Source organism: Aquimarina latercula DSM 2041, from assembly GCF_000430645.1.
In the GTDB taxonomy this organism is placed as follows: domain Bacteria; phylum Bacteroidota; class Bacteroidia; order Flavobacteriales; family Flavobacteriaceae; genus Aquimarina; species Aquimarina latercula.
The window spans coordinates 1-57,671 of sequence record NZ_AUMK01000016.1 but is presented as its reverse complement, the minus strand read 5'-3'; the positions used below and the strand labels follow the sequence as shown (position 1 = coordinate 57,671).

Below are 57,671 nucleotides of genomic sequence, written 5' to 3'. Positions count from 1 at the left end.
ATATGATGTGGAGAGGAGGAGGTCACCCTACGTATAACGCCGCACAATCAGATAGCAACCTCGTAAAAACCAATGAGGAGCAGCTATCGACGCTTACGCATAATATTAATTCGGGAAAACTCAATAAACTCGATTTTTGGGAATTTATGAATATAATGAAGTAAAAGAGATAAATGTCTAATTAATTTAATATAGAAATTATGAAGGAGTTGATGAATGATTTACACTTATATGAACTAGTGTTATTAGGTTTAGGGGTACTATTGTTTTTGATACTTAGTGCTGGATTAGTCTATTATATTGTAAAGAAAGAAGAAATAAAGAAATTATTGTTCTTTTTTCTAATTCCAATTCTAATGATTGGATATCCAAGTATACAAGAATTTAGTATCTCCAAAGATAAAATAGCTTTTACCAAGTATCATGATGAAGTAATTAGTAACCCTAAAGATTCATTAGCAAAACAGAGGCTTTCGGAGGTAACAGAAAAGCTTCAAAAAAGAGCAAAAACACCAGAGGATATAATAAAAATAAGTGAAGCTAAATTATTATTAGGTAAATCAGAGGAAGCGATTAAATATGCAGATAAAGCTATTCAAAAGCAAGAAGAAGAAAATGCAGAAGAGCGGGCAACTGGTTCGAATACTGATGATAGTATACGAACGAAAACAGCGGTCAAAGCAGTTCAGTTGAAAAACCTAGCAGAAATTCAAAACATAAATATAGAAGAGGTAGATAAAGGGACTCTTCAAAACCAATTAAAAAGTATCACAGTTTCTAGAGATCTAGAGGCCGTAAAAAAAGTAGTTGCAAAAAAAACGTTGCAAAAATATCGGAGAAGTAATAATTAAAATTTAGATAAAACATTTTTATAAAATATGTTTCGATCTGCATCGCCAAATACAGCAAGTGCTAAATCAGGCAATTCTTCCTTATTTCAGAAAGATAAGAATGAGGATGCTTTCGTACAGCCTAAACTTACCGTTGGTAAACCTAATGATAAGTATGAAGTAGAGGCAGATAGGGTTGCAGATACTATTGTAGCTAAAGGGAATGAACAAGGCAATTCTTTTTTTAGCCCAGTTCCGCGTGTTCAAAAACAAAATGAAGAAGAGTTTCAGCAAAAACCAAAAGTAGAGCGCATAAGTCAGTTGGTTCAAAGACAAACAGAAGATCAATCAATCCAACAAAAAGAAGAACAAGAAGAGGTACAAAAAAAACCAGAGGAAGAAGTACAACAGCAAGAAATTATTCCAGAAACTACAATTCAAGAAAAAAAAGATAGTAGTAAGATAACTTCTGATATACAAAAAAAGGAAGAAGAAGTTCAGGAGAAAGAAGAGGAAGAAGAACAGATATCAACTCTTCAAACAGTTCAGAGGAAGTCAAATGAAATTCCGAATACAAATACATCTATAGAATCTCGTTTAAACAGTTCTAAGGGAGGAGGTTCACCATTACCTAAAGAAACTAAGGTACAAATGGAATCTGGTTTTGGTACGGATTTTAGTAATGTAAGAGTTCATACAGATTCAAATGCCAAACAAATGAGTCAGGATATGGGAGCTCAGGCATTTACGCATGGAAATGATATTTATTTTAATGAAGGAAAATTTGACACCTCTTCCAATTCAGGGAAACATTTATTAGCTCATGAATTAACCCATACGGTACAGCAAGGAGCTTCTACAATTAGGAAAAAGCCAGTAGAGGTTATATCAGCTCCCAAGATGATTCAAAGATCAATCTTAGATTATATACCGGATTGGATTCTTGATAATGCTCGTAATATTCCAGGATACTTATTGTTCACTGTAATTATACAATACGACCCCTTGCGAGGACAGCGCGTAGAGCCAACACCAACAAATCTGATAAGAGGTCTTATAGGTTTAGTACCATTTGGGGTAGCAATATTTGATAAGCTTCAAGAATACGGAATTCTCCAAAGAGTATTTGATTGGGTCACGGGAAGGTTAAGCGAGTTGAACCTCACAACCCAAGGATTATTAGATTTGGTGCAGGAGACTTGGGAAAATAACGCTGCAACCTCATTCATTAGTGGGTTAAGAGAAGAATTTAATGATCTCGTGGATAGAATAACAGTATTTGCAAGTTCATTAGTTAATCAAATTATTGATTGGATTAAAGAAGCACTAATTGATGTTGCAGAACCCATTTTAGAAGAAAATAGAGCTTGGTCATTGATTAAAAAGATCATACACTATGATCCACTAAGGGACGAAGAAGTAACCGCTACTACTGTAGAAATTCTGGAAGATTTCTTAATGCTTATTGGAAAGGAAACGGAGTTAGAGCAAATGCGAGAAAGGGGCACCTTACAAGAAACAGCGGATTGGCTTGATACTCAAGTAGGAACCTTCATGGCATTATTAGGAGAGTTAAGAGGATTAATAAATGCTGCGTGGGAAGCAATTCGTCCAGCGAACCTAACGGAAATCGCAACAAATTTAACCGCAATGTCAGGGCGCGTTACTGGTTTTTTAGAAAGAGTATGGGCATTTGCGTTAACAGTAGCAATCGAAGTGCTTAAACTGATTAAGAAAGCATTATTAAGTTGGCTTTCTTCTGTGGCAAACGAAACAAGAGGATTCTCGTTGATTAAAGTAATTATTGGTAAAGATCCTTTTACGGACGAACATGTACCAAGAACAGTTCCGAATCTTATTAGAGGTTTTATGAGTCTAATGGAAGGAGGAGAAGCACAGTATGCGCAAATGGAAGAAACAGGTGCGATTGCTAGAATTGTAGGAGAGATACAAGCTGCAGTCGATACTTTAAATATGACTCCTCAATCCATTGTGCAGTTATTTGTAGATCTCTGGAATTCTTTTTCTATAGATGATCTTCTGAATCCTATTGACGCTTTTGTCAGAATTATAGATCAATTTGGTGAACCTATCAGTAGATTAATTGCTTTTGTAGCAGAAATAGTACGAATTGTAATAGTGGCTATTTTGGAAATTATGAATTTCCCTTTCGAGTTGATCGGAAATATTATTACCCGATCACTTCAAGCTATGGAAGACATCAAGAGAGATCCAATTGGTTTCCTGAAGAATATACTAAGAGCTATCAAGGAAGGCTTTGTGAAATTCTTTGATAACATCGTAACCCATTTAATTAACGGTGTGATGGGTTGGTTAATGCGAGAATTAAGAGATGCCGGTATTCCAGAACTTACAGACTTCTCTCTGCAAGGAGTAATTAGTTGGGTCTTAGAAGTATTAGGGCTTTCTATGGAACGCATCTGGGAAAAACTGGCAGAACATCCACGAATAGGACCAGAAAGAGTTGCCAGAATACGAGGTGCTATTAATACATTAGAAGGTATCTGGACATTTATCAAAGATGTTCAAGAAAGAGGTATTGCAGCCATTTGGGATAAAATACAGGAACAGCTTAGTAACCTTTGGAATATTGTAATTGATGCTGTAAAGAATTTTGTGATGACTAGAATCATTACACAAATAACAACCAGATTATTGAGTATGTTGGATCCAACTGGTATCATGGCGGTAGTCAATGGAGCAATGGCTTTCTTCAGTGCAGTTCAGAGTTTTATCCAATATTTGCGAGAGATGCTAGAAGTGATTAACTCATTTGTGAATGGAGTAGCCGATATAGCACAAGGAAATGTAGCAACTGCAGCAGATTATCTGGAACGAACCATGGGACAATCTATGCCTGTAGTTATTGGATTCCTTGCCAATCAAGTTGGGTTGGGTGGAATAGGAGCTAGAATAGCAGAAATCATAGGTTCTGTAAGGGCATTAATAGATGAAGCCTTAACCTGGTTGGTAAATAAAGCGGTAGATACCGGTATGGCATTGCTGGATAGGGTGATGGGGAGAAGTGGTAATCAGGAAGAGGATTTAGATGAACAATATGATCCTGAGAAAGCCGATCAAATAAGAGCAGGGTTTAATACGGTTGCTCAAGAGGAGCAGAATTTGATTACTGAAGGTAATATTAGCAGAGAAGAAGCTGAGCAAGTAGCGGCTCTTGTTAGAGCAAATCATCCAGTTTTTACAAGATTTGAGGTAATTGATGGAGGAGATAGTTGGAATTATTTATACGCAGCAAGTCCTGAAAACACACTTGATACTCAGACAGGGAAAGAAGAGGATAATAGGCCAGATCCTCCTGCACTAGTAAAACCTGGTTTTTCAAATGGATCAAAAGCGAGTGGGTTTAAAATAGAATATTTAAAAACGGGTAGGACAAGTGGAGGAAGTGCTGCAAATACTTATAATGGAGCTACGCTTCCAGGCTGGAATGAATTGGTTGTAGCAGGATTAACTACAGGCACCGTTTGGGTTAAAATGCATTTGCTTACAGAACAATTAGGCGGCCCAGCGGTTGATACTAATTTAACACCTGCTAGAAGCACATTAAATACTCATTATTATAGAGCTATTGAACAGCATGCAATAAGTGCGGTTGGTAGTGGCCATGTTATTTGGTATGACTTAGATATTTCATATCATGGAGGGACTAATAATGATTACATTAGTTATATTAAGATGGAATGGGGGCCTTACAATTACGAAAATAATGCTTGGCAGGAAAAAGAAAGAGGATTTGTTATTAATGGAAGGGCTATAGGGGGGAAAGAAGAGCAAAGTCCTGCAGTTCCTGATATAAACGCTGTGATGAATATTAATGATGAAGTTAATACTGGAAGAATCAAAATTCAAGGAGTAAGTTCTATGTTGGATCGACCTTTTGCGGAATTCGTGCAACGAGTAAGGAGTTCCCTTCCTCATGGGTTTAGATCAAAAAATCATTTAGAAAATTCTTTGAATACAGCATATCAGAATAGAACCACAGAGATTAGTGATTTTGCTAATAAGGTAACAAGTTTTAAAAATGCACATACCAGTGGTGCCTATACTTTTGGTACAAAGGTTGGTAGATAAAAATAATTATATGGAACTTATTAATAGATATATCAAGAACTTTAATGAGATAGTTAAAAACCTTTCTTTTGAAATAGATAATGGTAAGTGTAATCTATCTGATAATCTTTCTTTTAAAGAAGAGTTTTCTAAAGTTGATTTGCAAGAAAGAGATCTTAAAATCCTTAATATATTTTCAGAAAATTTTTCTATTTATTGGGAGTATAAATCTATTGATGATGATTATCAAATAGGAGGTGAAATTAATTATATTAATCCTTTTAGAACATCTTTAAATAATACTTTAAATTATTTAACCGATTCGGGATTATCTGAATTACTGATTTTTGAGAGTCATCCTTTAACAGGAGATGGTGTTTTAATTGGTTTTTTACCTCAAAAAGAAGGAGGAATTTGGATTATTGACAGTAATGGAAATCCACTTAAGGTCAATCTTAATTTTATAGAATATTTCAAGAAGAATATCGAATTTAGAGGGTATATCGATTGGCAATATCTTTTTTGTGATATAGATATCCAAAAGGATTATTTCATTTTTGTAAATCAAAGGCTGAAAAAACTCTTTAAAGATCTACCACTATTTTTCCCTGATTTTAATAAAAAAGAATATTTAGATCGATATTTTAATATAAATGGTGATGCTTCTATTTTGAGTAATGATTAAAATAAGTTAATAAGAAACTAATAGGAAAAAACCCCTAAAAAGATGAGTCTTTTAGCTCATGGAAAACCAGTTGAATTGAGTTAACTTTATGTTTTTAAATAAGGTAGGGTTATGAAAAAAACAGCATATCAGAAAGAATTAGTAATCAAAGCCACTCAAAAAAGAAGAGGAACCGATAATAATAAAAAAGATGTGATGAAAATTCAATCTTGGTTAACTTTATTCTCTATTCCGAACCCTAGTAGTGGAACAGCAACAGAAATTGATGGTGATTTTGGCCCTGCTACAGAAAGAGCGGTAAAGAATCTTCAGAGTTTTCATAACCTTGCAACTACGGGAATTGTAGATCAGGGACTATTTGATCAGTTATGTTTTGGGTTAAAAGAAGCTTTCGAAAAACCTTTGCTTGGTAATAATCTAAGAGATTTGATGGTAGAAGTAGCTGAAAATCATTTACGTCAACACCCTTTCGAACTTAATATCCGGGGACAATCCAATAGTGGACCTTGGGTACGAAGTTATATGGACGGTCATGATGGATCTCCTTGGTTTTGGTGTATGGGATTTGCACAAGCAATATTAGATCAAGCGGCAAGCGCATTAGGCAAAAACTTCAAAACACTAATGCCACTTACCTATAGTTGTGATACAGTAGGTAACACAGGTTTAGAAAAAAACTTACTTTCTAGATATCAAAAAATAAGAAGAGATCCGTCTGTAATAAAAAAAGGAGATATTTTCTTGATTCAAAAATCTCGTTTAGATTGGACACATACTGGTATAATAACATCTATAGATGGTGATGTTATAGAAACTATAGAAGGAAACACCAACCATCAAGGTTCTAGGAATGGAGTAGCGGTTATGAAAAGGACTAGAAGCTTTAGAAGATCCAAAATAGATGTGTTTTCTATTGAACCTTTAGTGTGAAAAGATGAAAAATACCTTAGCTCAGAATACAATTCATTTTGACAGTAAATTATCATTTTTAAGAGAAGTGATTGAGTATCGCTTGAAGGATAATTATACTAGTGAAATACCAGTTTTTCCAAAATTTGATGATATCGTATCTGATGGATCATCGTTTTCAATATTTGTTAGAAAAAAACAATTGTCTTTAGAAGAAGTAATTACTTTATTATTGGCTATTGTTCCTCATATTTCTCCGAATTTTTTTACAACTATTTTATCTGATTTTTTACCAAATGGAGGAGAGTTACCAGAGTTTGGGGGTGTAAAAGGTAAAAACCATCGAGGGGTGATACCCACAGGAGAAACCGTACAGTTTATAATAGGAGGTAGTGATATCCAAAAAAGAATACAACTCACAGAGATGTTCTATGAAGATCATCTTTTTATGAAAGAAGGAATTATTTATTTAGATACAGTTCCAATGGGAGAACCCAAAATGAGTGGGCGTTTATTGCTGGAAGAAGAATATGTATCATTATTTACTACCGGCAAAGTATTAAAACCTACTATGAGCAAAGATTTCCCTGCGGAACGAATAGAAACACAATTGGATTGGGAGGATCTGGTGCTACAACGTAAAACCTTGCATCAAATAAAAGAAATAGAGACTTGGTTGCAGTATAATGATGTGGTATTACATGATTGGAATATGAAATCTAGAATCAAACCTGGGTATCGTATTCTTTTTTCAGGTCCTCCAGGAACTGGAAAAACATTAACTGCAACTTTATTAGGGAAGTTCACAGAAAAAGATGTGTACCGTATTGATTTATCTATGGTTGTATCAAAATATATAGGTGAAACTGAAAAAAACTTATCTAAATTATTTGATAAAGCGAAAAATAAGTCTTGGATCTTATTCTTTGATGAAGCTGATGCAATTTTTGGAAAACGAACTAATGTGAGAGATGCTCATGATAAATATGCGAATCAAGAAGTATCTTATTTGCTGCAACGAATTGAAGCGCATCCGGGTTTAGTTATCTTAGCTACAAATTTTAAAAATAATATCGATACAGCATTTACGCGTAGGTTCCAATCAATTATAGAATTCGAAAATCCATCCTTTAAAGAAAGATTATCACTTTGGAAGAAAAACTTACCCGATAAAATAGCCTTAGACAAAAGTATTTCTTTAGAGGAAGTCTCTAAAAAATATGCTTTAACAGGAGCGAATATTATCAATGTAGTACAATATATTTGTCTTAAAACGATAGCTTCTAAGCACGAATCAATTCTCCTCGAAACCATATTAGAAGGTATTAAAAAAGAATACCTTAAAGAAGGTAAGATGGTAACCATATAAGCCAATTTTAAGAGGTTATAAACTATTTACTTATGTTATTAACAATCATGTAGATTAACACTGGGAAATCAATATTTTTAAAAAGGAATCGTCTTTTTAGATGAGGAAATTTTAAAAGTATTGACACATGAATCGATTAACTATTTTGTTTTTTTTGATGATTATTGCGGCTTGTAGTACTTCAGAAAAGGATGCTAATAAGGAAGTAGAAGAAACACCTTTAATCAAAAAAAATACACCTAACGTTGTTGCCGAAACACCTCTAAAACTAACAAAAGAACAAGCAAATACTTTGGTAGAATTGCCCTTAGCTTGCATTCATACCGAGTATCCAAATAAATTAGGACAAACCATAGGAAGCAAAGAAGATCTAGGAGAGCCTAAAGTTTTACATCCAGCATTTTATGGTTGTTTTGACTGGCATTCTGCGGTTCATGGACATTGGTCACTAGTAAAGTTAGTAAAGTCCTTTCCAGAAATAGAAAAAGCTACAGAGATAAAAACCAAACTAATAGAAAGTATTTCTAAAGAAAATATAGAGGCAGAGGTACTATATTTTAAAGGAAAACATAATACATCTTATGAGCGCACATATGGATGGGCATGGTTACTTAAACTTGCCGAAGAAATTCATACGTGGAATGATCCTGTAGCAAAGAACCTTGAAGAAAATTTGCAACCATTAATAGATGTAATAGTACAACGATATATCGAATTTTTACCAAAACTTAAGTATCCCATCAGAGTAGGTGAACATACCAATACAGCATTCGGATTATCTTTTGCATTGGATTATGCAAATACGTTTGATAATACTAAGCTCAAAAATGTTATCGCTTCTTGTGCAAAAGATTTTTATACTAAAGACGCGAACTGTCCGATAGGTTGGGAACCTAGCGGATATGATTTTTTGTCACCTTGTTTAGAAGAGGTTGATCTTATGAGAAAGGTATTGGATAAACCGTCTTTTGATAAGTGGGTTGACGATTTTATGCCACAACTTAAAAAACCTGATTTTGCAATACCGGTTGGAGAAGTCTCTGATCGTACTGATGGTAAATTAGTACATCTAGATGGGCTTAATTTTAGTAGAGCTTGGGTATTATATGGATTAGCAAATCAATACCCAGAATATGATCATCTTATCAATATCGCTAATCAACACGTAAAGTATTCATTACCCAATCTTGTAGGCGATAGCTATGAAGGAGGACACTGGTTAGGGTCTTTTGCAATTTATGCACTTGATGATCGGTCTTAATAATTAAATCAATCCAACCTTTAAAGGTTCTTACTTAACTAATAACTAAAAATACAAGCGTGTGAAAAAATGGTTTTCTAACATAGGTCCAGGAACCTTAGTAACTGCAGCTTTTATAGGACCAGGAACAGTAACTGTATGTACATTGGCAGGGGTTCAATTTGGGTATTCTCTATTATGGGCTTTGGTATTATCAATAGTTGCCTGTATTGTATTACAAGAGATGTCAGCACGTTTAGGAATCATTACCCAAAAAGGATTGAGTGAAGTTGTAAAATCACAATTCGATAATAAAATAGTACGATGGATATTGATAGGAGTTATTCTTTCAGCGATTTTTATAGGTAATGCTGCTTATGAAGCTGGTAATATTAGTGGGGGCGTATTAGGATTGTCTACTATTTTAGGATCACCAATAGTTCAATTTGGGACTGTTTCGGTAAACTATATGAGTATTACCATCGGGGTAATTGCTTTTATACTATTGTATATAGGTAATTATAAAGTTCTAGAACGCAGTTTAGTCGTACTCGTATTGTTTATGAGTATTGCTTTTATCATTACTGCAATGGTAACAAAACCTGACCTATCGTTGCTTTTTAAAGGTTTTGTGCCGGACTTATCAGCCGATAAGATACTCACTATTGTGGGATTAATTGGTACAACAGTAGTGCCTTACAATTTGTTCCTTCATGCGGCTATAGTAAGCGAAAAATGGAAAACTAAAGAAGATCTCCCTGCAGCTAGGAAAGATACTATGGTCGCTATTGTATTAGGTGGTTTAGTCTCTATGGCGATTATAATTACGGGTGCAGCTATTCAGCAAACTGAAGTAAATAATGCTGCTGATTTGGCAAAAGGATTGGAACCAGTTTTTGGATCTATGGCAAAATACGTACTGTCATTAGGATTATTTGCTGCTGGAATTACCTCTGCAATCACTGCCCCTTTAGCTGCAGCTTATGTCGTAAAAGGTTGTATGGGATGGCAAGATGGATTAAAAAGTAATTCCTTTAGAGCAGTCTGGATGTTTATACTTTTTTTAGGTGTTTTGTTTTCTTCTTTAGGTATAAAATCAATAGTGATTATTCGATTTGCACAAGTAGCAAATGGATTACTATTACCCATTATAGCAATCTTCTTATTATGGGTTATGAATCAAAAAAATATACTGGGGAATTTTACTAATTCTATAAAGCAAAATATACTTGGTTTTTTGATTGTATTTATTACTTGTTTTTTAGGCTTTAGAGGTATTTGGAAAGTTATGATCAACATGTAGGAAAAATAATTTGTAAAAGTAGGAATTTTGAAAAAAATAATATTGAATGCTGACGTTGGAGAAGAGGCTGGTTTTGATGAAAAGATTATGCCGTATATCTCTTGGTGCAATATAGCTTGTGGAGTGCATGCAGGTAATGATCAAGTGATTCAAAAAACAATTGAATTAGCATTACAGTATCAAGTAAAAATTGGAGCACATCCTTCATATCCCGATCGCGAAAATTTCGGAAGAGTAGTTGTAGATATTTCTTATGATGATCTTGTCCATACATTAACGGATCAAATCCGGAAGGTAAAACTTTATACGGAAAAACTAGGTGGTAAATTACACCATGTAAAACCCCACGGTGCTTTGTATAACGAAGCAGTGAAAAATGAAGAGGTAGCAAATGCAGTTATTCAATCTGTTAAAAATATCGATAAAAGTTTAAATATAATAACGACTAAAGAATCTATGATTTCGTATCTTTACAGAGATGATGTTAAAGTGAAATATGAAGTTTTTGCAGATAGAAATTACAATGAAGATTTGACGTTGGTTTCGCGTTCTAAAAAGAATGCAGTGTTGGTAAATCCAGAAAATATTTTGTCCCATGTGTTGCGAATGATTTCTGATAAAAAAATAAGAACAATAAAAGGAGAGGAGAAGTTGATTTTTTTTGACACGATTTGTGTTCATGGAGATAATCCAAAATCTGTTGAAATTTTGGAGTGTTTATATAAAGAGTTTTTAAAAAGAAATTTTGTTTTAAAATGAAAAAATCAAGCATTAAATTTCGGTATAAACGCTACAATGAAAATGCAATTTTGGTTCAAGGTCCTCAAGAAGTTGATGAAATTTTGTTAGAATCGTTGATTTTTTATAAAAAATCCATTGAGAAATTTTATGGTAAACTAATTGTTGAAGTAATCTTATCATATAACTCGTTATTAGTTTACTATATATCTAGTATAGAGAATGTCTATAGTGAGATTTTAACGTTAAAATCTTTGTTTTTAGGTGATTTTAAAAATATGTCGTTTAAAAAACGTTTGTGGCAAGTGCCTGTTTGCTATGCTCTAACGCTTGCTCCTGAGTTACCTTTTTATGCATCAAATAAGTTGATGAGTATTGATGATGTAATCGCCTTGCATACTACTCCATTATATACTGTTTACTTTATTGGGTTTTTGCCAGGTTTTTTGTACTTGGGTGGTTTGGATAAAAAGTTAAGTGCTCCAAGAAAATCTATTCCTAGTTTTAAACTAGAAAAAGGATCGGTTGCAATTGGTGGAGATCAAACGGGAGTGTATCCATGTGATAGTCCTGGTGGATGGCATGTGATAGGGCGTACTCCTTTGAATTTTTTTGATATTGATTCTAAGGAATGTTGTTTTGTTTCTCCAGGAGATAAAATTCAATTTATATCGATTAATGAAAATAAATATAACGATATAAGTTTACTTGTTTCTAGTAATAATTATACCCCAAAATTTAAACTTTTATGAAAGGAAAGGTAGAGTTGTTGTCTTCAGGGGTGTATACAACTATTCAGGATGGTGGGCGTTTTGGTTATTCTAAATATGGAGTGCCAAAGAGTGGAGCTATGGATTTACGATCTTTCTTTTTGGTAAATGCAATTTTAAATAATGAGGAAAATTCTGCTGTTTTAGAATGGACATTGGTTCCGCCAGTTTTAAAATTTCATCAGAACACTATTGTTTCGATTACTGGTGCGATTTGTGATCCGTACCTAAATGATGTTCCTTGTAAAATGAATTCGCAAATTAAAATTGAAAAAGATGATGTTTTGAAGTTTAAAAATGTTCGAAATGGGGTGTATGGATATGTAGGAATTTTTTCAGGTTTTTTGTCAGAATTTGTTTTGAATAGCAGATCTCAATATAATCAAATAACCAAGTTTTCAAGGTTGTTTAAAAATGACATGATTGCTTATAATGGTTTTAGTCGATTTTCGACATTAAATTCTTTAGTTTCTAGTACTGTTTTTTGGAATGAATTAGATAGTTTACATGTCTATAAGGGACCAGAGTTTGATATGTTGTCTGATACGCAAAAGGACATATTGTTAAATCATGATTTTACGATTTCAGATATTAGAAATCGGATGGCTATAAGTTTAGAAGAAGCATTAGAAAATGATTTATCATCGATGTTATCATCTCCTGTTTTACCAGGTACGGTTCAGTTAACTCCATCGGGTCGGTTGATTGTTTTGATGAGAGATTGTCAAACTACTGGTGGATATCCTAGAATTTTACAATTAACAAAAGAATCTATTAATGTTATAGCACAGAAGCGGACTGGAGATAAAATAGATTTTGATATGATTAATTGAGTCGAAATTCTATCTAATATGTGATTTTTTAATGCCTTTAGAAGTGAGCGATATAATCTGTAATGGATTGGTTTAATTGTTTTTGTGAAAATTAGTTAGGGGTAAAATCACCTTTTGCAGTAGGGGGAAAAGCCCCTTTTGTAGCTTTTTTTATTTTTGCGTATCATTAGTTAATTCACTGTAAAACAAGTGGTTGAATATGTGGTTTTGCCGTAAATTAATTCTGTAAAAGGGTCTAGTTATTTGTGTAAAACTTAGATTTTTAAATATATTAGCAACGATAACCCAATAAATGATATTATTATGGCAAAAAAAGTACAAAAACCCCAGAAGTGTATTAATGTAGATGAAGCTAGAGAGCTTCATGATAACTGGTGTAAGAAAAGAGGAAAACGTCTACAAAAGAAATTAGGATTTGAAGATGCACGTGAATTTCATTGGTCGGTTGCTGAGTTAGAGGAATATTTAGCTTATGTAAAACAGAAATCAGAAGAACAAGGAATTAAAGATCCGGGAATCAGAGTGTATTTAGGTGCGTATTCGGAGTCCAAATGTAAAATGAAAAAGGGGTATTCTACTTTATTCTTTGCGGCAACGGGATCACGTCCCGGTGCATCTGGTAAAGATGGTGGTGATCCAGAAAATAATTATGATATTCCTGCTTTTAATAGAGGTGGTAGTGGTAACCCTCCCTTTGATTATTAAATCGTTATTTGGATGTACGATCTGGTTGTTACTACACAAATAATTATTAATGTCTTTGAAATATTAGGTGCAGTAATAGGAATTTTTTATTTAACAAAGTATCGTGATGATCAATTATCTCGGTACTTTGTGTATTATTTGTGGTTTACTGTTTCCGTGGAATTAGTTTTTGGGTGGCTACCAGCTAGTATTTTTTATTTGGATTTTTTTTCTTTCTTAAGAGGGACATTATTTGAGGATAACATTTGGATTTATAATATATATCAGGTAATAAGTTATGGTTTTTATCTTTTTTACTTTTCATCGTTAATAGAGGATAAGAAGAATGCTAGGTATGCAGGTTTTTTATTTATTATTTATCTTTTCTTAGCTATTTTAAACTTGATTTTTTCAGGAATTTTTTTCGAGGCTATTTCATCTTTTACTGATATTTTGGGTACATTGTTATTATTGTTTTCTGTTATTTACTTTTATTTTCAATTATTAAAGAGTGATAAAATACTTAATTTTTATAAAAACATACCTTTTTATGTCTCCATTGGAGCATTGGTGTTTCATTTAGTAGTTAATCCTATTTTTATCTATGACACGTATTATAGTAATTCTAAAAGTGAGGAATTTGTTGAGATTCAAAGAATAATTTTGACATTAGCTAATATTTTTATGTATACTTGTTATATTCTAGGTTTCATTGTATGCTCGAAAAAGAACAAATCTTATTATTAGTTTATTTTACTGCTATTATCTTATTCTTTGTGATATTCGGTATTATATTTTTTGTTGCTTTCCAGAGACGAAAAAACAAACTTTTGTTAGAAAAATTTAAAGCACAGCAACGTTTCGAAGAAGAACTACAAAACTCCAAATTAGAGATCCAAGAACAAACATTAAAAAATGTAAGTTGGGAGCTGCACGATAATATTGGTCAGTTGTTATCTACTGCAGTGATGCAGATCAATATCCTAAGCTCTAATCTAGAGCCTAAAATCAAGGAATCTGTGCAAGATATAAGAGGTTTGGTAGGCGACAGTCTACAAGAAATAAGAAACCTATCAAAAACCTTAAATCATGAGGTTATCCAAAATATAGGGTTAGAAAAATCCATCCAAGTGGAATTAGACAGATTCAAAAAACTGAATTTTTTAACTCCCGAGTTAATTGTAGATGGAGAAGAAGTGCTTATCAATCCTAAAGATGAAATTATTATATATCGTATTGTTCAGGAGTTTTTCTCTAATACTATTAAGCATGCAGAAGCATCACATCTACTAGTAAAATTAAATTATACTCCTCAGGATTTGACCATTGTTATAAAAGATGATGGTGTGGGGTATGATATGGAATCAGTACAAGCCAACTCTGGATTACTAAATATGAAAAGTAGGGCGTCTCTTGTTAATGCAAGTTTAGATTGTTTTTCTGAGTCCGGTAAAGGAGTATTGCTTACCTTGCGATATCCATTTAAAGAAGAGGACAAAGTTTAATAAAACTTAAACGGAAATGAAGAAAAAAACGGTAGTTATTGTAGATGATCATCTTCTATTCGCACAATCACTAGAAAGTCTTATTACTAATCTAGAAGGGTATGAGGTGTTAGCTATTTTAAAAAACGGAAAAGAACTAACACAATATTATCTACATAAAAGAAAGAAGCCCGAATTAATATTGCTAGATGTAAAAATGCCGGTTATGGATGGTATCCAGACGATGCAATGGTTAAAAGAAAATCAACCGGAGCAGAAGGTGTTAGCATTGACGATGGAAGATGATGAGGAGACTATTATAAAAATGCTAAGAGCAGGAGCGAGAGGATATTTATTAAAAGATATTCATCCTGAGAACTTCGAGTTTGCTATGAAAATGGTAATAGAGCAAGGATTTTATTATTCTAGTAAAATAGAAACGGCGTTAAAATACTCTGAAAAAACGGATGCAGATATTGGTCAAAATCTAGCAGATAAGTTAACTGATAGAGAGTGGACTTTTTTAAAGTATGCATGCTCAGAATTAACATATAAAAGCATTGCTGGCGAAATGAATCTTAGTCCTAAAACAATTGAAAATTATAGGGAATCGGTATTTAAAAAACTTCAAGTTAAGACTCGAGTTGGTTTGGTTATATATTGTATGAAAAATAATTTATTTAAGTTGGATTAATATCTTCGTTTATTAAATACAATTTGTTTTTCAAAAATATATTTCGTTATATTTACGGCATACATGAAAAAGAACAACACTAATATTATTAATATCATTATCAACGTCGTGATTATTTCACTGCGATGAGAAGGGTATTTGTAATTTACAATATATTAAAAATCCCTTCTTAATTTAGAAGGGATTTTTTTTGAACCATATTTAAAAATGAAAATACAAATACAAAATATCATTATTGTCAATATTATTAGTATCGTGGTGATTATTTCATCAGGATGATAGGGATATTGATCTTACGTATTAAACAAAAATCCCTTTCGTTTCTGGAAGGGATTTTTTTTGCTAGAATCTATAATAAAATAAAAATTTAACAAATAGTGATTGTAAATAAAATGAATATAAACATCTGTATATCAATTGTTAAGACATGTTTAGTGGTAGTTGGATGTTGTAAGCTTATTGAATAAAATTCAACAGTTTAGTCATTACGAAATAATTTTATGCTAAGGTTTATTTGATTAAATATGAATTTGATAAAAAACCAGTTAAAATTTTAGATAATTATCAAAAAATTCACATTCAAAAAGGATGAGTATTAATAAATATAGTAAACAGGTAACACAGGACGATACACAACCAGCAGCGCAAGCAATGCTTCATGCAATTGGCTTGACTGATGAAGATTTTAACAAGCCTCTAGTGGGAATTGCAAGTACAGGTTATGAAGGTAATCCTTGTAATATGCATCTTAATGATTTGGCAAAATTAGTAAAGCAAGGAACAAAAGAAGAAGATGTTGTTGGTCTAATATTCAATACGATTGGTGTTAGTGATGGTATTTCTATGGGAACTCCCGGAATGCGTTTTTCGTTACCTTCTAGAGATGTAATTGCTGATTCTATGGAGACAGTTGTTCAGGCAATGTCTTATGATGGTATGGTCACTGTAGTAGGATGTGATAAAAATATGCCAGGTGCGTTGATGGCTATGATTCGATTAAACCGACCATCAATTTTAGTGTATGGAGGAACTATAGCTTCTGGATGTCACGAAGGAAAGAAACTGGATATTGTTTCGGCGTTTGAAGCTTGGGGAGAGAAGGTAGCTGGAACTATGGAGAATAGTGAATATAAAAGCGTAATTAAAAAAGCCGTTCCCGGAGCAGGTGCCTGTGGAGGAATGTATACAGCAAATACAATGGCTTCTGCAATCGAAGCCTTAGGAATGTCTTTGCCTTATAATTCTTCAAATCCAGCAATTAGTAAAAATAAAGAAGAAGAAAGTATCGCGGCAGGACGTGCGATGCGAACTCTTTTAGAAAAAGATATTAAGCCATTAGATATTGTAACCAAAAAATCCTTAGAAAATGCGATTCGTTTGGTAACTGTACTTGGAGGTTCTACGAATGCGGTATTGCATTTTCTGGCAATAGCTAGGGCTGCAGATGTAGAGTTTACGTTAGCGGATTTTCAAAGAATAAGTGATGAAACTCCATTCTTAGCGGATTTAAAACCAAGTGGGAAATATTTGATGGAAGATGTGCATGCAGTAGGAGGTGTTCCTGCAGTACTTAAATATTTATTAAAGAAGGGGTTATTGCATGGAGATTGTCTAACAGTAACAGGAAAAACACTAGCCGAGAATTTATTAGATGTTCCAGATCTTACAGAGGGGCAAGATGTAATAAAACCATTAGAAAATCCAATCAAACCAACAGGTCATTTAAGAATTATGTTTGGTAATCTGGCTGAAGATGGTTGTGTTGCTAAAATTACAGGAAAAGAAGGACTTCGTTTTCAAGGGAAAGCAAAAGTCTTTAATAGTGAATATGATGCTAATGATGGTATAAGAGATGGATTAGTAGAAAAAGGTAATGTAGTCGTCATACGGTACGAAGGTCCTAAAGGAGGTCCCGGAATGCCAGAAATGTTAAAACCAACAGCGGCAATCATGGGAGCGGGCCTTGGTAAAGATGTTGCATTAATTACTGACGGAAGATTCTCTGGCGGAACGCACGGGTTTGTAGTAGGGCATATCACTCCAGAAGCACAAGAAGGTGGTTTGATTGCATTAGTAGAAGATGGAGATGTTATTACAATCGATGCAGAAACAAATTCTATCACAGTCGCTATAAAAGAGGAAGAAATTAAAAGAAGAAAAGCTTCTTGGGTTCAACCACCATTGAAATTCAAAAAAGGAGTTTTGTATAAATATGCCAATACAGTTTCATCTGCATCACGAGGATGTGTTACAGATGAGTTCTAAAGAACATTTCAGCATGACTGAAATATAAAAATATATAGCGTAATGGAAACACAAACGCAGACAATAGAAAAAGAAGCAAAAGAAACCACGGGTCATATGACAGGTGCAGAAGCAGTAATACATTGTTTACTTGCAGAAGGTGTGGATTTAATTTATGGATATCCTGGAGGAGCAATTATGCCAGTTTATGATGAACTATATAAGTTTCAAGATAAACTTCATCACGTGCTTACCAGACATGAACAAGGTGCGACTCATGCCGCTCAAGGATATGCAAGAACAAGTGGAAAAGTTGGAGTGGCGATAGCTACATCTGGTCCAGGAGCAACTAATTTTGTGACTGGTATAGCAGACGCTCAAATAGATTCTACACCGATGGTTTGTATTACTGGACAAGTGGGATCTCATTTATTAGGATCTGATGCCTTTCAGGAAACGGATATTATAGGAATTTCTACGCCAATTACTAAATGGAATCATCAGGTTACTAAAGCTGAAGATATTCCTTCTGTGTTAGCCAAAGCATTTTATATTGCGCGCTCAGGTCGTCCAGGACCTGTTCTGATCGATATAACTAAAGACGCTCAGTTTGGTGAACTTGATTTTAAGTATCAAAAATGTAAAGGAGTACGAAGCTATAAACCGATTCCTGAAACGGATCCTGAAACATTAAAACAAGCTGCGGATTTAATTAATGAAGCAAAAAAACCGATGATTGTTTTTGGTCAAGGTGTAATTCTTGGTGAAGCAGAAGAGGAACTAAGAAGTTTTGTAGAAAAAGCAGGTATTCCTGCTGCTTGGACAATTTTGGGATTATCAGCATTACCAACTTCTCACGATTTAAATGTAGGTATGGTAGGGATGCACGGTAACTATGGACCTAACAAGCTTACTAATGAATGTGATTTGTTAATAGCTATAGGAATGCGTTTTGATGATCGTGTTACTGGTAATTTAGAAACCTATGCTAAACAGGCAAAGATTATTCATTTTGAAATAGATCCTGCAGAAGTTAATAAAAATGTAGAAGTAGATGTTGCTGTTATGGGTAATGTGAAGAATACGTTGTCGGATATTCTTGATTTAGTAAAGTCTAATACTCATAAAACTTGGTTACAAGAATTTAAAGACTTTGATACTATTGAATATGATAAAGTAATCAAAGAAGAATTATATCCTTCTAAGGATGGTCTTTCTATGGGAGAAGTACTTAGAGGAATTAATGAAGAAACTAAAGGAGATGCCGTGATCGTGTCTGATGTTGGACAGCATCAAATGATTGCTTGTCGATATGCAGAATTTGTGAGAACAAAAAGTAATGTAACTTCTGGAGGTTTAGGAACTATGGGATTTGCCTTGCCAGCAGCGATCGGAGCAAAAATGGGAGCTCCAGAACGAGAAGTTGTAGCCATCATAGGTGATGGTGGGTATCAAATGACCATACAAGAATTGGGAACTATTTTTCAAACAAAGGTTCCTGTAAAGATTGTGGTATTAAATAATGACTTTTTGGGAATGGTGCGTCAATGGCAACAATTGTTTTTTGACAAAAGGTATGCTTCCACGGAAATGGTGAATCCAGATTTTGTAACGATTGCAAAAGGGTATCATATTGATGCGAAAAGAGTTACTAAAAGAGAAGAGTTAGGAGATGCTATTAAAGAGATGATAGCTTCAAAAGAACCTTACTTTTTAGAAGTATGCGTAGAAAAGGAAAATAATGTATTTCCGATGATCCCAACAGGAGCATCGGTTTCAGATATAAGATTGAGTTAGTTATGGAGAGAGAATGTTATACCATATCAGTATATACTGAGAATAATATAGGATTGCTAAATAGGATATCTGCAATCTTTCTAAAGCGTCATATCAATTTAGATAGTATGACTGCTTCAGTCTCAGAAATTAAAGATGTTTTTCGGTTTACCATTGTTGTAAAAATAACAGAAGAACAGGTTAAGAAATTAGTAGGTCAGATAGAAAAGCAAATAGAAGTTATCAAAGCTTTTTATCATAAAGATGATGAAACAATCTATCAAGAAACTGCGCTATTCAAAGTTGCTTCTAAATTATTATTTGAAGAACGACAAATACAAAACGTTATTAAAGAAAGTAATGCCAATATTGTAACTGTTACGCCAGAGTTTTTTGTATTAGAAAAAACAGGAAGGCGCAAGGAAGTAGAAGAGTTATATGATAAGCTAGAGCCTTATGGGTTAATGCAATTTGTACGTTCTGGTAGAATTGCCGTGACAAAAGAAAAGATGCATATATCTAAAATAATCGAAAGCTTTGGAATAGAAGTAGCTTGATATTTACAAAAAGAAAAACAACTAGAAATCAAAATTAAATAGATTTCCGCAAAAGCGGAAGTAACCACAAATTAGAAGGAAATGGCAAATTATTTTAATACGCTATCATTAAGAGATCAATTAACACAATTAGGGAAATGTAGATTTATGGACTCTTCTGAATTTACGGATGGAGTCAATGCATTAAAAGGGAAAAAAATAGTAATTGTAGGTTGTGGAGCTCAAGGACTGAATCAAGGTCTTAATATGAGAGATTCTGGATTAGATATTTCATATACGCTTCGCGAAGCTGCAATCAAAGAACAGAGACAATCTTATAAGAATGCTACAGAGAATGGTTTTGCTGTAGGAACTTATGAAGAATTAGTTCCTAATGCAGATGTGGTAATTAATCTAACACCAGATAAACAACATACTCAAGTAGTAAATACTGTAATGCCTTTAATGAAAAAAGGAGCGACATTGTCGTATTCACATGGATTTAATATCGTAGAAGAAGGAATGCAAGTACGTGATGATCTTACGGTTATTATGGTAGCGCCTAAGTGTCCAGGTTCTGAAGTTAGAGAAGAGTATAAAAGAGGCTTTGGAGTACCAACATTAATAGCAGTGCATCCTGAAAACGATCCGAAAGGTTTCGGGTTATCACAAGCAAAAGCTTATGCCGTAGGTACTGGTGGTGATAGAGCAGGTGTATTAGAATCTTCATTTGTAGCAGAAGTGAAATCTGATTTAATGGGAGAACAAACAATTCTTTGTGGTCTTTTGCAGACCGGATCGATCCTTTGTTTTGATAAGATGGTTGAAAAAGGAATAGATGCAGGATATGCTTCAAAACTGATTCAATATGGATGGGAAACTATTACTGAAGGATTAAAGTATGGTGGAATTACGAATATGATGGATAGATTGTCTAATCCTTCTAAGATAAAAGCATTTGAATTGTCTGAAGAATTAAAAGAAATAATGCGTCCATTGTTCCAAAAGCATATGGATGATATTATAGGAGGACATTTCTCTAAAACCATGATGGAGGATTGGGCAAATGATGATAAGAATCTATTGTCTTGGAGAGCGGCTACAGGAGAAACAGCTTTTGAAAAAACACCGGCAGGAGATGTAGAAATTTCTGAGCAAGAGTTTTATGATAATGGAGTGTTAATGGTAGCTATGGTAAGAGCAGGAGTAGAGCTTGCTTTTGAAGCAATGACTTCTTCTGGTATTATTGAAGAATCTGCTTACTATGAGTCTTTACACGAAACACCGCTTATCGCAAATACAATAGCTCGTAAAAAATTATTCGAAATGAATAGAGTGATTTCTGATACAGCAGAATATGGTTGTTATTTATTTGATCATGCGTGTAAGCCTTTATTAGGAAACTTTATGAAGAAAATAGATACCGATGTAATCGGAAAAGCATTTGATCAAGGTAAGAACAATGGAGTAGATAACGCAAAGTTAATTGAAGTAAACGCTGCTTTAAGAAATCATCCAATAGAGGTGGTAGGAGCTAGATTGAGAGCTTCTATGACGGCTATGAAACGAGTAATTTAACAATAGTAGGTTATCCTAAATGATTGTTTACGAGTTCAATCTGTCAACTAAAACAATAGAAATAACAGATTAAACCAATAGTATAATAATTTATTTGTCTAGCTGGGTCTGTCGAAGTTTTTTGAGATGTGTATTGTGTAATCTTTGATGGACTCAGACTGGCAGATAAAATATGAGAGTATAGAAAATGAATACAGAAGTGACGACATATTTCCCTCAATTAGAAGACATCAAAAAAGCATCTTCTAATATTAAAGAGGTTGCTATGGTTACACCTCTGATGAATAGCATTCGGTATTCACGTAAATACGATGCTAATATTTTATTAAAAAGAGAGGATTTACAACGTGTTAGATCCTATAAAATAAGAGGCGCTTTTAACAAAATTAGTTCTTTAACAAAAGAACAGTTAACTAAAGGAGTTGTGTGTGCTAGCGCTGGAAACCATGCACAAGGTGTTGCGTTTGCTTGCCATCATCTAGGAATACAAGGGACTATTTATATGCCATCTGTAACTCCTAAACAAAAAGTAGAACAAACTCAAATGTTTGGCGGATCAAAGGTGAAAATTGTTTTGGAAGGTGATACTTTTGATGATGCATCAAAAGCAGCAAAGAATGCTTGTATTGCAGAAGGAAAAACGTTTGTTCATCCATTTGATGATCCTAAGACAATAGAGGGGCAAGGAACTATTGGTTTAGAAATATTTGATCAAGTGGATCAACCTATTGATTATATATTCGTAGCTGTTGGTGGTGGTGGTCTCGCTTCCGGACTATGTGGTGCTATGAAAGCATTATCTCCTAAAACAAAAATTATTGGTGTGGAGCCGCAAGGGGCGGCTTCTATGTTAACTTCTATAAAGGAAAATAAGAACACCGAAATTTTTGATATTGATAAATTCATTGATGGAGCAGCTGTACAAAAAGTCGGCGATCTTAACTTTGATATTTGTAAATCATATTTATCGGATATGATGACAGTTCCAGAGGGATTGGTATGTCAAACTATTTTAGACTTGTATAACAGAGATGCCATTGTAGTAGAACCTGCGGGAGCATTAACTTTAGCCGCTTTGGAATTCTATAAGGAAAAAATAGTAGGAAAAAATGTAGTTTGTATTGTTAGTGGAAGTAATAACGATATTACTCGAACAGCAGAAATTAAAGAAAGAGCCTTATTGTATGCTGATTTAAAACATTATTTTATCGTTCGTTTTCCTCAAAGAGCTGGAGCCTTAAAACAATTTGTAGGAGAAGTTTTAGGACCAAACGATGATATCACTCACTTTGAATATTCAAAGAAGTCAAGTAGAGAAAATGGTCCAGCCGTTGTTGGTATAGAACTCAAAGATAAAAAAGATCTAGAGCCTTTAATTTCCAGAATGAAGCAATATAGCTTTTTTGGTGATTACCTAAATGATAAACCAGACCTGTTTCAGTTTTTGGTATAATGAATCCAATTTATTTAAATAGGATTATTGTTCTAAAAGACCATCTGCAATCCAATCCTCTACAATATCAATAGTAGCTTGCGGCATTCTTCCTCCATTATCTGAAGGAGGCATTACATTAAAAGCATTGTTTGTAGTGATAAAACTAAATAGATTTCTGTCATTTACTGCATTCACTACTTCCTGAAAAGTTTCTAATGCCATTGGAGCAGAATTTTGTAACGGAGTTCCGTGACATTCTGTGCAGTTACTGTCAATAATTGCTTTTACATGACCAACATAAGTAGAAGTCTGACCCGGAATTGGATCTGGATCTATAGGTACTTCTGGCTCTGTAGTGCCATCATCGCTACTACTGCAACTAAATAATGTAAATACGAGTAATGTAACTAATAGTATTGGGGATTTCATAGGTATTATTTTTTTCTTCAATATAGCAAATATTCCAGGAATTAATAAGATTCCTGATTTTACAAGTATAACGCTAAGATTTTGGATAAATTATAGATCGATCTGAACATTATATTCTTTTAGTAGTTCTAAGTGATCTTCTAGTTGAAATTCTGAAGCTTTAAATCGATCTCTTCGTGATTTTGCATCTTCTTTACGAATAATGCTTCTTACAAAACGTCGTACTGCTGTTTCATTTTCTAAAATTAAACCAGGAACGGGTACACTACTTCCTTGGTCATTTTTAGCAACCATTGTAAAGTAACTAGAGTTACAGTGTTTTACTTTGCCAGTCATAATATTTTCGGATTCTACTCTTACACCAACAACCATAGAAGTCTTTCCCACATTATTTACAGAGGCTTTCATAGTTACTAATTCCCCAACTTCTATTGGTTTTAAGAAATCAACTTTATCCACACTGGCGGTAACGCAGTATGCTTCGGAATGTTTAGATCCGCAAGCAAAAGCAATTTGATCCATTAGTGATAAGATATAGCCACCATGAATTTTACCACTGAAATTAGAATGGGAGGGAAGCATTAATTCAGAAATGACAACTCTGGATTCTCTAGCGGTTTTAAATTTTTTCATTTCTGTTTTTTAATAAAGAGTTATTTTCGAGTATTATTTTCTAAAATGAGGCGATTCTTCTTCCTCTACATCAATTACAAAATACTTAGAATCTCCTAGCCAAGAAACGGTAGCAAAACGTTCTTTGTACTTTAGCTTTACATATCTTCCTTGATATTCTTCTAGTTTTTTAATGACTTGATCATTCCTGTCTTCCACAGAAAAACTAAATATTTGAGCTCCCGAAATCCCTTGACTGATCTCACCTTCCCAGGTTTTAAAAACAATACCTTTGTTACTAAATTTTATAAGTTCACCGCTACGTACACCTTCACTATACGTGGCAAAATATACAGAAGTATACCATAAGGTAAACAAAAGTACAATTCCTAAAATTATGAAAAACAGCGTTTTTTTCATCAAAAAATATTTACTAAAATTCTGGTGTTATAATTCTGATACTATCATCTGTTGATATATAAATAATATCATTTTCTCCAACCAACAGACCTCTAGGGTTATTAAATGTAGCTATAGTTGGAACACCATCCATAAAACCAATTTCTCCGGTACCTGCAAGTGTGCTTACGATACCTTCTGGGCTAAGCTGGCGTATTTTTTTATTACCAAAGTCTACAACAATAATATTTCCTTCAGAATCAATATCTAAATCAAGTAGACCATCAAATTGAGCGATATCGCTTTCTCCATCAACATCACCATCAACTCCCGTACCTGCGATTGTAGATACCACTCTTTCTGGAGTTACTTGTCGTATCCTATTACCATCACCAAATATGAGATTACCGTCATTATCAAACTCCATTCCTGTAACAAAACCAATTTGAGCTACATCGGCAGGACCATCTATAGAACCTACCTCTCCGGTTCCTATAAAGGTACTAACGACATTGTCCGGCGTAATTTTTCGGATAGTAGCAGCTGAAAAATCACTTACATATAGGTTTCCAGAACTATCAATAGCAAGCCCAATAGGGGAAGAAAATTGAGCGATACTGCCAATTCCATTAACCAATCCGAATTCTCCAGTTCCTGCAATAGTTTCAACTGTTTGATTAGTGAGGTCTATTTTTCTAACATTGTTGTTATTGAAATCAACCAATACAAGATTCCCGTCAGGATCTATGATCATACTTCTCGGATTCGAAAAAGTAGCTTCGGCTAATGTGCCGTCAACTGATCCGGTAACTCCTGTCATTCCGGCAACGGTACTTACAATATTGTTGACATCAATTTTTCTAATTTTATTATTACCATAATCCGTTATATAAATAGCACCTTCATTATCTTCTGCAATATTCCATAGAGAAGAAAAAGATGCTTCTGCGACAGGTCCATCTACATCACCAGATACTTCACTGCGTATTAGCGTGCTTACTTGTGCTGGTGTGATTATATATGTAAACTCTGGTCCTAAGGTTTCTTCTCCTTGCGTCACTACTTTGACGATTCCAGTTTGTGCGCCTCTTGGAACAATAGCCTTGATTTCTGTAGCTGTAATAGAGTTTATAATAGCTTCTGCATCATTAAAAAAAACAGAAGTAGCATTTTGATCGGTATCAAAGGCAATACCAGTAATTGTAACTTCGGTATCTCCTGGCCCACTTTCTGGAGCGATACCTTCTATAGAAGTAATAGCGGTAAACGTAAGATTGTCTGCATCTTTAGTGCAACTTGTAATTCCCAAAATTATTAAAAAAAGAACGGCGTAAATGCTGTTTTTTTTTGATACAAGTGTGAAACATATCATAAGCTGAGTTTTAAAATTACTACAAATATAGAGGTAAAATTTTTAGAAAGAATCATAAATCTTAGTAACGAATTCATCTATTTTATTGGGTTCTAACCATCTAGTTACAATAACAATATTTTGTATTTGATCGACTACAATAAAATTACCCCCAAATCCCGCAGCATAAAATAGATGCTCCGGAAGCCCTTCCCAATGACGAGATCCTTTTTGGTTTAACCACCACATAAATCCATAATTCGAATTGGCTTTAGAAGATTTAGTAGCTTCTGTAATCCAATTTTCTGAAATCAATTGTTTGTTATTCCACTTCCCATTATTCATAAATAGTAGTCCGAAACGAGCGTGATCTTTAGTGTTGATAAATAAACCACCGCCAGAATGACCGCCACCACTTACGGATTGCATTTGGATACCATCAATAGTAACCCAAGAATTATCATATCCATACCATCTCCAAGTAGTCGAACCTCCAATAGGGTCCATTATTTTTTCCTTAAGAATTTGTGGTAAAGGCTTTCTCCAAATGTTTAGGAGTGAATAGGATAATACGTTTACTCTAACATCATTATATTCGAAAACGCTACCTGGTTCTTGTAGTTTTCTGAACTTCCAATTATCGATGTCACCTGTTTTTGGAGGACGATCTGCCCAATCATAACCACCCCATAATTGTCCGGACCAATCAGATGATTGTGTAAGTAAATGTCTCCAGGTAATTTTTTTATTATGGTTACCATCATATGTGTTATCCCAAATATAGTTGTAGGCAAAATCATCTGCAGAACTAATTAACTTATTATCTAATGCTAAACCTGCGATGGTTGATAGGTAGCTTTTGGTAACACTAAAAGTCATGTCTACACGATCTATATCACCCCATTTAGCAATAATATATCCGTCTTTTAGAATTAAACCTGCTGGAGCACCTCTTTTTTTGGTAGGTCCCAAAATTTTATGATAGGGTTCTCTTTCAAAACCTTTTAGTATTGCTTGTCGTAGATCTCTAGATCCGGAATATTCTTGATCCTTGGCATACTCAACAGCTTCGTTAAGCTTTGCAGAATCGATATTAAATTCGGTAGGACTCTTTTCATTCCAATTTCCTCGTTCTGGGAAATAGAGCTGTTGCGCAATACTTGTTTCGGTAAAAAGCCCAATAAATACTAAAAAAATGAGTGTGTGGATCGTTTTCATGAAGTTAATGATTTTGCTTTGATCACTTTTTTCATTAAAAGAAATACCCCAACAGCAAATAGTATACTTCCAATAACGGATACGATGCTAATAGCTGTTGTTATGTAGGAATAAATAGTACCTTCCCATTTTTGATAAAAAGCAAATTGTATAAATAGTATTCGCCCAATAACGATACATAAGAATATGATCACATTACCTGCTAAAATTAGAATACCGTCAATTTGAGATCCCATTTTTAGTAAATAATAGATGCTTATTATAATAAAGAATAATGTTGGAATTGCATATGCTAATCCAATGAATAATTGTATGATGATCTGAGTAATGTCTGCTTCCATAAGTGAAAATTAAATGTCGTTATCTTCAGAGGCTCGTTTTATAATTGCTTCTGGTAGGGATTTCTTAGCTTTCGCTCCCATTTTTTTAAGTTTCTCTACACTGGTAATCAGATTACCACGGCCTTCTACTAACTTATTCATCGCAGAAGAATAATCTTTTTTAGCATCATCGATCTTTTTTCCTACCCCAGTCAGATCTTTAACCAACCCTTCGAATTTGTCATAAAGTGCACCTGCTTGTCTCGCAATTTCTATCGCATTACGTTGTTGTTTTTCGTTATTCCACATAGTATCAATGGTGCGTAACGTTGCTAAAAGTGTAGATGGAGTTACAATAACTATATTTTTTTCAAACGCTTGATTGTACAGTTTACTGTCTTCATTAATTGCAATAGCAAAAGCGGGTTCTATAGGTACAAAAAGTAATACGAAATCAGGTGATTCGATATCGTATAAATCCTGATAATTTTTTTCTGAGAGTTGATCGATATGACGTCTTAAGGATGTGATGTGTTCTTTTAGATATGTAGTTCTTAAGTTTTCATCATCTTCATTCACATATCGTTCATAGGCAGTTAGCGTGACTTTAGAATCGATGACCATTTTCTTACTATCAGGTAAGTGAATCACTACATCCGGTAAAACACGTTGGCCATCGGTAGTAGTAAAACTTTGTTGTACAAAATATTCTCGATCTTTTTCTAGTCCAGATTTTTCGAGTACACGTTCTAGAACCAGTTCCCCCCAATTACCTTGCATTTTACTATCACCTTTTAAGGCTTTGGTCAAGTTCGTAGCTTCTTTGCTCATCTGTTCATTGAGGTCTTTCAGTCCTACAATCTGTTGTCGCAATGCAGCATGATAATCGATACTTTCTTTATGAGTTTGTTCTACTTTTTTTTCAAAAGTGTTGATTTTTTCTTGCAAAGGATTCAGAATGTTTTTAATATTTTCTTTATTCTGTTCCGTAAATTTATTGGATTTTTCGTCTAAAATTTTATTCGCTAGATTTTCGAATTCTTTTGTAAATTTTTCTTGCAGTTTTCCAACTTCTTCCTTTTGTTCTTGGTTTTTGAGTTGTAAGTTCTCAAACTCGGCATTACGTCGGGTAAGTTCAGTATTGAGAAAATCTTTTTCTCTCCGAATCTCATCTCTTTCCTTAGCGGTGTTAGAAAGTTGTTTTTCTAAAGCTTCTTTTTGTACTTGCTGTTGTTGTTTTGCGAGTTCTAGCTGTTGTTCAGAAGTTTTTTTTGCTTCTTCTAACTGTAATTGTAACTGATTAGAGCGTTCGTTTAACGTACTTTGATCACTTTTGTTTTTAAGTGATGCCACGTATTTACCTATAAAAAAACCTATTATAATTGCAACGACTGCAACGACTAGCAATATGTATTCTGACATGTAATTTTTTGTTTACTCGATAATCGAGATTTTGATTTTCCGAGGCTTGCCTCAAGATAAAAAAATAAGTTTACCACAAATGCTCAAGAGCTTGCCTTAAGAGTAGTTTTTTCAAAGATAAAAATTTAGCCAGTATAAGTCGAAAAGAAGTAAGAGTAAATAATCAAATTATGATTGTTCTTCTAAATCTTTTAATGTTTTTAAAATATTAACAATATGTCTCTCAGAATGATTACGCATAATAAATTCAAAATACCACAAAGCATCTTTATCACTTGTGTTTTCGAATCTCCATTGAACCTCCATTAGATCTTTGATAATATCAGATAAATCATCATTAGCATCGCCAAGTCCATTATCGGGCTTGGTCATTTCAAAAGGATCTAAAATCATTTGATAAAATCCTAATTTTGGAAAATTAGATCTAATAGTATTAGAGATCTTTTCGAAATTAAATTCTGGAGCTTCTGGATATTCTTGTTCGTCTTCTGGAGTATGTCCTGCAATCGCTAGATATTCTTGATATAAAGATATCATAGTTTGTTTTAAAACAAGTTCTTTATTCTCAATAGGAAGTTTTGGAGTAGTCCCCCATTGTACAATTTGAATGATAATTTCTTTGAGGTTTTTCAAATCAATAGTTTATTACAAAATTAAGTAAGAATCTGGATACAACCATTTCTTTTTAGTTATAAAAATAAATGGCTACCCGAAAAACGAATAGCCATTTAAAATATATATAAGTGTTATGGTTATATCTGAACTTTGATGTCAAGAGTGATCGATCCGTCGTTACCATCAGTTCCGGTAATGTTTGTAACTTTGATCATACCCTTTTTTCCATATTGATCTGTAAATTCTAAAACATCTCCCATTGATAGACCTGTAACTCTTTCTGTCGTTGCCTGAGTTATTACATCTAGATCAGAGGCACTAGTAATAGCATCAAAATCAATAGTCGAAGTAGCAATATAGAATTTATTTAATTCATCTTGGGCTACACCGGTAAGACCAGATACCGCAGCGTCAGCAACATTGTCATTATCAGTGTCAAAAAGCTCAGGATAGTTTGAAGTTGAAGCAAGGGATGCATTTTGGGTAAATCCATAATAATATCCAAAATCCCATAAAGCAGCTGTTTCTTCACCTTCACTTATTTTGTAAACTTTATTGTTAAATACAGACATAAAAGTATCAGAAGAACCATCACCAAGAGGTGCAGCTAATAGTGTACTTGTAAATGTTTTTATACCATTAGCAGTACTTGTTCCACTACCAGTAATAGTAATAGTTCCTATAGCAGTATCACTAATAGCATTTCTTTTAGAGATATCTCTAAAGTCACCACGACCAGTTGTGGCCCATATAGTATATACAATGTTACTATCCGCACTAGTAGGCACTGGGAATGGAATTGCAAATTCGAATGCATCACCATTATCAGATGATAGATCTAAAGAACCGTCTTTTTTATCATCTACAGTTACACCTGCAACCGAAAAATCGTAAGGTGCCGCTCCAAAACCAGAGACATTTTGAGTTACATATAATCGTCTCATTGTATTACTAGAGGATTGAAAAGAAACTTTTACAGTTGCATTAGTTCCAGATACATTAGCTCCGTCGATAGTTACTGTGCGATTGTCATTTCCTGTTTCGAAAACAGAAAGTTCGCCATCAAAAGTAGTAGGGTCAGTAGGATCAATAAAAATATCATCATTACTATCAGAACTACAACTTGTAATAAATAGTGTTACAGCAGATAATAATGCGATTGATTTGAGTCTAAAAATTTTGTTCATTTTGTTAAGGTTTTATTTGAGCGGCGAAGGTATTGGTTTTAGGTATAAAATGGCCGAGTAAACCACACAGAAATTATACGTTTTTTCTATAAAAGGGTTGTTTATTCGATGAATGTCTTTGTGATTTGTACTAGGAAAGTTAGTGCCTAACTTTATAACTTCCGGTTTCCGGATCAAATAAAATAAGGTCTTCTGGAAATAGAGCGGAAAATGCTAGACATTGGATTAGTTCTTTAGGTCGGCCAAATTCGAAACCTTCTGAATTCATGACTATCATTTTATCACATAACTGAATTGCAAAATCAATCTCATGTGTGGAAAATAAAATCGTCTTTTGAGTTTCAAAGGCTAAACGTTTTAATAGCTTTAATATATATGCTTTATGATAAACGTCTAAATGTGTTGTCGGTTCATCTAACATAATAAATGGTGTGTCTTGCGCAATCGCTCGAGCTATAAGAACTTTTTGTAGTTGTCCATCACTTAATTCGAAGCATCTTTTGTCTACGAGTTCTTCTATATGAGTAACTTCTATAGCTTTTCTTATTTTTTCGATATCTTCCTCGAGTAGTTTACCTACCCAGTTGGTATAAGGTTGTCTTCCTAGTGCAACCAATTCTTTTACAGTTAGGTTTTTTGAAGCAATCTGTTCTGTTAATACGATACTTAATTGCGAGGCTAATTCTGAAGTTTTATATTTTCTAATTTCTTTATCAGATAAAAATATGTCACCACGTAATGCTGGCTGTACCTTAGATAGTGTTCTAAGCAAAGTAGATTTTCCTATTCCATTTGCACCAACTAACCCAACAAGTTCTCCTTCGTATAATTTAAGATTGATATCTGCTGCTACAACTTCTAGATTATTTTTTTGACTATAACCAATAGAGAGATCTTCCGTTTTTAGAACGATATTTTGATTTTCAGTATCTAATGACTCTATTTCCATAGTAATGTACTCATCTAATATAGTATCGAATCTTTTTAGGTACTCTATACTATCTTGATTTTCTTAAATTAAAACAACATTTTTCGTTTTCTTACTAATAACCAGATGACTACTGGAGCTCCAATCAATGATGTAATAGCATTTATTGGTAATGTATATTCAGTTCCGGGCAATTGTGAGATAATATCACAAACCAACATGATTAAACTACCTATTAGCATTACTGCAGGAATCAATGTTTTATGGTCCGAAGTATGAAATAATTGTCTTGTTAAATGCGGTACCGCTAGCCCTATAAAAGCTATTGGTCCAGCAAATGCTGTAACACTTCCTGCTAATAATCCAGTCGCTAAAATAATCAAGAAACGACTTTTTTTAATGTTTAGTCCAAGACTACGGGCATAATTTTCTCCTAGTAATAATGTGTTTAAAGGTTTTATTGCAAAAACCGCTAATACAATTCCTAATAAAGCAATACAAGAAAAAATTAATACATCGATCCAAGATAAATTTCCTAAACTTCCAAATCCCCAAAAAATGTAACGCTGCAATTGCTCTGCCGGCGCAAAATAAGAAAGTACACTTACGATTGCTCCAGTGATGCTACCAAACATTAATCCTATAATTAGAATTGCCATTGTATCTCTAACTCTAATTGACACCAACATCACCATAAATAAAACTAATATACTACCTAGACTAGCGGCAACTACTAAGCCCCAATTAGATACTAAAAATAGTGCCGTGGTTCCACCTATTAATGCACTTCCTAAAATCAATAAGGCTACGCCAAGACTTGCACCAGAGCTGATACCAAGAACAAAAGGTCCAGCTAAGGGATTTCTAAATAATGTTTGCATTAATAGTCCAGATATCCCTAATCCACTTCCTACAATTACGGCAGTAATAGCTTTCGGTAATCTATAATCTATAATAATATGTCTCCAAGATTCTTTTTCGACCGAAATGCCTACTAAACTTTTTAGGGTATCCAGCCAAGGAATTAATACTGATCCAAGACTTATATTAGCTACAAAACATAGTAAGAGTACTATGATGATGATGATGAAAACACTTTTATATGATTTATTTGGGGTCAACTAGTTCAGTTTTTCGAAAAAATAAGGTTCGTAATCTGTTAATAGTTCGGGATGTGCTATTTGGATTATATCTTTAAGAATTAAATCCGGACGCATTGGACCTAATTCATAATATATCAACCCACCTTTTGCACCGGTTTTTAACGTAGAAGAATATACGGTTTTATTTTTAAATGCTTCAAAAAAAGTATAGCGATTGTTTTTTTCTTTTAGTTCTGAAAGAGATTTAGAAGATCCAGAACCAATCCAAAGATCTGCGTTTTGAGCTTTCTCAAGTACACTTTCAAAATTTAACGCAATGCTTCCTGTTTTTGGTGTTTCCTCCCATAAATATTTTGTGTTAGCATCTTTTAAAAATTGTGCAACGTAACTATCTCCTCCAGGGACATACCATACATCTTTAAACATATTTCCGGATAAGATGGTTGGAGATGTTGGAGAATTTTTGGCTAAAGTAGCTGCTTTATTATAATCTTTTTCAATCATCTTAAAAATGCTGTCAGCTTCTTTTTCTTTGTTATAAAAAGCTGCTACAAACTTTATCCATTCTGCACGACCCAATGGATGCTGTTCCATCCAAGATCCGTTCATAACAACAGGAATCCCTGTTTTTTCTAATAAATCATACGTTTTGGTATCACCGGTAGCAGAGTATCCAATAATAAGTTCTGGTGCTAGTTCTAATGTGAGTTCAGTGTTTAGATGACCATTGTTACCTAATTCAGTAATAGAACCATTATCAATTAAATCCCTCGTTTTTTCTGAGGAGATATAATCACAATGAGGAAAACCAATTAATTTATTCTCTAATTTCAGATATTCTAACATTGGTATATCTGTGGTAGAAGTAACTACAGTTTTATCTACTGGAATTTGGATATACGAAACTTTTCCGTTTACTGTTGGTTTTTCAGTTCCTTTAGGATGCAGTATATATGTAAATGAACTTTTGGCATCTGGCCACGGAGAGGTAATCTTTATTTCTTTATAGGTCTCTTTGTTTTGAATAGTAAATCCTATTGCGTACTGGACTTTTTGTTCTACAAGTTTTTGTGTTGCTATTGACACCTTTTCTTTATTTTCCTTTTTACATGATTGAAAAGAAAGAAATAATGCAAATAGGATATAGAAATGCTTCATGTGATTTAGAATATTTTTCAAACTTCGATATATTTTTTGAAAACGTATAATGATTTACCGTTAATTTGTACAGATAAATAATATGACATGTCATTTTTGTGTTCTTGGAGTGGAGGGAAAGATAGCTGTTATGCAATGCATATTGCTATTGAACAAGGCCATGAGCCTGCGGTTTTATTAAATGTACTCAATGAATATGGCGATCGGTCTAGATCACATGGAATTCCAAAAGAAATATTGGGAGCGCAGGCAAGTGCTATGAAGTTACCTATCCATTTTTTTGAAAGTACATGGACTGATTATGAACGATTGTATATCGAAAACTTAAAAGAGCTAACCGATTTATATGATTTAAAATCTGCTGTTTTTGGAGATATTGATATTCAATCTCATAGGGACTGGGAGGAGAAAGTGTCCAAAGCTGTAGATTTAAAAGCAATGTTACCTATCTGGCAACAATCGAGAAAGCAGTTGGTGCTAAATATGATTGATCATGGAATTGAAGCCCTAATTGTTTCTTGTAATCATACGTTAGGACCGGATTTTTTAGGAAGAAGTATAGATAGACAACTTATCAAAGATTTAGAAAATTTAGGGGTGGATGCTTGTGGAGAAAATGGAGAGTATCATACATTAGTGGTAAATGCTCCGCTGTTTAGAGAACGACTTGATGTTCATGTAGTGGGAAAAGAAACTTCTTCTAACTATAATTTTGCGACACTACGGTTAGGTTAGATTTTAATTACATCTCCATAATTTATTTTTATTTTAAAAGAATCTTTGAGGTCTATTTGTCTAATATGAGCAAGTAAAGCTCTTATGGCTCCCGCGTGAGCTACAATTATTACTTTATTATTTAAAGAATGATCTAGAGATTTGTAAAACTGGATCATACGATGCTGTAACATAACATAAGATTCTCCATTGGGGACCTTAACATTTACAAAATCTTCCATCCATGGATTTAGTTCCTCTTGCGGAATGTCATTCCAGTTTTTTAATTCCCAATCACCAAAATCTAATTCCTGTAATCTGTTATCAAAAATAGTTTCGATACAGAATGTTTCTGCTAATACTTTACACCGTTTTAGTGGACTGCTATAAATCTTAGATATTTCTTTGGTTGGTATTTGATTATGAATTTTAATAACCTCAGATTTAAAAGTATCTGTGATGTCTAGGTCACTTTGTCCATAACATATTCCCTTTTGAATATCAGGAGTCGTATGTCTTACTAGATATATTTCCACAATGCTAATATACTAAGGTAAAATACTACTTCACTAAGCTGTTGAACCGCACCAGCACAATCACCAGTTTGGCCACCTATCCATTTTTTAAATTTAGCTGCTAGAAACATTTTAGAAAGATACATAGGGATCAATGTAAGAAAGACTAAGGGATTTAGAAAAAACACTAACGGAACAATCCCAAAAAAAGCACTAATCATAAGCATGGAAATACTCATGCTCTTTGCTGCGGGTTTAGCTTTGCTATCATCGGTATCACGAACATATGGATGTGTAAAAATAAGTGTGGTCGCTATAAACCTACTAAGACTATGACCAGAGATTATAATTAACGGAATATATACGGGAGCTATTTCTCTTAAAGCAGAAAATTTAATCGCCAGTAATAACAAAATTCCAATAGTTCCATAGGTTCCTAATCGGGAATCTTTCATGATCAAAAGAATTTTTTCTTTAGTCCAACCACCACCAAAACCATCGCAAACATCTGCAAATCCATCTTCATGAAATGCTCCTGTGGCATAAATAGTACTAAACATAGAAAGAAGTAAAGAGATTTCTAGTGAGAACAAGAAAGAGAATCCATAGAATATTGAAGCTCCAATTCCTCCAATTAAAATACCGACTAAAGGAAAGTACTTAGAACTCTTACGTAAATACCCTGGATCGTGATTGACCCATTTAGGACAAGGGATTCTTGTGAAAAACATAAGAGCAGTAAAAAATATATGGATCTCTTTTTTCATAAATATTAACTCTTAGATTTTGGTGTATATTAATGTTTTTAAAATAGTTTTAAATAAAATACTTCCAGAAATTTATAAAGACGGAGATGAATAATATACTAGCTAGTATTATACCTACTATTCCAATTTTACTTTTCTTTAAAACACTCACAATTCCTAAATAAAAACTTAATAATGAGATGCTTATGATAACTATTTTAAATAATTTTCTAAATGATGCTAGATCATTAATAAAAAGGAAATTTATTTCCTTTCCAGTGATAAGACTATTTTGTATTTCATACATTAACGTATGATATTTATATGTAAAGAAAAAACCAATTGTAGCGATCAATATGGATAAGACTCCTTTTTTCATTTAGAAGTAGGTTTTATTCGTTTGTAGTAACTTCTGCTTCTTCAAAACTAGCCATATTATTTAGGAATGATACCGCAGATTCTAAAATGGGGTATGCAACCGCTGCACCAGTACCTTCGCCTAATCGCATTCCTAGATTTAATAAAGGTGTTTTTTCTAGAAAGTTTAATATTTTTTGATGCCCTTGTTCCTCGGATGAATGTGCAAAAATACAATAGTCCAATACGTTTTTATTAATTGCATTAGCGGCCAATAGGGCTGCAGTTACGATAAAACCATCTATAAGAATGGTCATTTTCAATTCTGCAGCTTTAAGTATTGCTCCAGTAATCATGGCAATTTCGAAACCTCCAAAAGTAGTGAGTGCTTCTATAGGAGAATTGGGATTGTGCTTTTCAAAAACAGTTTTTAAAATCCTTTTTTTTGTTTTAATAGCGTCTCCTTGAACTCCAGTCCCTGCACCGACACACTCCATAATTGGAATCTTTGTAAAATGAGACATCAATAATGCAGCTGCAGAAGAATTACCAATTCCCATCTCACCAAAACCTATTACATTACACCCGTTTTGAAATGTGTCCAAAACGATACGAGACGCTTTAGCAATAGCATTATTACATTGATCTATTGTCATTGCTGGTTCTATTTCATAGTTTTTAGTTCCATACGCTATTTTGGCATCAATTAGCCCCTGAACATTATCAAAATCATGATTTACTCCTGCATCAATAATTTCTAGATGTATCTTATTTTGGATGCAAAATGAGTTAATCGCTGCACCACCATTAAGAAAATTATACACCATTTGCTTCGTAACTATTTGCGGGTAAGGATTTACCTCACCTTTTTCTGCGATTCCGTGATCTCCAACAAAAACAAGAATTGTTGGATGTTTTAATTGTGGATTTGTTTTATGCTGTATTAATCCTATTTGCAATGCTATTTTTTCAAGCTTGCCTAAGGACCCAACGGGTTTAGTTTTTAGATTAATTTTATGTTGTATTGCGTTTTCTAAAGACTTATCTAATGGAGAAATTTCGAAATTCATTTATTTTATTTTTACAGGTATTCCTGATACCATTAGTATTGCTTGATCAGCGTGTTTTGCTATATGTTGATTCATCCAACCTTGTAACTCTGTAAATTTTCTACCAATCTCTGTCGAGGCGTGGACTCCCATTCCAATTTCATTGGATATTATGATAATAGTAGCGTTAATTTTTAAGAGTTTATCAAACTCTGCTTTTGCTTGTAATAAAGAAAGTTCAATGTCATTTTTGGTATCTACAAAGAAATTAGTAAGCCATAGAGTTACGCAATCAATAACCACTGTGGTATCATCATCGACAACTTTAGATAGCTCTTTTTCTTCCTCAATGGAGACCCATCTATTGTCTCGATCAGCAATATGTCTATCAATACGTGCTCTATGGTTTCCATCCCAAATCCTAGAAGTCGCTAAATATGTGGGATTATCCGAGAGTTCTAATGCGAGATTTTGGGCATAACTACTTTTGCCTGAGCGTTCTCCTCCTGTTACGTAATACAACATTTGTGGTTTTTAAGAGTGTAAATATACTAGTATTACTAATTTATTTATTAAAGAGAACACATTTTCGAAGAAATATGATACATTCGCGCAGAATTTTGGTTTTAAGACACTTTCAAGTGTTAAGAATTAAAAGGGAATCAGGTGAATAAATTATAAATCTATAATGAATGAATCCTGAGCTGTTCCCGCAACTGTAAACTTTGCCAAATCGAGACTGATTGTTATTTCAGTAACGTAGTAGGCGCTTATTGTTATTTCTTTATAACCACTGTTTCGACATTTTCGGAATGGGAAGGTAAACAATAAGACGTAAGCCAGGAGACCTGCCTAAATTCGATATGTCAAACTTTCGGGATAGAAGTTTAGGTATGGGTAAACTGCATACTTTTTTCCGGTAATTGTAAAATTAAGTCATTTAGGAAATGAACAAAAAAGTGTTTTTTGGGGCTACGCTAATTATGTTAGGAGCTCAGGTTATTTCAGCGCAAGAAGTAAACCAAGAAGAAAAGGTAAACGAATTAGATGAAGTGGTAATTTCTGATTCGAAATTTAAATTAAAGAGAGAACAAAGCGGTAAGGTAATTACTAAAATTAGCTCAGAGGAACTTGAGCGCAGCCAAGGACAATCTCTTGCTACTGTATTAAATAGGGTAGCCGGAATTGAAATTAATGGTAGTAATAGTGGAGCCGGTAAGAATTTAAATTATAATATCAGAGGAGGTTCTAATCGTCAAGTGGTTATTAGAATTGATGGTGTTACGGTTAATGATCCATCTACAATATCAGGAGAATTTGACCTTCGGTTATTAGCTTTAAATCAAATAGAATCTATTGAGATTCTAAAAGGTGCTTCAAGTACACTATTTGGCTCTGGAGCGGCTACAGGAGTTATAAATATAATAACGAAAAAAGAGAGCAAAAAAGCTATTTCTGCACAATTTTCTTCTAGTCTTGGAACGAATCAATCCCAGGAAGATCAGGAGTATGATGTGAATGAATTTGTAAATTCAGCGTCTATAAATGGAACTATTGGAAAAGTTAACTATTTGGCCAGTTTTAGTAACCAATTTACAGATGGATTGTCTGAAGCAGAAAAACTGGATGAAGATACATCATCACAAGAATTCGAAAGTGATTCATATTCTAAATATAATGTATATGCTAAGCTAGGATATCAATGGAATAAAAACTTTAGGTTTCACTTTTTTGGTAATATAGATGATTACAAGAATGAATTTGATGTTGGAAACGGGATTGATGGAAACAATAATGGAACCAGTAGGCAAGTAAGAGGAGGAAGTTTTTGGGAAGCTAAATATCCTAACGGAAGTTTTACTTTTGTGGATAGTTATGCATTGTTAGAAAGAGAATTCTTGACGGATTTTCCTTCGAGAAGTGAGAGTAGAGTATATACGTTTGATGCATATAATAAGTATAAATTTGGTAACTGGTTGTATACTGTAATTGGTGCTAATGGATCATATAATGATTATAATGGATTTAGTGCGTCTGGCAGAGGAGAAGAGTTTATTCAGACCATTAATGACCATCAGGCAGATTTTGATATTATTGATCCTTATGTGAATTTGGTATACGTATCTGATTTTGGTTTTCAAGTCAATGCAGGAGCAAGATTGAATATTCATAGCGCATATGGTAATCATATGGTGTACAATGTTAATCCATCATTTACATATACTTTTGGAGGAAATTATATTAAAGGATTGGCATCGTATAGTACCGCCTATATCACACCATCATTGTTTCAGTTGTTCTCACCGAGTTTTGGGAATTCTGATTTAGAACCGGAAGAGAATAGTACTATTGAGGTTGGTGCTGAGTTATCCTTAGATAAGAAAACTACAATGAGCGCAGTGTATTTTACACGTAATCAGGAGAACGCGGTTGATTTTATTGATACAGGGAATTTTGTTTTTCAATACCAGAATATATCAGAAGAGTTTACAACCGATGGATTAGAGTTTGAGGTTAGTTCTAAGTTAATGAATGATAAAATGGTATTAAGAGGTAATTTTACCTATACTAATGTGGATGAAGAACTTTCCAGAATTGGTATTCCAGAAATTAAATTTAATGCTAGTATTGGGTATAATATGTCATCCAAATCTTTTGTGTCACTAAGTTATCAGTATAACGATGAAAGAGAAGGGCGTTTTACGGATTTTACAACTTTTGCATCAGAATCAAGAACATTGAATAGTTATGGGATATTAGATTTTTACATTAGTCATCAATTAATGGATAACCTTAGCATTTATGCAGCTATGAATAATATAACGAATGAAGACTATCAAGAGGTTTTTGGTTTTAGCACCAGAGGGAGGAATGCTCGAATAGGATTTAATTTGAAGTTTTAAACATATTTTCTTTACTAAAAAAAAGGTCCCAAACTTAAGTTTGGGACCTTTTTTTATAAAATCTTATATCAACTATTTCTTATCAAAGGTTTTATACATTCTTTCGTAGTCAGGTTGATGCATATTACTGTCTCCCAATTCGCTAAACTCAATATTTTTGTTCTGTATGTTGCTTCGATTACTCAAGATAGCGTTAATAGCAGCATTAAGAAGTGGTTCATCAGGATCTCCAAGTACTCCCAGGTTACTATAGTCCTCTGGATTACTTATTTCGGGAGTAAATCCATTAAAATAATCCGTAAAACCAACGGAGTTGATAGTTTTTAAAATCAAAGGTTGCATTGCATAAGTATGACCAAGATTCAAATTTGTACCAGATCTAAAATAATTATCAGAATCATAAATGGTAGTTGATGCTTGGAACTTACCTCTAGTTACATCTCCTATTTGAGTTACTGTAATATAAGGGTCTAAACCATTTATTATTAATTCACTCGCAGAAGCCGATCTATTCGTGGTTAGGATGTATACTCTACTAAGGTTAAGACTATTGATTCCATCTCCATTTCTTATCTGATTGTCAAAACGATTGGTGTCCCCAAATTGTGGTTGTCTATCAGAATTCCACTCTTCTGTAGTAAAAACTTCGCCATTAAATTGTCCTGTAATCATACTAGCTAAGTCCTTAGTGGTTTCTGTATCACCTCCACCATTATATCGTAGATCTAATATAAAATCAGTAACGCCATCAGATTTAAATTGACCAAAAGCATTATTAAGTTCTGCTTCAAAATTAGATCTAAATCCATTATACATTAGATATCCAACAGGGTTTCCTCCCACATTTAAAGTTTTGGCTAAAAAAACTGGGTTTTCTGTATACTGCGTTTTTGTTAGAGAAACAGATTCTCCTGTTGGTGTAATGTTAGTTCCATCAAAAGTAGCTAAACCAATAGTGTATGACTCAGGAGATAGTAAGGTGGTTGTATTTGAATCTGTGATTTGAGTTCCATCGATAGTATTAAAGATATCTCCTCTTTTTATTCCTTTAGCTTCAGCATCTGTTCCGGGTAATACATAACGAACGTATCCAAAAACTTGTGTTGGTTCATTTGGGTATCGAACTAATCCGAATTCCATTCCATTGTTTAATGTAATGCCATCTAACAATTGTTCTAATGCAATATAATCACTAACAATCCAACTAAATTCATCTTGATCTGCAACTAAGTGATCAAAAAATGATTCTGGAGAATTAAAAGAGTTTAAGAAATCGGTGTATTCTCCATTAGAAGAAAAGCGATCATCTGCTAAATCTGGGACATCTTCCTTATATAGATACCATACATTCATTCCTCTTCTTATAAAATCTTTAATGTCGAGATCAGAAGAAGGTTGTATTACATCATCATTATCATCAAAACAACCGGTAACTATACTTCCTAAGAAAAGAAGCGCAGTAAAATATTTTAGCAATTTCATAAACTTTTTTTGTTTTATATAACCCTAAAAATAGGGACTTTATTATAATTTTAAAAAAATGTGTAACAAATTATAGGTATAGTCGTCTCCCTTATATAAAGCTAACAAGTTAGTTTTGTAACAACCAACCAACACAATATGAAGGAAAGAGCATTTATATCGCTTACCAATGGTTTTAAAGACAAGCTGTACAGGTTGGCTAAAAGATTGTTGGTGAGTAATGAAGAAGCAGAAGATGCTACGCAAGAAATATTACTAAAGCTATGGAGGAATAAAACAAAAATGGCTGAGTATAAAAATGTAGAAGCATTTGCGATGACAATGACTAAGAACTATTGCTATGATAAGTTGAAGGCAAAAGAAAGTGGAAACTTAAAAATTGTACATAGTAATTATAAAGATGAACGTCCCTCATTACAACGACAAGTAGAGGCTAAGGATAGTCTAGATTGGGTAGGTAAAATTATGGATGGATTACCAGAACAACAACGTATGATAATCCAGCTAAGAGATATAGAACAATACAATAATGCAGAAATTGCCGAAATGTTAGAGATGAATGAAACAGCGGTTAGAGTAGCATTATCGAGAGGAAGAAAAATAATAAGAGAAGAATTATTAAAAAAACACAATTATGGAGTTGGCTAAACTAGAAAAACTACTGGATAAGTATTTTGAAGGAGAAACGACACTTTCTGAAGAAAAAGAATTAAAGGTTTATTTTACCGGAGAAAGCGTGCCGTCACATTTGGAGAAATATAAAGATTTGTTTCAGTTTTTTTCTGAAGAAAGTCAAGTAACTGCTAGTTCTGAAATTAGTTTAAATACTAATACAAGTAGAGTACCCTGGTATACCTGGATAGGTGTAGCTGCATCAATAGCCTTGATTGTGGGGCTGTTTATAAAAGATATTCCTGCAGGAGTTGATCCAGAAGGTGTATATGGTACCTATGATGATCCTGAATTAGCATTGCAGAAAACCAAAGAAGCCCTTGATTTGGTAGCTAGTTTAATGAATGAGGGCAAAAAGGATTTGGTCTACCTGAACGAGTTCGATACAGCTAAAAAAGAATTAGTGTATTTAAACGAGTTCGAAACAGCCAAAAATAAATTAATAAAATAAAAACGAATATTATTCCTATAACAAAGGAATATCTTAAAATGAATTAATTATGAAAAAGTTTGTAATCATACTATTAGTAGCATTTGTACCATATATTTCTATTGCACAAAGCAATTTTGATAAATACGAAGACATGAACGATGTGTCATCTATTGTAGTAACTAGTAAAATGTTTAAGTTATTAAGTAAGATGGATCTAGAAAGTAATGATCCTGAAATCAAAGATTATGTAAACCTAGTAGAAAATATTGAAAACATTAAAATCTTTGTTACCGAAAAAAATGAAATAGGTCAGAAGATGAAAGCAGATGTGCAAAAGTATCTTAAGAGTACTTCATTAGATGAACTAATGCGTTTTAAAAGCGATGGAAAAAACGTAAAATTTTACTCTAAGCCTGGTAAAAATGATAATTACGTTACTGAATTATTTATGTTTTTAGAAGGAATGGAAAATGATGGAGGCCCTAATACAGTAGTAATGACTATTACTGGAGATATTGACCTAAGACAAGTTTCTAAAATTGCAGATCACTTAAATGTTCCTGGAGGAGAAGAACTTAAGAAAGTGAATAAGAAAAATTAAGCTTATATTTTAGTTTAAGTTACACCCAAGCTTCTTTAGGTAGAAATACCTAAGGAAGCTTATCATCAATCAAATCAACCTGTTCGGCTAGTACGAATAAAAACCAATTAAAATGAAAAATATAATAAAACTAACGTTAGTAGTCTTCGGGATGCTATTTATAAGTTGTAACAGTGAAACATCACTCCAAAGGTATTTTGTGGATCATCAAGGTGATGCAGATTTTGTTGCAGTAGACCTAGCAACAAGTTTACTAGATGCTAGAACTAAAAAAGTAAATCTTTCTGATGACGAGAGAGAAGCGCTAGAAAGTATCAAAAAAGTTAATTTTTTAGCACTACCTCTTAAAGAAGGAACAAAAACAAGATACGAAGAAGAAAAAGCAAAAATCAATACAATACTAGAAGCTAATAAATATGAAACCTTAATGCGGTTTGGTTCTAATGGAACCAAAGCAGTGTTAAAGTTTCAGGGAGAAGAAGATAATATTGATGAGATGATTGTGTTTGCTTCTAATGGAGATCGAGGTTTGGCTTTAGTGAGAGTGTTAGGTGATGATATGAAACCAGGAAACGTAGCAAAACTGATGAATGCAATTGATAAAGGAGATGTGGATATCGGTGCTATAAAAGATATTTTAGGAGATGTAAAAATCGATTAATAGTTGTCTATATATAACAAAAAAAGCTTCGACTTACAGGGTCGAAGCTTTTTTGTTTGACTTTATTTGATAATTCTAATGAGCTATATTCCTGTATAATTAGATGGAGTGATGGCTTTTAGTTCTGTTTTTATAGTATCAGAAACCTCAAGCGTCTCTATAAATTCTGAAATAGAATTTTGATTTATTGCAGCATTCGTTCTTGTAAGTCCTTTTAATGCTTCGTACGGATTTGGATATCCTTCTCTTCTTAGGATTGTCTGAATAGCCTCTGCAACTACAGCCCAATTATTCTCAAGATCTTGAGCAAACTTTTCTTTGTTAAGCAATAACTTGTTTAACCCTTTTAGAGTAGCCTGAAAAGCAATTAATGTATGCCCAAAAGGAACACCTACATTTCTGAGTACAGTACTGTCTGTTAGATCTCGTTGTAATCTACTAACTGGTAGTTTGGCAGATAAATGCTCGAATAATGCATTAGCAATACCAATGTTTCCTTCGCTATTTTCAAAATCAATAGGGTTTACTTTATGCGGCATAGCAGAAGATCCAACTTCGCCTTTCTTGATTTTTTGTTTAAAATAATCCATAGACACGTACGTCCATACATCACGATCCAAATCTAGTATAATGGTATTAATACGTTTTAATCCATCAAACAAAGCTGCCATATGATCATAATGCTCGATCTGTGTTGTAGGAAAAGAGTGATGTAATCCTAGTTTTTCTTGTACAAAACGAGTTCCAAAATCTTTCCAATCAATTGAAGGATATGCAACTTTGTGAGCATTGTAGTTACCTGTAGCTCCACCAAATTTAGCAGCGCTAGGAATATCATTTAATAAATCAAATTGAGCTTCTAATCTTGTTACGTATACCTGAAACTCTTTTCCTAATCGAGTAGGAGATGCAGGTTGTCCATGTGTACGAGCTAACATAGAGACATCAGACCATTCTTCTACTAATGATTTTAGTTTAGCTAATAATTCTAAATATTGTGGAATATAGACATCACCAATAGATTCTTTAATACTTAAAGGAATCGCCGTGTTATTAATATCCTGAGATGTTAAACCAAAATGTATAAACTCTTTATATTCCTGTAAACCTAGAATGTCAAACTTTTCTTTTATAAAATATTCAACCGCTTTTACATCGTGGTTGGTAACTTTTTCTATGTCCTTTATTGCTTGAGCATCTTCAGTAGAAAATTCTGTGTAGATTTTTCTTAGTTTTTCAAAAATTGCTGCATCAATATCTTTTAATTGCGGTAATGGAATCTCACATAAAGCAATAAAGTATTCTATTTCTACCAATACACGATACTTTATTAAGGCTTCTTCGCTAAAATATGTGCTTAATGATTGTGTTTTAGAAGCATAACGACCATCAATTGGCGAAATAGCTTGAAGAGGAGATAATGACATAACGTTGATTTTTTGAAAGGTGCAAAGATAATTTATTTAATAAGGAATAACGAAGTACAAAGAACGATTTTTTGATTGTCTACATATCAAAGATTAAAATTGAAGATTTATATGAATTTCATAATTATATAGATAGAAATTATGATTTATATTAATTCTCTATATCTTTTTTAAAATCATTCGGGATCGAGCTTTATAAGCAGCACTTCCACTATGGTAGTTGTTTTCTAATATAATCTTTAGTTCTGGGTGTATCCAATCGAACTCCGTTCCGAGAAGGTATAAACTGGTCATGGAATAAGCCTTAGGAGCTACTTTTTGATCAGAAATGAGCCAATCAAAACAGGTTTCTGTTATTTTTTCTAAATGTAATGTTGAGAGCATTTCACGAACTACAGGTAGTTTCTCTTTATAGTAGGCGAGTATTAGGTATTCACATATTTTTGCCATGGGGCGTACTGCAGGATCTTGATGAACTTTAGGGATGAGTTCTACAAAGGCATCTATATAAGGTAAAATAGCTTCTAACTTTTTTTTACATAAAAACTCTAATCCCCACGAAGCTCTACACGAGATCTCATCATCCACTTGATTACAGATTTCGATAAGTTGAGGTAATAACTCAGGGTTTTGCAAGATTAAGTTTGCAAAATGGCTTCGTTTTTCTCTAGAGTGGTTGGTGTTTTTAATTTCCTCTTCTAGATTAATCATTAGTTTTAGGTTATTATTTGTTTACTATCCAGCTAATTCTTGTACCACTTTTGGGACACCAATTGTAGCTTTTTCTGCTAATATGGTTAGATTTTCTTTTGGAGAAATAGCAGGTTTAGGATCTATAAAATATATAGGTGTATCCGTAGGAGCAAATTGTACCAAACTAGCGGCCGGGTATACTTGCATAGAAGTTCCTATAATAATTAGAATATCTGCTTGTTCCGTAATCTTTATAGCCTTATTCAGCATAGGTACCTCTTCTCCGAACCATACAATGTGTGGTCGTAACTGAGAATTATGTTCACATAAGTCACCAAGATTAAGATCTGTTTTCCAATCTAAAACTAGATTCTCATCAAATTGACTTCGGACTTTTAAGAGTTCTCCGTGTAGGTGTACCACATTACTACTTCCTGCACGTTCATGGAGATCATCAACATTTTGGGTGATAACTGTTACGTTATGAGTTTTTTCTAATTCTACCAGCGCTAAATGGCCTTTGTTGGGGGCTACGGTATGTAACTGACTTCGTCTTTTGTTATAGAAGTCTAATACTAATTTGGGGTTGTTATTCCATCCGATTGGGGAGGCGACTTCCATAATATCATGACCTTCCCATAATCCATTAGCATCTCTAAAGGTATTAATACCACTTTCTGCACTAATTCCTGCGCCCGTGAGCACAACTACGTTTTTCATTAGAATTTGTTTTTCTAAAACTATTTAAAATATTTTAATTAGTAGATCTGTTTCTAAATAAAATAATAGAATTCATGGATAGAATGATTTATAAAAATTAGATGTAAACTGTAAATGTTTGATTACTAGTAATTGTGCAAAACATTGGTTTATCCTGTGTTTTCTAGGTTAATTTCACTTTTTTTAGGTCATATATACTAATTCTTTTCTTTTTTCGTTTAGAGAATCTAAACCCCATAAACCGATAACATGCAATATATTTCGATCAAAGAAATCCCCTTAAACCCCGTAAATAGTACGGCTCCGTATTAATATTGTGGTTTTACCGTAACCTTGATATTATTAAAAAACATAACTTGTAGTCAGTAAATGTGTACAATTTTTTTTTGAATACTGACAGTATTTAATAACCAACGCTAACCTTTAATTGTTTACCTCATGAAATACCCTTACATCATTATTGATAATGATCAGAATTCTGCACGCACAATTCAGATCGCATTAGAAGATCACAATGATTATATCTGTACCGGAATTGCTAAAAATGAGCAAGAAGCGTTGGACTTAATTTTAGAAAGAAAACCTAGATTGGTTTTTCTTGAACCGGAAGTTCCGGGAGTTCAATCGTCCAAAACGCAGTATAATTTATTGTCAGAACTAACTAAGTATATGACAAACTTGCCTGAGTTTATCATTATGACTAAAACTACCGAGTATGCTATAGAAGGTATACGTAATAGTGTGCTGGATTATATCCTAAAACCTCTAAGCAAAAGTGATCTTATTAAAACCTTATTAAGGTTCGAGAAGGACTTTGATGAAGTGTTGGATAATACGCTGTGCTTTAAGTCTTATGGAGATTATCGCTTTGTTAATATCGATGAGGTATTGTATCTGAAAGCAGATAATAATACTACTGATTTTATGATGAGTAGTGGTAATAAGGTAGAGGCGTTCAAGACGCTAAAGCACTTTCAGAATCTATTACCAGATCATTTTGTTCGCATCCATAATAGTTATATAATCAATACTAAATATGTATCTAGGATACATTTTGGTAAAGCAAAATGTGCTATTAAGAACACTAGTGATATGATTCCTTTTTCTAAATCTTATAAGACAAACGTAGAAGAGATAAAGGATACACTAGCAAAAAATAGTTTCTTATATGTGTAGTAAAAAGCACTAAGAGACTGATAATAATGATTAGGATGTTATTTATAAGTATCTAGTAAATGTGTATGATGACAGCCAAATTGTTTTATTTGATAATATATCACACAATATCATTTGTATAATAAAACGCAGGTCTAGAAAACCTCCCAATTCGGGGAGGTTTTTTTGTTTTTAATAGAATTTAGTAATAATAAAGGAGGAATTTTCTGTCTGGATTATTTTTGTTTTGATTGATAATTTTACTTGTTTATAGTAAATAAGTGAATTTTGTGGTTGTAGAATTCCCTTGTTTTTTCGGATATGGTTTGTGGCACTTTGCTTTTTTAGTTTTATGTTTCCGTATTATAATTATATGGCAAGAGGGTTATTTTTTGGATAAAAAAATTCCCGCTACTATCTAGTATTTATTTCTTGCTGTATGGTTTTTGGGGAGTGGGGATTTTTTCGATTTATTTTGAAGCTAAATACTTACATGTGTTCAGGGGAATTTTTTTGTAGAAATTCGGGGAAAATCTATAACTCTTTATCTTTCAGTGGTCAAGACGGTTTAATTTGTAAAAAGACACGATACTTCGTTTTATCTGATTTTTGTTTTTTTTAAGCTTTTTTTATGGTTTATTTACCGGAACTGAATCGGTAATCTATTTCCTACACTTTTAAGTGTTTTTTAAAATCGGGTCATCCACTCGTATAATCTACCCATCTACTTCCTAGAGGTATCCATCTACTAAACACACCTTAATATATTAGGCGCGAGGGGGCAATCTCCCTACATTTGTAGTGTACAATTAAGGTTATCAACCTATTACACATTTACTAAAAGGATATACAAAGAGAAATCTAAGTATTAGCTGGCCAGCGAAATCCTTAACAACAAAAATTAGAGTGGACTAAAGTCCATTCGAGCAGGGCAAAAAAAGTCTTGAAAAGGAAAAATTTTAATAACAAATAATTACAAACCAGAATAAAATATAATTATAAAAGATAAACCGTTATGAAAGCTATAAAAACAATATTCGCAGTATTATTCGTAAGTTCAATGTTCATCGCTTGTGAGTCAGACAGTATTAATGAAGAAGTAGGAATTGATGAGGTAGAGTTTGAAAATTTTGCAGGTGAAGAAGATGATGATGAAACAGTACGAGGAAACTAAAAATTAAATATAAAATATATTTAAAAGCTGTTTGTGATATGCAAACGGCTTTTTTATTTTTCGTATTTTAGTTTGATAATTATACTTACAAAGATTTTAAAGCGAAATGAACTTCCTTTCAAGAAATAAATCAATTCTATTTTTCATTGTTGTAATCGTTACTTTTTGTTCTTGCGATACAAAAACTACCGATTTCAAAGATGAAGAGTTAAAATACAAGTTAATAGATTCACATATAGAAAAATCTAAAGATGAAAGTAAAACTTTAGGAGAAAGAAAGCAAAGTGCTAATACAGCCTATGGATTATATTCCACTCTTGAAGGAGATACTAAATTAAAACTAAAAAGAATAGAGGAAATTTCTACAATATATTATGATCTAGGGGATTATGAAACTTCTTCAGAAATGGATCAAAAAATGTTAGATCTGGCTATTTCTATTAAGGATTCATTGTCTATTGCTAAATCGTATTGGTTTAGAGGTATATATTTTAGGAATAGAGAATTGGATAGTGCCTACAAGAATTTTTATCGCTCTGATAAAATATATAGTGCTTTAGATAATAGTAATTCAATGAATCCTATGGATTATGCTTTTGATCATGGTACAGTTCTTATTGACTTAGCAAAACTATGCAGAATGGTTAAGGATTATGGGCAAAGTGAAGACCTCACTATCAGAGCAATCAAAAAATTTGAACTGTCAGGAAATCTTTCTTATTTACCGTTATCATACAATAATTTAGGAATCGTTGCTAAGCATATGGAGCGTTATGATGATGCTGTAGAGTATTATTCAAGAGTTATAGAATATGCAAAAAACACGGAAAAGGAAACGTTGTATGCTGCCTTAGGAAATAATAATATAGGAACTGTTTATAAAACAATTAAAGAATATGATAAAGCGGAAGAATATTATAAAAAGGCATTATCATTTAAAGATTTTTTGGACAAAAGACCTAAGAGATACGCTAGGTACTTAGACAATCTGGCTTATGTTCAATTTTTATCAGGGAAGAATGATGAAGATATTCTTGAGGTGTTTAATAAAACCCTCAAAATAAGAGATAGTTTGGAGGATCTGGTTGGTATATCGACCAATACATTGCATTTGGCTGAATATTATCAATTAAAAGGTAATGACAGTATCGCAAAGACATTTGCAGAGAGAGCGCGAGATGCTTCTTCCAAGGTTAATAATAATGTAGAGTTATTACAGTCTTATAAATTACTCTCCCAGGTTTCGGGTAGTGGCGAAGGATTGGTGTATGCTCAAAATTATATTAAACTAAATGATAGTCTTCAAAGAGAGGAGCGTTTGTTTAAAAATAAATTTGCTAGAATAAAGTTTGAAACTGCAGAAAAGGTTGAGAAAATTGCAGCAATAAGTAGAGAAAATCAATATTTAATTTTTGCAATTCTAGGATTGTCTGTCTTATCTTTATTAGGTTATGTGATTTTTAAACAGCAACAGAGCAATAAAGAATTATTGTTCGAGCAGAATCAGCAGCAATCCAATCAAGAGATTTATCGTTTACTACTTAGTCAGCAATTAAAATTAGAAGAAGGCCGTAAATTAGAGCAACATCGTATGTCCGAGGAGTTGCATGATGGTGTGTTGGGTAGGTTATTTGGTGTGCGGTTAAGTCTTGATGGTATCAATCAGCGAGCAAATGATGGATTTACGGATGCTAGAAATAAATACATAGATGAGCTTAAATCTATAGAACGAGAAATTAGATTGATCTCTCATGATCTTGGTACAGAAACCTTATCACCTGATATTGCTTATGTGGATGTAGTAGAGAGTTTGGTGAGTGATTTATGTACGGTACATAAAATGGATTTTGCATTTGCTAATGATGAAAACATAGACTGGGAGACGGTAGATGATCAGAAAAAAGTAAATCTGTTCCGTATTATACAAGAGTCCTTGCAGAATATATTTAAGCACGCTCGTGCAAAAAGCGTAAAAATAAACTTCGATTATGTGGATGATAAAATAAATCTTACTATTTTAGATGATGGAATAGGATTCAAAAGCAGTAAGGTCAAAAGGGGAATTGGTTTAAAAAATATTACATCTAGAGTTACTCAAATGGATGGTGTAGTAGATTTTATAAGTAATCAGGATTCAGGTACAAAAGTATCTGTTGGTATACCAATTTAATTAATGTAAAAAGTTGTCTGATCTGGTTTTCCATATAATAATAGGTGATAACTATAGTTACTACTATATAGAACCGATAGGATAACAACTGACACACAAAATTTTAAAGATGAAGAAAAAGTTAAAAGTTCTTATGATTGATGATCATCCAATGATTATTGAAGGATACAAGAACACCTTATTAGGAGAAAATCAAAAAGAATATCAGATTAAAATAGATATCGCATCCAATTGTGATGATGCATATGATAATATTCTAAAATCTTCTAAGACGACTCCTTATGATATGCTTTTTGTGGACATTAAATTACCACCTTCTTCTGATGGGAAAATTACATCGGGAGAGGATTTAGCAAAACATGCAAAAGAATTATTACCTAAGGCTAAGATTATTATTCTTACCATGCATAGAGAAGATCATAGGATTCATAATATATTAAAGAATATAAATCCATCAGGATTTTTAATAAAAAGTGATCTTACTTCTAGTGAGTTATTATTGGCTTTTAATAATATAGTAAGTGGTACTCCTTATTATAGCGCTACGGTGAATAATCATTTTAGAAAAATGATGACTAATAACTTCTCGTTAGATGAGAAAAACCTAAAGATTTTATATCATTTATCTAGAGGTGTAAAAACGAAGAATTTACCTAATTACGTAAGTTTGTCATTGAGTGCAATTGAGAAGCGTAAGAATCAGATAAAAGAAATGTTTTCTATTGCAAAGGCGGATGATCAAAAATTATTAGAAGAAGCACGTAAAAGAGGTTTTGTATAGGATATAAAACACTTTTTTAAACTAATATGATAAGAAGGATAGCTATTTGCTATCCTTTTTTTATTTGGTAATATATTGATAGAGAGCAAAATATTGTAATACTACCAAGTTGACATAAAAAAAATCGAATAATCAAATTTTTATACAGGGGATTTTTCCCCTTTTTTTGAATAAAATTAACTTTTTTTTATGATCTGTAATGTGTTTTTCTTGATTAGCGTTAATTCTGTTGTTAATTGAGGCAAAGCCGTAATGGATACAATGTATTTATATTTGATTTTCAGTAGATTAGCATCGTATTAATAATGTACTTTAATACTTCACACAAACTTTCTTTTTATAGTTCCTTTTTCTGAAATCATAAGATATATGATGTTTTTTAGAAGAATATCATAATATGGATTTTCGACATAATCTGTAAGTGTCGTAAAATGTTTACAGAAAAATCAAATTTATTTTAATTATGAAAAAGTTATCAAGTTTACAGGGTGTGAGTGTTTTAAGTAAAAAAGCGCAAAAAACCGTTCATGGCGGGGATTATGTTATGGCTAGCTGCAGCGACTATTGCCCAGGAACAGTGCAGGGTAATATTTTTACCGGACAGTGCACTTGTATTACAGGAGAGTAATCAATATACCCCATATCCTTTAATATAAACCTAAAATTATTTAATTATGAAAAATCTAAAAAGTGTTATCGGTGTAACTGTATTAAGTAAAAATGCACAAAAAACAGTTCACGGTGGTGATTATGTTATGAGTAGTTGCAGTGATTATTGTCCAGGAACTGTTCAAGGAAACATCTTTACAGGGCAATGCACATGTATTACCGGAGAGTAATGATCTAGACAGTATTGTGTCATATAAATATTAGTAAAACCTTCCTTGATCGGAGGGTTTTTTTATTGAAAGTAATCATTAAAACTAATACAGTATAAATATTTATTAAAGTTTGAGCTTCATTGTAAACTGGTATTGGTTGTTCATTAATTAGACTTTTGTTACAAATTGTTTTTAAGATGTAATATTCCCCGTATTTTTTAAAATTAAATTTTTGATTATTTTTTTTGTTTAACGGGGAATTTGTGTGAATAATTTATGTATTTTTTAAAGGGAAATATCTCTTAAATGTGTTTTGCTATTTTGTTTTAGAATTTAATCCTGTTTTATTATTACGGTTTTTAAGTATATATTTTGAGGTTATTGTTTGTTGATAATCAAATTAATATAAGTAAATTTAAAATGTTAAAAATTTATAAAATGTTTTTTTGGCGTTTGATGATGATATGTATAAGTTTTATGTTAATTTTTAACACGTTGATTTTCGACAATTTTTAACATTTTAACATGTGCTTTTTTAGTCGCTATTTAAATGTTTTAACTGTTGTTTGTTTTGAAATTAATATTGTCTTTTTTTGACGTGTTTTTCAATTAAAATTGAATCTATATTTTTACTATTTAGTATTACTTTATTAATTGGTTAATTAAAGGAGTAAACTCTTAATAATAGGTGTGTATGAAAATAATTACTTTAAGGAATAAATTATCATTACATATATATGCATATATAACTATGATTTTCTGGTTAAGTGACTTTTACTCTTTTTTTATAAAAAGTTTTTTGAAACTGAAATTGGTTAGATTTCTAAATAAAAGAAATATTAAGAATCTCCGTAATATATGTTGGAAATTCTTTTTTCAGAACAGACCGCAAAAGAAAATATTTTGTTTTTTTCAATTACCACCTAATGCTGCTATACTTCATATTAGGAATTCTCTAGTAAACCTACTCCGTACCCATATATATATAATAAACTCTAAAGTACTTGATCTATACAAAAATGCTTTTCGACTTAAGATAACCACAGTTTTATCGATAAACAAAAATTTTCTAAAGTGGTTTTTTCTAAGTTTAAGGATAGGAAAAGCAATTAAATAGTCAAGTCTTTATTAGGTTATAGACGTAAGTAGAAACTTCTATATAAACCCTAACCGAATTAGTAGTAAAGAATAAATAACTGTTTGTCTTTACTATTAGTTGAAATTGTTATTAAGAAAAATATTAAAATCTAAGGTGTACTGATGCAAAAAGTAAATAATGAAACTATCACTAATCAACTAATCTTTTTAGACAAAAAAAATACAAAGGTTAAATTGCAGTATAAAAAAACTAGAAAATTAACATTCTTTTTATCTGTTTTATATTTAGTTTGTTTTATCAATCCTACGGATATTTTTTCTCAGAAGGAATTATCAATCACAAAAGTTGAAGCATATCAAAATTTTTATCCACAGGACCAAGAAAACAGGTTGCAGGGTAATGATTTATTGCTAAGTAGATCAAAGGTAGAGTTTAAGACAGAATCGTTACCGGTGTTTTCTAGCAGGTCATTTTCTTCGAGATCGCCATTGGATCCACCTACTTTAGATTTGGATGGAATTACCGTGGGAGATGATTATGAGTTTTTTCTAGAACCAACTACAGGTAATGTTTTCCCAATCTCTAGAGGAGAGGTACAGATTACATCGGATACAGGTACAATTTCAAACGCTACGATTATTGTTTCTGGAAATATAGATGCAAGTGAGTTATTAGCTATAAATAATGGAGCTGGTTTTGATTTGTATTTTTTTACAGCAAATAACACATTTACATATGATCTAGGAGGAGGAATTATTTTAGAAGTAGCACAAACAGGAACTAGTTTTGTGATAACTGAAACAACGAATGATCCAATACCTAATAATATATTAGAGGATTTTATACAGACAATATTTTATGGAGATCTCACATCACCCTACACAGAAGGGGTTAGAACATTAGATGTAACACTTAATGATACTACCGGAGGTTCTTCTACTTCTCAAACTATTATAAATATAGTGGTAAATCCTGAAGCAGTAGACGATAGTAATAGTATCGCTGCAAATGCCATAGTACCAGTTACAGGTAATGTTCTTACAAATGATACGGATGCTTCAGCAGGAGGGGATGTGTTAGCTGTGTCAGAGGTTAATGTGTTTCCTGGTTTTGTTGGAGTTCCCTATAACACATTATACGGGACATTAACGGTACAATCAGATGGCAGTTATTCATATACAGTAGATAATGACAATCCCGCAGTCGCTGGTTTGATTAATGGAACTAGTTTGGATGATATCATTGCTTATACGGTTGAGGATAGTACAGGAGCTTTTGATTATGGAATTTTAACAATTACGATAAATGGAGTGGATGATCCACCAGTAGCAGTAGATGATTTTAATAGCGTAACTGTAGGAGTTACGAATACCGCAACCAGTAACCTTATAGAAGGTGATGGAGTTAATGGGCAGGATCTATTAGATAGACCATTATCCATGCTCGTTTGGGAAAGTCAATTTACCAATGGGCAAGAAGTGAATGGTTTATCAAGAACTATAGATGGAATAACATTAGATTTTACCGAAGCGGATCCTAATAATATAGGAACTATTAGTAATCTTACTTCTCAGAATACAGCTACTAATGGAGGTCATACAGGATATTTATTGTTTAATATAGATCCTGCCACAAATCCAAATGCTGATACTTCTATCACAGTTGATTTTGATCAAGAAGTTTTTAACCTTGGTTTTTTAGTAGTAGATATTGATTATTCACAGGGAACAGCTTGGCAGGATCAAATGACGATTCAAGGGTTTTTGGATGGTGTCCCTGTAACTTTTACTAATACTATAACTGGCGGAATTGTAGATGCCGGTGGAGATGCTTATTATGGAACAGGTTCTGCTGTACCTTCTGATGCTACGGGTAATATTAATGTGGCGTTTGATGGGCCGATTAATCAATTAGTATTATCATACAATTACGGTCCAGATGCAACTGCAGCTGATCCTGGTGGACAAATAGCAGGTATTTCGGATATTTTTTGGCAAGGAGATAATGGGGTAACTGTGATAACTATTAATGGAACTCCTGTTGTTGGAGCAACAACCGTGGCTACCACCTATGGATTTATTACTGTTAATCCAGATGGAACATATACGTATACAGTAGATACTACAAACCCTGCAGTGGCTAATTTGCTGGTAGGGCAAACTCTTACAGACACGATTCCCTATGAATTAAGAGATGCACTTCTTAGTATTGATGATGCTAATCTTATAATAACGATTAATGGGTCCGCTGTAGATACTGATATGGATGGAGAACCAGATTGGACTGATTTAGATGATGATAATGACGGTATACTGGATGAAAATGAATGCTATGTAAGTCAAGTACTTATTGGTAATCCTGATGGGGTAGAAGATGGTAGTTTTGGAGTAGGGTATTGGGACACTGAATATTATAGTGGGCATTTTGCAATTGTAGGTTCTACTTTTGGCAACAGTAATCAGAATAGTACACTTAATGGTTCTGTGGGTACACCTACTTTTGTTGGAGAGGCTTTTTTAGGTGGAAATTCTTTAAGCTTTAATGAATCAGGATCTTATGCTGAGACTTCGCCAGGAGTTTTTGATACAAATACGAGTACAGGTCTAGTTCCTCCAAGTTATGTAGGAACAAATATAAATGATGTAGGTTTTCAGCCTTATTACCAAACGATATTCAAACGTGAAGCTGATATAGATGGAGTGCTAACCTTTGGAAGCACTGGATTTAGTGTTGATGATGTATTCGAGCTTTTTATTAATGGAACCAGAGAAGTTTTTGCTTCTTTTTGTTGTGGAGCTTCAGATTCTCCAAACGATTCTTTTAGTTTTAATGTTACTAAAGGAGATGATTTAGAAATTAGGTATACTAATTTAGGTTTTGTAGGTAGTTTTCAATTTAATTTAGAATTAACGCCTTCTTGTAATATGGATGTTGATGGAGATGGCGATCCTAATGGACAGGACTTGGATAGTGATAATGATGGTTGTGATGATGTCATAGAATCAGGTGGAGTTGATACAACTCCAGAAGATGGTGTTTTAGATGGTACAGGTTTTGATGGAAATGGTCTAGTAACCGGTGGTACCGGTGGTTATAATGGAGTGACTGGTAATGAGGTTGTTGCGACACAATTGACGGTTACAACTACTCCGGGAAATGAAACGGTAAATGCTGGAGAAACGGCTACATTTAGTGTAACTGCAACTGCCGAATCTACAACTACTTTTGTTACAGGGACACCAAATTATACAATTCCTCCTGCGACAAACGTTTCTGGAGCTATAATTTATCAATGGCAAAGAAATGGAACTAATATTGATGGTACTACAGATGGTGGAGTTTATACAGGATTTAATAGTGCTACTTTAACAGTTACAAATCCAACCACAAGCCTTAATGGGAATACATATAATGTAATTGTAACGCACCCTGATAATGTATGTATTAATGAACAGAATAGTGCAACGTTAACGGTTAATCCAACTAGTGATTTATCGCTTAGTAAAGGCGTTGTATTAACAACAGATGCAGATGGTAGTACGACTGCTACTGCAGG

General features: G+C 33.2%; 54 protein-coding genes and 1 riboswitch (1 of these 55 running past the window's edge). Of the genes, 33 read left to right on the top strand and 21 right to left on the bottom strand.

From position 1 onward, the window contains the following. The 20 genes from H526_RS30945 to ilvA all read left to right on the top strand — a co-directional run. On the top strand, positions 1-164 hold the final stretch of the coding sequence (locus H526_RS30945) for an eCIS core domain-containing protein (RefSeq protein WP_051336182.1). It extends 1,357 nt beyond the left edge of the window; only the last 164 of its 1,521 coding nucleotides appear in the window; the start codon falls outside the window, past its left edge; the stop codon is at positions 162-164. 36 nt (positions 165-200) lie between these two features. Continuing rightward, the gene (locus tag H526_RS0115510; RefSeq protein ID WP_035085743.1) at positions 201-851 is read left to right on the top strand and encodes a hypothetical protein; all 651 of its coding nucleotides are present in this window, start codon (positions 201-203) and stop codon (positions 849-851) included. Positions 852-878: 27 nt separating this feature from the next. Continuing rightward, positions 879-4,943: an eCIS core domain-containing protein gene (locus H526_RS29285; protein ID WP_051336181.1), complete on the top strand. Its 4,065-nt coding sequence runs from the start codon at positions 879-881 to the stop codon at positions 4,941-4,943. 10 nt (positions 4,944-4,953) lie between these two features. Beyond that, positions 4,954-5,607: a hypothetical protein gene (locus H526_RS0115500; RefSeq protein ID WP_035085741.1), complete on the top strand. Its 654-nt coding sequence runs from the start codon at positions 4,954-4,956 to the stop codon at positions 5,605-5,607. A 111-nt stretch (positions 5,608-5,718) separates the two neighbouring features. Beyond that, the gene (locus H526_RS0115495; protein ID WP_027393852.1) at positions 5,719-6,537 is read left to right on the top strand and encodes a peptidoglycan-binding protein; all 819 of its coding nucleotides are present in this window, start codon (positions 5,719-5,721) and stop codon (positions 6,535-6,537) included. Positions 6,538-6,541: 4 nt separating this feature from the next. Next, positions 6,542-7,885: an ATP-binding protein gene (locus tag H526_RS0115490; RefSeq protein ID WP_027393851.1), complete on the top strand. Its 1,344-nt coding sequence runs from the start codon at positions 6,542-6,544 to the stop codon at positions 7,883-7,885. Between the two features lie 127 nt (positions 7,886-8,012). Next, positions 8,013-9,146, top strand: coding sequence for a DUF2891 domain-containing protein (locus tag H526_RS0115485; RefSeq protein ID WP_027393850.1), 1,134 nt, complete (start codon positions 8,013-8,015; stop codon positions 9,144-9,146). A 61-nt stretch (positions 9,147-9,207) separates the two neighbouring features. Then, the gene (locus H526_RS0115480; protein WP_027393849.1) at positions 9,208-10,428 is read left to right on the top strand and encodes an Nramp family divalent metal transporter; all 1,221 of its coding nucleotides are present in this window, start codon (positions 9,208-9,210) and stop codon (positions 10,426-10,428) included. A 27-nt stretch (positions 10,429-10,455) separates the two neighbouring features. After that, positions 10,456-11,187 (top strand): 5-oxoprolinase subunit PxpA, encoded by a 732-nt coding sequence (gene pxpA / locus H526_RS0115475; RefSeq protein WP_027393848.1) that lies wholly within the window; start codon positions 10,456-10,458, stop codon positions 11,185-11,187. Continuing rightward, positions 11,184-11,918 (top strand): 5-oxoprolinase subunit PxpB, encoded by a 735-nt coding sequence (pxpB, locus tag H526_RS0115470; protein ID WP_035085738.1) that lies wholly within the window; start codon positions 11,184-11,186, stop codon positions 11,916-11,918. Before pxpA ends, pxpB begins: the two co-directional genes overlap by 4 nt. Further along, the gene (locus H526_RS0115465; protein ID WP_027393846.1) at positions 11,915-12,769 is read left to right on the top strand and encodes a 5-oxoprolinase subunit C family protein; all 855 of its coding nucleotides are present in this window, start codon (positions 11,915-11,917) and stop codon (positions 12,767-12,769) included. The genes pxpB and H526_RS0115465 overlap by 4 nt, the downstream gene beginning before the upstream one ends. 303 nt (positions 12,770-13,072) lie before the next feature. Further along, positions 13,073-13,474: a hypothetical protein gene (locus H526_RS0115460; RefSeq protein ID WP_027393845.1), complete on the top strand. Its 402-nt coding sequence runs from the start codon at positions 13,073-13,075 to the stop codon at positions 13,472-13,474. A 12-nt stretch (positions 13,475-13,486) separates the two neighbouring features. Further along, entirely contained in the window at positions 13,487-14,200 is a 714-nt protein-coding gene (locus H526_RS0115455; protein ID WP_027393844.1) for a hypothetical protein, read from the top strand. Positions 14,201-14,283: 83 nt separating this feature from the next. Continuing rightward, on the top strand, positions 14,284-14,958 hold the full coding sequence (locus tag H526_RS0115450; RefSeq protein ID WP_245591213.1) for a sensor histidine kinase: 675 nt from the start codon (positions 14,284-14,286) through the stop codon (positions 14,956-14,958). 16 nt (positions 14,959-14,974) lie between these two features. Beyond that, positions 14,975-15,631 (top strand): response regulator transcription factor, encoded by a 657-nt coding sequence (locus H526_RS0115445; protein WP_027393842.1) that lies wholly within the window; start codon positions 14,975-14,977, stop codon positions 15,629-15,631. A 588-nt stretch (positions 15,632-16,219) separates the two neighbouring features. Next, complete coding sequence (gene ilvD, locus H526_RS0115440) at positions 16,220-17,896, top strand: dihydroxy-acid dehydratase (RefSeq protein ID WP_027393841.1); 1,677 nt, start codon at positions 16,220-16,222, stop codon at positions 17,894-17,896. 42 nt (positions 17,897-17,938) lie between these two features. Further along, positions 17,939-19,672 carry a biosynthetic-type acetolactate synthase large subunit gene (gene ilvB, locus H526_RS0115435; protein WP_027393840.1) on the top strand — a complete coding sequence of 578 codons (1,734 nt, stop codon included), beginning with the start codon at positions 17,939-17,941 and terminating at the stop codon, positions 19,670-19,672. Positions 19,673-19,674: 2 nt separating this feature from the next. Then, a complete protein-coding gene (gene ilvN / locus H526_RS0115430; protein ID WP_027393839.1) occupies positions 19,675-20,208 on the top strand; it encodes an acetolactate synthase small subunit in 534 nt (177 codons plus the stop codon). An 81-nt stretch (positions 20,209-20,289) separates the two neighbouring features. Further along, a complete protein-coding gene (gene ilvC, locus H526_RS0115425) occupies positions 20,290-21,765 on the top strand; it encodes a ketol-acid reductoisomerase (RefSeq protein WP_027393838.1) in 1,476 nt (491 codons plus the stop codon). Positions 21,766-21,952: 187 nt separating this feature from the next. Beyond that, on the top strand, positions 21,953-23,218 hold the full coding sequence (gene ilvA / locus H526_RS0115420; RefSeq protein ID WP_027393837.1) for a threonine ammonia-lyase IlvA: 1,266 nt from the start codon (positions 21,953-21,955) through the stop codon (positions 23,216-23,218). Positions 23,219-23,242: 24 nt separating this feature from the next. Here the strand turns inward: ilvA and H526_RS0115415 are convergent, their stop codons facing one another. The 12 genes from H526_RS0115415 to H526_RS0115360 all read right to left on the bottom strand — a co-directional run bounded on the left by H526_RS0115415 (position 23,243) and on the right by H526_RS0115360 (position 33,942). After that, on the bottom strand, positions 23,243-23,629 hold the full coding sequence (locus tag H526_RS0115415; protein ID WP_027393836.1) for a hypothetical protein: 387 nt from the start codon (positions 23,627-23,629) through the stop codon (positions 23,243-23,245). Between the two features lie 90 nt (positions 23,630-23,719). Continuing rightward, the gene (locus H526_RS0115410; protein WP_027393835.1) at positions 23,720-24,262 is read right to left on the bottom strand and encodes an acyl-CoA thioesterase; all 543 of its coding nucleotides are present in this window, start codon (positions 24,260-24,262) and stop codon (positions 23,720-23,722) included. 33 nt (positions 24,263-24,295) lie between these two features. Next, entirely contained in the window at positions 24,296-24,661 is a 366-nt protein-coding gene (locus tag H526_RS0115405; protein ID WP_027393834.1) for a hypothetical protein, read from the bottom strand. Positions 24,662-24,674: 13 nt separating this feature from the next. After that, complete coding sequence (locus H526_RS0115400) at positions 24,675-26,012, bottom strand: IPT/TIG domain-containing protein (RefSeq protein ID WP_035085736.1); 1,338 nt, start codon at positions 26,010-26,012, stop codon at positions 24,675-24,677. Between the two features lie 42 nt (positions 26,013-26,054). Next, positions 26,055-27,209: a serine hydrolase domain-containing protein gene (locus H526_RS0115395; protein ID WP_027393832.1), complete on the bottom strand. Its 1,155-nt coding sequence runs from the start codon at positions 27,207-27,209 to the stop codon at positions 26,055-26,057. Then, positions 27,206-27,550: a hypothetical protein gene (locus tag H526_RS29280; RefSeq protein WP_027393831.1), complete on the bottom strand. Its 345-nt coding sequence runs from the start codon at positions 27,548-27,550 to the stop codon at positions 27,206-27,208. The genes H526_RS0115395 and H526_RS29280 overlap by 4 nt, the downstream gene beginning before the upstream one ends. 9 nt (positions 27,551-27,559) lie before the next feature. Next, positions 27,560-28,951 carry a DNA recombination protein RmuC gene (locus H526_RS0115385; protein WP_027393830.1) on the bottom strand — a complete coding sequence of 464 codons (1,392 nt, stop codon included), beginning with the start codon at positions 28,949-28,951 and terminating at the stop codon, positions 27,560-27,562. Between the two features lie 168 nt (positions 28,952-29,119). Next, positions 29,120-29,584 (bottom strand): DUF5063 domain-containing protein, encoded by a 465-nt coding sequence (locus H526_RS0115380; protein ID WP_027393829.1) that lies wholly within the window; start codon positions 29,582-29,584, stop codon positions 29,120-29,122. 119 nt (positions 29,585-29,703) lie between these two features. Further along, entirely contained in the window at positions 29,704-30,753 is a 1,050-nt protein-coding gene (locus H526_RS0115375; RefSeq protein WP_027393828.1) for a hypothetical protein, read from the bottom strand. A 139-nt stretch (positions 30,754-30,892) separates the two neighbouring features. Continuing rightward, positions 30,893-31,702 (bottom strand): ABC transporter ATP-binding protein, encoded by an 810-nt coding sequence (locus H526_RS0115370; RefSeq protein WP_035085731.1) that lies wholly within the window; start codon positions 31,700-31,702, stop codon positions 30,893-30,895. A gap of 68 nt (positions 31,703-31,770) precedes the next feature. Beyond that, complete coding sequence (locus tag H526_RS0115365) at positions 31,771-32,802, bottom strand: FecCD family ABC transporter permease (protein ID WP_027393826.1); 1,032 nt, start codon at positions 32,800-32,802, stop codon at positions 31,771-31,773. Further along, positions 32,803-33,942: an ABC transporter substrate-binding protein gene (locus H526_RS0115360; protein ID WP_027393825.1), complete on the bottom strand. Its 1,140-nt coding sequence runs from the start codon at positions 33,940-33,942 to the stop codon at positions 32,803-32,805. It lies immediately after the preceding gene. 87 nt (positions 33,943-34,029) lie between these two features. Between H526_RS0115360 and H526_RS0115355 the strand changes: the two genes are divergently transcribed. Then, positions 34,030-34,677: a Dph6-related ATP pyrophosphatase gene (locus H526_RS0115355; protein WP_027393824.1), complete on the top strand. Its 648-nt coding sequence runs from the start codon at positions 34,030-34,032 to the stop codon at positions 34,675-34,677. Here H526_RS0115355 and cobC read toward each other — a convergent pair. Genes cobC through H526_RS0115330 form a run of 5 tightly spaced genes read right to left on the bottom strand, consistent with a single transcriptional unit; the run spans position 34,674 to position 37,848 of the window. Then, positions 34,674-35,192: an alpha-ribazole phosphatase gene (gene cobC, locus H526_RS0115350; RefSeq protein WP_027393823.1), complete on the bottom strand. Its 519-nt coding sequence runs from the start codon at positions 35,190-35,192 to the stop codon at positions 34,674-34,676. The two genes, H526_RS0115355 and cobC, sit on opposite strands and share 4 nt — an antisense overlap. Beyond that, positions 35,177-35,938: an adenosylcobinamide-GDP ribazoletransferase gene (locus H526_RS0115345; protein WP_027393822.1), complete on the bottom strand. Its 762-nt coding sequence runs from the start codon at positions 35,936-35,938 to the stop codon at positions 35,177-35,179. Before H526_RS0115345 ends, cobC begins: the two co-directional genes overlap by 16 nt. A gap of 49 nt (positions 35,939-35,987) precedes the next feature. After that, positions 35,988-36,296 (bottom strand): hypothetical protein, encoded by a 309-nt coding sequence (locus tag H526_RS0115340; RefSeq protein WP_027393821.1) that lies wholly within the window; start codon positions 36,294-36,296, stop codon positions 35,988-35,990. 13 nt (positions 36,297-36,309) lie between these two features. Further along, positions 36,310-37,344 carry a nicotinate-nucleotide--dimethylbenzimidazole phosphoribosyltransferase gene (gene cobT / locus H526_RS0115335; protein ID WP_027393820.1) on the bottom strand — a complete coding sequence of 345 codons (1,035 nt, stop codon included), beginning with the start codon at positions 37,342-37,344 and terminating at the stop codon, positions 36,310-36,312. Next, positions 37,345-37,848, bottom strand: a complete 504-nt coding sequence (locus H526_RS0115330) for a bifunctional adenosylcobinamide kinase/adenosylcobinamide-phosphate guanylyltransferase (protein ID WP_027393819.1) — start codon at positions 37,846-37,848, stop codon at positions 37,345-37,347. It lies immediately after the preceding gene. 79 nt (positions 37,849-37,927) lie between these two features. Then, a riboswitch (cobalamin riboswitch) is annotated at positions 37,928-38,193 on the top strand. Between the two features lie 77 nt (positions 38,194-38,270). Between H526_RS0115330 and H526_RS0115325 the strand changes: the two genes are divergently transcribed. After that, positions 38,271-40,226: a TonB-dependent receptor plug domain-containing protein gene (locus H526_RS0115325; protein WP_027393818.1), complete on the top strand. Its 1,956-nt coding sequence runs from the start codon at positions 38,271-38,273 to the stop codon at positions 40,224-40,226. 72 nt (positions 40,227-40,298) lie between these two features. On the opposite strand, the gene H526_RS0115320 is transcribed toward H526_RS0115325, so the two are convergent. Then, entirely contained in the window at positions 40,299-41,708 is a 1,410-nt protein-coding gene (locus H526_RS0115320) for a S41 family peptidase (RefSeq protein ID WP_027393817.1), read from the bottom strand. A gap of 138 nt (positions 41,709-41,846) precedes the next feature. Between H526_RS0115320 and H526_RS0115315 the strand changes: the two genes are divergently transcribed. From H526_RS0115315 to H526_RS0115300, 4 genes are all read left to right on the top strand, one after another. Continuing rightward, the gene (locus H526_RS0115315) at positions 41,847-42,356 is read left to right on the top strand and encodes an RNA polymerase sigma factor (RefSeq protein WP_027393816.1); all 510 of its coding nucleotides are present in this window, start codon (positions 41,847-41,849) and stop codon (positions 42,354-42,356) included. After that, positions 42,343-42,831: a hypothetical protein gene (locus tag H526_RS29275; RefSeq protein ID WP_051336180.1), complete on the top strand. Its 489-nt coding sequence runs from the start codon at positions 42,343-42,345 to the stop codon at positions 42,829-42,831. The genes H526_RS0115315 and H526_RS29275 overlap by 14 nt, the downstream gene beginning before the upstream one ends. 49 nt (positions 42,832-42,880) lie before the next feature. After that, entirely contained in the window at positions 42,881-43,414 is a 534-nt protein-coding gene (locus tag H526_RS0115305) for a DUF4252 domain-containing protein (RefSeq protein WP_027393815.1), read from the top strand. A 112-nt stretch (positions 43,415-43,526) separates the two neighbouring features. Further along, the gene (locus tag H526_RS0115300; RefSeq protein ID WP_027393814.1) at positions 43,527-44,075 is read left to right on the top strand and encodes a DUF4252 domain-containing protein; all 549 of its coding nucleotides are present in this window, start codon (positions 43,527-43,529) and stop codon (positions 44,073-44,075) included. An 83-nt stretch (positions 44,076-44,158) separates the two neighbouring features. Here H526_RS0115300 and purB read toward each other — a convergent pair whose 3' ends face one another. The 3 genes from purB to H526_RS0115285 form a co-directional block, all read right to left on the bottom strand. Beyond that, on the bottom strand, positions 44,159-45,502 hold the full coding sequence (gene purB / locus H526_RS0115295) for an adenylosuccinate lyase (RefSeq protein ID WP_027393813.1): 1,344 nt from the start codon (positions 45,500-45,502) through the stop codon (positions 44,159-44,161). 159 nt (positions 45,503-45,661) lie between these two features. Continuing rightward, on the bottom strand, positions 45,662-46,213 hold the full coding sequence (locus H526_RS0115290; RefSeq protein WP_027393812.1) for a hypothetical protein: 552 nt from the start codon (positions 46,211-46,213) through the stop codon (positions 45,662-45,664). A 24-nt stretch (positions 46,214-46,237) separates the two neighbouring features. Beyond that, a complete protein-coding gene (locus H526_RS0115285; protein WP_027393811.1) occupies positions 46,238-46,915 on the bottom strand; it encodes an SIR2 family NAD-dependent protein deacylase in 678 nt (225 codons plus the stop codon). A 438-nt stretch (positions 46,916-47,353) separates the two neighbouring features. Between H526_RS0115285 and H526_RS0115280 the strand changes: the two genes are divergently transcribed. The 7 genes from H526_RS0115280 to H526_RS29270 all read left to right on the top strand — a co-directional run. Beyond that, complete coding sequence (locus tag H526_RS0115280) at positions 47,354-48,091, top strand: LytR/AlgR family response regulator transcription factor (RefSeq protein WP_027393810.1); 738 nt, start codon at positions 47,354-47,356, stop codon at positions 48,089-48,091. Between the two features lie 994 nt (positions 48,092-49,085). Continuing rightward, positions 49,086-49,244: a hypothetical protein gene (locus H526_RS31825; protein ID WP_155839704.1), complete on the top strand. Its 159-nt coding sequence runs from the start codon at positions 49,086-49,088 to the stop codon at positions 49,242-49,244. A 106-nt stretch (positions 49,245-49,350) separates the two neighbouring features. Next, positions 49,351-51,414 carry a tetratricopeptide repeat-containing sensor histidine kinase gene (locus tag H526_RS0115270; RefSeq protein ID WP_027393809.1) on the top strand — a complete coding sequence of 688 codons (2,064 nt, stop codon included), beginning with the start codon at positions 49,351-49,353 and terminating at the stop codon, positions 51,412-51,414. Between the two features lie 109 nt (positions 51,415-51,523). After that, positions 51,524-52,195 (top strand): response regulator, encoded by a 672-nt coding sequence (locus tag H526_RS0115265; protein WP_027393808.1) that lies wholly within the window; start codon positions 51,524-51,526, stop codon positions 52,193-52,195. A gap of 527 nt (positions 52,196-52,722) precedes the next feature. After that, positions 52,723-52,851: a hypothetical protein gene (locus tag H526_RS32510; RefSeq protein WP_281171955.1), complete on the top strand. Its 129-nt coding sequence runs from the start codon at positions 52,723-52,725 to the stop codon at positions 52,849-52,851. Between the two features lie 18 nt (positions 52,852-52,869). Further along, entirely contained in the window at positions 52,870-53,034 is a 165-nt protein-coding gene (locus H526_RS31820) for a hypothetical protein (protein ID WP_155839703.1), read from the top strand. A 1,242-nt stretch (positions 53,035-54,276) separates the two neighbouring features. Next, on the top strand, positions 54,277-57,671 hold a 3,395-nt coding region (locus tag H526_RS29270; RefSeq protein WP_035085725.1), incomplete at its 3' end, for a beta strand repeat-containing protein.

Coding starts and splice junctions, on each gene's coding strand:
- H526_RS0115510 (WP_035085743.1), top strand. CDS start 201: ATGAAGGAGTTGATGAATGATTTACACTTATATGAACTAGTGTTATTA.
- H526_RS29285 (WP_051336181.1), top strand. CDS start 879: ATGTTTCGATCTGCATCGCCAAATACAGCAAGTGCTAAATCAGGCAAT.
- H526_RS0115500 (WP_035085741.1), top strand. CDS start 4,954: ATGGAACTTATTAATAGATATATCAAGAACTTTAATGAGATAGTTAAA.
- H526_RS0115495 (WP_027393852.1), top strand. CDS start 5,719: ATGAAAAAAACAGCATATCAGAAAGAATTAGTAATCAAAGCCACTCAA.
- H526_RS0115490 (WP_027393851.1), top strand. CDS start 6,542: ATGAAAAATACCTTAGCTCAGAATACAATTCATTTTGACAGTAAATTA.
- H526_RS0115485 (WP_027393850.1), top strand. CDS start 8,013: ATGAATCGATTAACTATTTTGTTTTTTTTGATGATTATTGCGGCTTGT.
- pxpB (WP_035085738.1), top strand. CDS start 11,184: ATGAAAAAATCAAGCATTAAATTTCGGTATAAACGCTACAATGAAAAT.
- H526_RS0115465 (WP_027393846.1), top strand. CDS start 11,915: ATGAAAGGAAAGGTAGAGTTGTTGTCTTCAGGGGTGTATACAACTATT.
- H526_RS0115460 (WP_027393845.1), top strand. CDS start 13,073: ATGGCAAAAAAAGTACAAAAACCCCAGAAGTGTATTAATGTAGATGAA.
- H526_RS0115455 (WP_027393844.1), top strand. CDS start 13,487: ATGTACGATCTGGTTGTTACTACACAAATAATTATTAATGTCTTTGAA.
- H526_RS0115445 (WP_027393842.1), top strand. CDS start 14,975: ATGAAGAAAAAAACGGTAGTTATTGTAGATGATCATCTTCTATTCGCA.
- ilvD (WP_027393841.1), top strand. CDS start 16,220: ATGAGTATTAATAAATATAGTAAACAGGTAACACAGGACGATACACAA.
- ilvB (WP_027393840.1), top strand. CDS start 17,939: ATGGAAACACAAACGCAGACAATAGAAAAAGAAGCAAAAGAAACCACG.
- ilvN (WP_027393839.1), top strand. CDS start 19,675: ATGGAGAGAGAATGTTATACCATATCAGTATATACTGAGAATAATATA.
- ilvC (WP_027393838.1), top strand. CDS start 20,290: ATGGCAAATTATTTTAATACGCTATCATTAAGAGATCAATTAACACAA.
- ilvA (WP_027393837.1), top strand. CDS start 21,953: ATGAATACAGAAGTGACGACATATTTCCCTCAATTAGAAGACATCAAA.
- H526_RS0115415 (WP_027393836.1), bottom strand. CDS start 23,629: ATGAAATCCCCAATACTATTAGTTACATTACTCGTATTTACATTATTT.
- H526_RS0115410 (WP_027393835.1), bottom strand. CDS start 24,262: ATGAAAAAATTTAAAACCGCTAGAGAATCCAGAGTTGTCATTTCTGAA.
- H526_RS0115405 (WP_027393834.1), bottom strand. CDS start 24,661: ATGAAAAAAACGCTGTTTTTCATAATTTTAGGAATTGTACTTTTGTTT.
- H526_RS0115400 (WP_035085736.1), bottom strand. CDS start 26,012: ATGATATGTTTCACACTTGTATCAAAAAAAAACAGCATTTACGCCGTT.
- H526_RS0115395 (WP_027393832.1), bottom strand. CDS start 27,209: ATGAAAACGATCCACACACTCATTTTTTTAGTATTTATTGGGCTTTTT.
- H526_RS29280 (WP_027393831.1), bottom strand. CDS start 27,550: ATGGAAGCAGACATTACTCAGATCATCATACAATTATTCATTGGATTA.
- H526_RS0115385 (WP_027393830.1), bottom strand. CDS start 28,951: ATGTCAGAATACATATTGCTAGTCGTTGCAGTCGTTGCAATTATAATA.
- H526_RS0115375 (WP_027393828.1), bottom strand. CDS start 30,753: ATGAACAAAATTTTTAGACTCAAATCAATCGCATTATTATCTGCTGTA.
- H526_RS0115370 (WP_035085731.1), bottom strand. CDS start 31,702: ATGGAAATAGAGTCATTAGATACTGAAAATCAAAATATCGTTCTAAAA.
- H526_RS0115360 (WP_027393825.1), bottom strand. CDS start 33,942: ATGAAGCATTTCTATATCCTATTTGCATTATTTCTTTCTTTTCAATCA.
- H526_RS0115355 (WP_027393824.1), top strand. CDS start 34,030: ATGTCATTTTTGTGTTCTTGGAGTGGAGGGAAAGATAGCTGTTATGCA.
- H526_RS0115345 (WP_027393822.1), bottom strand. CDS start 35,938: ATGAAAAAAGAGATCCATATATTTTTTACTGCTCTTATGTTTTTCACA.
- H526_RS0115340 (WP_027393821.1), bottom strand. CDS start 36,296: ATGAAAAAAGGAGTCTTATCCATATTGATCGCTACAATTGGTTTTTTC.
- cobT (WP_027393820.1), bottom strand. CDS start 37,344: ATGAATTTCGAAATTTCTCCATTAGATAAGTCTTTAGAAAACGCAATA.
- H526_RS0115330 (WP_027393819.1), bottom strand. CDS start 37,848: ATGTTGTATTACGTAACAGGAGGAGAACGCTCAGGCAAAAGTAGTTAT.
- H526_RS0115325 (WP_027393818.1), top strand. CDS start 38,271: ATGAACAAAAAAGTGTTTTTTGGGGCTACGCTAATTATGTTAGGAGCT.
- H526_RS0115320 (WP_027393817.1), bottom strand. CDS start 41,708: ATGAAATTGCTAAAATATTTTACTGCGCTTCTTTTCTTAGGAAGTATA.
- H526_RS0115315 (WP_027393816.1), top strand. CDS start 41,847: ATGAAGGAAAGAGCATTTATATCGCTTACCAATGGTTTTAAAGACAAG.
- H526_RS29275 (WP_051336180.1), top strand. CDS start 42,343: ATGGAGTTGGCTAAACTAGAAAAACTACTGGATAAGTATTTTGAAGGA.
- H526_RS0115305 (WP_027393815.1), top strand. CDS start 42,881: ATGAAAAAGTTTGTAATCATACTATTAGTAGCATTTGTACCATATATT.
- H526_RS0115300 (WP_027393814.1), top strand. CDS start 43,527: ATGAAAAATATAATAAAACTAACGTTAGTAGTCTTCGGGATGCTATTT.
- purB (WP_027393813.1), bottom strand. CDS start 45,502: ATGTCATTATCTCCTCTTCAAGCTATTTCGCCAATTGATGGTCGTTAT.
- H526_RS0115290 (WP_027393812.1), bottom strand. CDS start 46,213: ATGATTAATCTAGAAGAGGAAATTAAAAACACCAACCACTCTAGAGAA.
- H526_RS0115285 (WP_027393811.1), bottom strand. CDS start 46,915: ATGAAAAACGTAGTTGTGCTCACGGGCGCAGGAATTAGTGCAGAAAGT.
- H526_RS0115280 (WP_027393810.1), top strand. CDS start 47,354: ATGAAATACCCTTACATCATTATTGATAATGATCAGAATTCTGCACGC.
- H526_RS31825 (WP_155839704.1), top strand. CDS start 49,086: ATGAAAGCTATAAAAACAATATTCGCAGTATTATTCGTAAGTTCAATG.
- H526_RS0115270 (WP_027393809.1), top strand. CDS start 49,351: ATGAACTTCCTTTCAAGAAATAAATCAATTCTATTTTTCATTGTTGTA.
- H526_RS0115265 (WP_027393808.1), top strand. CDS start 51,524: ATGAAGAAAAAGTTAAAAGTTCTTATGATTGATGATCATCCAATGATT.
- H526_RS32510 (WP_281171955.1), top strand. CDS start 52,723: ATGGCGGGGATTATGTTATGGCTAGCTGCAGCGACTATTGCCCAGGAA.
- H526_RS31820 (WP_155839703.1), top strand. CDS start 52,870: ATGAAAAATCTAAAAAGTGTTATCGGTGTAACTGTATTAAGTAAAAAT.